Origin of the sequence: Alkalibacterium putridalgicola, from assembly GCF_040959045.1 — a bacterium.
Taxonomy (GTDB): domain Bacteria; phylum Bacillota; class Bacilli; order Lactobacillales; family Carnobacteriaceae_A; genus Alkalibacterium; species Alkalibacterium putridalgicola.
In genome coordinates this window covers 230,687-288,357 of record NZ_CP162615.1, presented here as the reverse complement: position 1 = coordinate 288,357, position 57,671 = coordinate 230,687, and the positions used below count along the sequence as shown (strand labels likewise).

Here is a 57,671-nt window from a genome sequence, read left to right as displayed (position 1 = left end):
AAAGCCACAATCATGGCAGGCAGGCCGACCGCAAAGAGGATGTCTTTAGCTTTGACGGTCATCTGACGCTGCATCACACGGTCTTCACTGAAGCCTTTGGACTCCATGGCCAGAGACAGCCTTTCAGACCAGCGGATCATGCGGATCAGCATCGTGAACAGCGGTTTGGTATCAAATGGCTTGACCGGTATGTTCCGTACTTGAAGAGCCAGTTTGGAGTTCTCGTGTTCTCTCTGGATCAGCGAAGTCAGATTGATCGCTGACAACACGGCATAGCCCATTTTCATCGGCATCTTAGCCTGCTGGATAAAACTGGCGACCAGTTCCCTGGCATCTGTGGTCAGACTGTAACTGATCCCAAGCATGGCAAAGGACAGGATACGTGTCCCGAGAGTCAGACCGTTGACCACATCCCGGCCGCCTCCTGACACTGCTGCACTGTTTGAGGCCGCGAACTGCGCCTGTTCTGAACTGAATAGCCAGCCGGTGAAGAAATAGCTGAGCGAAATCAGCGCAATCGGCAGCAGGGCTTTAAGCAGCGTTGCCGGATCTGTTCGGCTGGACGTCAATAGAAAGAAGGCGCAAAGCAGGGCAACGATGAGATTGATTTCCCACCTGAATGTCAGGCCCAGCAGGATCGAGGCGGCAAGTATCCCAATGGTTTTTACTGTCGGATTGATCGCATCGATCACCTTACCCGCCTCACTTTCTTCTCTTTGATTTCATAGATCTGGCTGGCATAGGCATCCACCAGCTCGCGGTCATGGCTGGTAAACAGACACGTGACGCCTTTCTCGCAGAGTTCATGCAGTGTGTCCATGATCTTCTTCCCGTTTCTGGCATCCTGGCCATAGGTCGGTTCGTCGATCAAAAGTAAATCCTGCTCTCCGACAGTCATGCATAGAACGGCCAGGCGGCGCTGCTGTCCCTGACTCAACAGCCAGGGCGACTGCCCCGCTTTATCCTCGAAGTGGTGCTGATTCAGGATGTCTTCTGCCTGGCTTTTCGCTTCTTCTTCTTGAGCCAGTTCCCAGGACGTGAGACTCAATGCCAATTCATCCACTACGTTGGTTTTGACGAACTGCAGGGACGGATCCTGGAACACCAGCCCGATCCTGGCATAAAGCTTTTTCGGCTTCTGTGTCTTCACACTCTGCCCGTTAAGGAGGATCTCTCCGGTATAAGGTGACACATTTAAAATGGCTTTAAAAAGCGATGTCTTCCCTATACCGCTCGGTCCAACCAGGGCTGTCAGTGAGCCTTTGTTCAAGTTGAGCTGTGCTTCTTCGATCAGGGTATTGCGCTGTTTCTCTTTTCTGAAAAAAGATTTCCTTACTGTTTTTTCGTGGTATATCGATACCTTGTCCAGCTCCAGAAGGATTTCTTCAGACGCTTTGTTTCTTTCTGGCATGGACATTTCTTCCACAAGGAGTCCCGCCTCAGTCAGAAGTCTGTTTTTCTGTTCTTCTGAACCGATCAGCGACAGGTCGTGAAGCTGCTGCTTGTCGTCGAGCATGAGCCAGCGGTCGACCCAGTCCCACCTTTTTATATGGTGATCGATGATGATGATCGCTTTCCCTTTATCCGTCAGTTCTTTCATATAGCGGATATAGTCCTGCATCGTGTCTTCATCCACATTTGCGAACGGTTCATCCATGATGTATAAAGGAACATCCACCAGGTCCGCACAGACAAAGGCCGCACGCTGCAGCTCACCGCCTGACAGATCATCAAAGGACCGGTCCAGCAGATAGGTCAGATTGAAGTGTCCGGCTTTTGCTTCGATGATAGCATCCATTTCTTTTGCATCGACACGGCTGTTTTCCAGACAGAAGACCATCTCTTCGCGCAGGGTCTTCATACTGAAAGACAAGCGGGCATGCTGGAAAATCGTCCGGACAGACGTTGACCGTTCAACGACCGACTGGTGATGGACGTCTTCATCATTGATCTTGATATGCGAAACGATCTGCTTCCCGCCATTTTCCGGAAAGTAGCCGTTAATAACATTAGCCAGGGTACTTTTCCCGCTGCCGCTACCTCCGCAGAGCAGGATGATTTCACCAGGAAACAGGTCAAAACTGACCGAATCCAGACGCTTTTTTCCGCCGATCTGAAAGGACAAGTCTTGAACAGATAAGGTCGGCTTACTCATTGACCTCACCAGTATCAAGGTTCTGATTCAAAATGCCCGCTTCATCCAGTTTGTCGCAGATGAGCTTGGACAGATAGCCTGTGAAGAATAACGAACTCAACAGACGCACCACGAATATCGCCGCAACGATCCGCCAGTCCATGGCCAGGTAGTTGCTTCTGAAACCAGTCCAGAGAAAGGACAGCAATGTGGCAGAAAACGCAGAAAGCATGGTGATTCGATAAGAATACTTTTCATATTTGGTAAAGGTGAACGGCAGCTCCACACCCACACCCTGGATAAAGGCAGAGACCAAGACCATGACACCGAACATGTTGCCTAAAAGGACTTCGATCAATGCCGCGATCACTTCGGTCACGATCCCGACGACAGGTTTCCGGATGAGATAGGTCGTGATGATCGCCGCCATGAACCAGATGCCGTAAAACGGTTCATAACCCAGTATCCCTAAGCCCATAGGCGTCAGTACTGTCGTCAAAGCGGTGCCGGCATAGACAGCCAGAAGATAGATGATCCCGAACAATACAGAAATCAGGGCCATCAGCAAATAGTCACGCAAGGTCAGTTTGTTTTTATTCATTTGACTTCTCCTTCCGGTACGTTGCAGAGAAGAGTGAACTGGCTGACATAGTGACTGACTTCCTTGCCGACAGTGTTCGAGACGTATTCCAGGTAGTCAAAGACGTCCTGAACGCTTCCGCCCAAGTTGGTCCCGTAGTGGCCGGAGCCTGTCACGACACCGCGGTCGATCCCTTCGTTGACGACCTTTTCGATCGTGCCCATGTAGTTGTCTGAGCCCATCGGATAAAGGGCAAATTTCCCAATGACTGGAAAATCGATGTCCTGCGTTTGTTCTTTATTTACTCGCGGATTTTCGAGTGCGAGCGTATAATCGCTGTCGCTGTCACCAGGGCACCCTTTGGAAACCGTTGCTTCCAGCGTCATGTGCACGCCTTCTCTGTGAGCATATACATACGCGGCTTTCAGTGCATCGAACACCGCTTCTTCTTTTCCGCGATAAACCGTTGAGATATGGTCCGTTTCCGCCCATACTTTCGATAAATCGACTTGCTTTATTGCATCTAGAATAATCGCGACAAAATCATCACTCATCGGTGACAGATTGAATCGCGCGCCTGTAATTCCCATAGTGGAACCAGGCTTTCCAGCAGAACATTTTCCGTAGTTGACATAGTTTTTTGACATGAAAAAAACTCCTCCTAACGAAAAAAATCCATAGGAAAGAGCCATCAATATATAGATCTCCCTACGCAGCCATTACGCTGATCAGGTTACTGGTCTGATATACATCACTCTCAGCCTTCTTGAAAAGACTCCCAGGATCATTCGTATTTAATTTTTTTGGTACATGAAGACTATAACAAGTGAAACGTATAAACGCAACACAAACTTTTAAATGTCAGAGTATGTTTTGTCCCTTAGGCAGAACTTAGCTGCTTTCAGTCCTTCTTATACACCCTGTTCAAGATGAGTGATCAGGCGTATACGTCTGATCATTCATCCCTCTCATATCTGTTCCACTCCCTATTTTTCTCATGCACGATCTCAAATGTTTCCGAGGCTAATTCAATTTTGTCCGCAACGTCTTTAAATTGTTCAAGAATTTTCGTAAACATACGGTCTCTGATTACCCGACGCTCTCTTGTGTTGACCACATATCTTAAACTTAAAGTTATCCAGTTATCATCAAAAGAAATGTAGATTTGCGGTTTTAATGAGGCACTTTCTATCCGGTACCGCCTTTTCATTTCAGTCCACTCCGCTTCAGCACGAGCATTGTAAGTTCCTATCGTATCCACGGCGATCCCCATGACGATTTCTTTGGCTAATATAATATCCGAGCCGAAATGCAGCGGGATATGGATTTCGTCCCATATAAACTCGAATTCAGAAGAGTAATTATAGACGGGAGACGTAAAGATATAACTGTTGGCAACACGTACCGTACGGCCAGAATACTGATCCCCATCGACCCACTCGCCTAATTCCATCAGTGTTGTACGGAGCAGACCGATGTCAACGACATCCCCTCTTGTTCCTCCCAGAAGTATGCGGTCACCGGTTTTAAAAAAGTCTCCGAACATGATCGCGAACCAGCCTGCAAAACTGACGATGACTTCCCTTAGTGCATAGGTGACCCCCGCACCCGCAAGCCCGATAGCTGTTGTAAAACCGGTCAAATCGCTTCCGAATATATAGATAAAGGAGAGTCCCAATAGGAAGTTGGTCACCCACCTGCCGATTTTTCTAGTGACATACCATTTATCTGAGCCCTTGAACCGCTTATACAGTCTATTCAGCGTAAACCGTCTAATAATAAGGACCAGAGCAACGATTAAAATAAATATGATGATATTCGATATCAAAGGATATGCTTCTGCGTATTGCGTGATCCATTCTCTCATGACCCGGACTCCTTTAATAAGCCGTTATTGTGTGACGTCGTACTTTAATGATAACAGTTTAACCGTTTGAAGTGGATTATAACGCATTTACTTTCCGAAAAATTCACCTGATAGACTGCCTCCAACTCCCATCAAGTCAATGCTCAGTCTCACCGCTTTTTCGAGCAGCACCGGGCCCTTTTCCATCGCTTCCTCCAAAGTCATCGGTGCATCTACGATGGGGATCAAAGCATGGATGTTCTCTTCTTCAATCTTGGTCCGTTCACTGTCTATCTTCCCAGCAAATAAAAGGACCGGCACTGCAAACTGCTTAGCCAGGCGGCTGATTCCGACGGGGACTTTCCCGCCAAGTGACTGGTTATCAAACTTCCCTTCGCCGGTAATGACCAGATCCACCTCTTTGATCAGAATTTCAAGGTCTCCTTTTTCAGCTAACAGAGACAGCCCGCTCTGGAATTCACAGGGGAAGAAGGACAAGACAGCAAACCCTATTCCGCCGGCCGCTCCTGCCCCTTCCGTCTCCCGTTCATCTTTACCCGTCACCTTTGAGACGATATCGGCATACCGCACCATCGCTTTGTCATACTCTGGAAGCTCATCTGAACTAAAGCCTTTCTGTTCACCGAAAACATAAACGGCTCCCTTTTCTCCAAGCAGCGGGTTGGTCACATCCGAAGCGATCAGCCAGTTCACATCCTGGACCCGCTTATCCAACCCGTCCATATCGATAGCCCGGACGTTGTTTAATTCCACAGGCAGCCTAAATAGCTCTTCACCCTCAGCATCCTTGAATACGACGCCCAGCGCCTGCAGGAGGCCCAGACCACCATCGACTGTTGCACTGCCACCTAATCCTAAAATGATCGTCTCTGCGCCATAATCAAGCGCTTGCACGATCTGTTCGCCGACGCCGTAACTTGTATGGTTTCTCGGATGGAGGCTCTCCTTGTCTGCCTGGATCAGTCCAGCCCCTTCAGCAACCTCTATAACAGCTGTCTTGTCCTTTTGTATCCAGCCCCAGCGGCCAGAATAAGCCGTACCGTTCACACCGGTTATGGTTTCAGTAATGACTTCTCCGTCCATAACACTGACAAAGGCATCCACCGTCCCTTCTCCGCCGTCAGCAATGGGAAAGCTCGTCACCTGATGATCCGGCAGCGCGTCTTTCACACACTGATTGGCTGTTTCACTGGTCATCGACCCCTTGAAGGAATCGATTGCTGCAAGTATTTTCATGAATCCACCCGCTCCTCTCGCTCTTTTTTTCAGTATAGCACATGATTCTGGTTCAAAGTCGTACAATACCTGTACATCTATACGTGAGAATTCGTTATCTTTGTATTTAGCTGTTTAATTCCTTCATACTAACGTGTATACTGTATAAGGGTTTTAGCGTGTCTATGCCCCTTAAAAATATTAACAACGGGAGAGATTATTTTGGAAAGAGCTTTAGGTACTGTTGTGCGTGGACTGCGTAGTCCCATCATTAAAGAAGGCGACAATATGGAAAACATCGTTGTGGAGACTGTGTTGAATGCGGCAAAGGCAGAAGGATATAGCTTTATGGACCGTGACATCATCACGATGACTGAATCCATCGTGGCTCGTGCGCAGGGAAATTATGCGACCCTTGATGATATCGCTACGGATATCGGCCACAAGTATGATGGCGAAACTGTCGGTGTCGTCTTCCCGATTCTCAGTCGTAACCGTTTCTCCAACATCTTGAAGGGCATTGCCCGCGGTGTCGGCAAAGTCGTTCTTATGCTGAGCTATCCTTCCGATGAAGTCGGGAATCATTTAGTGTCTTTAGATGAACTGGATGCCGCTGGTATCAATCCGCTGGCAGATGTCCTGACAGAAGACGAATTCCGCAGCCATTTCGGTTTCAAAAAGCATCCCTTTACCGGTGTCGACTATATCGACTATTATAAATCACTGATCGAAGCGGAAGGAGCCAACTGTGAAGTCATCTTTTCCAACGATGCCAAAACGATCGTGGACTATACAAAGAATGTACTGGCCTGCGATATTCACAGCCGTTTCCGTACCAAACGCTTAGTCAAAGCCGCCGGTGGAGAAAAGGTCTTTGGACTGGACGATGTTTTGTCAGAATCCATGAACGGCAGCGGGTTCAACTCAGAATACGGTCTGCTCGGTTCAAACAAAGCAACAGAAGATACCGTGAAACTCTTTCCCGATAACGGCCAGCCTTTAGTCGAGGCTATCCAGAAACGCTTGAAAGACGAGACAGGTAAAATGGTCGAAGTCATGATCTACGGCGACGGCGCATTTAAAGATCCCGTCGGCCAGATCTGGGAACTTGCTGATCCTGTGGTCTCTCCCGCTTACACAAAAGGCCTGGAAGGTACCCCGAACGAAGTGAAACTGAAGTATCTGGCTGACAATAACTTTTCCGATTTGAGCGGGGATGAGCTTCATAGTGCGATCACGGATCACATCACCAACAAACAGGCTGATCTGATCGGCGAAATGGAAGCACAAGGAACCACCCCTAGACGCTTGACTGACCTCATCGGTTCATTATCGGACCTGACTTCAGGCAGCGGCGACAAAGGAACCCCGATCATTCATATCCAAGGGTACTTTGATAACTTTACAAGCTGATTCAGTTATATAAGCGCAAAAAAGGTCACAGGGAAATTCCTGTGACCTTTTTACATCCTCATTATTCTTTTATTGCCTTACTAAATACGAAGCATTGTTTTCCGCTATTTAAAGGCGTTGGATACTTTAAGCCATTCTCCAGATCCAGCTGCACTACTATGGTTTACTGATGCATGCCCATTCCAGTGAAATTAGTGCTTTGAGAAGAGCCGCCAGTCCCATGCATATTTTTATATAGCTCTCTAAGCTGCTGAGTATTAAGTTCCGGGTGCATTTCATTCATATGTGACTTCATTTGTCCAAAATTTATAATGCCATCTTCCATACGCAGTTCCATATCTTCAAATTCATCTGTATCCATTAAATCTCGCATTTGGTCAACATCCATTACTTGTTCCTGAATAACCGCCTCTTGATTTGTCGTATCTTCTTCTGAAAACAGAGATATTCCTAATCCACCGGTAACTGCTAAAACGCCTGATAAAAGTCCACTAACTAAATTCATTTAAGATCGCTCTCCTTTTTTTATCTTATCTTTCTATTACAAGCATACTGTTCAATTATGTATATTTTATGGATTTTCACTATGGAAATATTTTTTCAACAATAAAAAAGACGCCAAAAGTCAGATTCTAATCTGTCTGTTGACGTCGTTATTAATTTTATTTCATGACCTATTAGATAATGCTAGTTGTACCTTTACTCTTGCGGAGCTTCCAGTTCGTCTTCGGTCACCCACATATGATTGGTTACTCTCTCACCAGGGAGTGTCAATAATTATGTGTAAATGAAGTGCTCCTTCTATAAAATAGATTTATTAATTTGTTAATCTTTCAAACATTTTTTCTAGCTCCGCTTCAGCTTGTTGGAAGCCGCGGTGAATCCGTGTCAAAAACTTCTGATTGTACGTATCAAAACGGGAAACCAAATAGCGATCCATAGATTCTTCATTCTGAAATTGCTCTTTACGTCGACTATACTTTTTAATTTGTTTATTAAAGGATTCAATCAAATTAGTGGAATACAAGCTCCTACGGATTGATAAAGGAAAATCGTAAAATGTAAGTAAGTTATCATTTTCTAGAATAGACTTGGCAAGTTTAGAGTAGCTACTGCGCCATTTTTCTGAGAAAGCAAGGCGAGCTTCAAGGGCCGTCTCTCGTGAATCTGCTTGATAAATCGTCTTAAAGTCTTCACATATTTCCTTGCGATCAGCGACGCGTACTTTACTAGAAATGTTGCGAGAAACATGGACACAACAGTGTTGGTAAGCTGCTTGAGGAAAAACGTGATGAATCGTATCTTTAATACCCTTGAGACCGTCGGTCACGAAAAGAAGAACATCATTGACACCACGGTCGGATAAATCTTCCAATATCTCTTTCCATGTGACGGTCGATTCATTAGGGGCAATAATGTATCCTAGGACTTCTTTGGCACCATCTGGTCGAATTCCCGCCGCAATGTGTATGGCTTCTTTCTCAACGGTTTTCCGCTTCAAAGGGATATAGGTAGCGTCCAGATAAATGACTGCATAATGACTGTTTAGTTTACGCTTTTTGAACGCTGATACTTCTTCAGTAAAGACTTTAGTCATATTGGACATCGTTTGTGGTGTATAGTGATGACCGTACATTTTCTCAATTAAATCAGCAATTTCAGACATGGTAATACCTTTTTGAAAAAGATGAATGACGGTTTCTTCTAACGTGCCATTGGTTCGCTTATATGCAGGAAGAGTCTGTTGTTTAAATTCACCGTTGCGGTCGCGCGGAATCTGTAGATGAAGTTCGCCGTATTCTGTCTTGACCGTACGGTCATAGGACCCATTGCGTGAGTTCCCTGAATGAAAACCAATCCGATCATACTTTTCGTAATCCAAAAAGGCAGTCAGCTCTGTTCTCAGGAGCGTATTTACGGCTAATTCCAAGTGCGAACGGAATAATTCGTTCAAATCACCTTTTGTAGCTAGAGTCTGTAAGATATCTGTAGTAAGATTGTTCATAGGGAAGTCCTCTTTTCTGTGAATTTAGTGTGGTAACTCTATTCTACAGAAGGGACTTCCTTTTTTCTATTTACACAAAATATTTTACACTCTCCTTAAGTTATGAAACGGTATAAAATAGAGTGAATAAGATAAATTCCATCTTATTCACTCTATTTTAGTCAATCCAAGTTATTATGGCTGTATTGTACTTTACTTATCCTCAAATTTTAATTATCAGAATCCCAATGCTCATCTCCGATAGCTTGATCAGCAAATTCTCGGATAGCATCGTCTACTTCATCACGATCATAGATATCTAACTCATTATAAATCATATCAAATTCTTCCTCGTTTAATTCATCTAAATGGGCTATCAAATAATCTTTATCTTTTTTCATGATATAACCTCCTCGTATAATAAGTTTGTAGTTAAGAATTGTTCTTAACTTAGTTGATGGATTAACTGTTTGAAAGAATGGAGCTTTCTCCCCCATGGGGGAGAAAAATTTCAAAAAGTCGCTTTTGATGTTCCATTCACTTTAGTTCTTTGATAATTAAATATCTTGGTTATCGCTTGGTCATTCCGTGCTGTTTCTGTGTAAAATAGAACTAGATGGAAGATGGTTCTAAATGGGATGAAGCTTTCCCCTCCTTGTAGTTCGACTACTCATTAAGCATGCTTCCCGTCACAATGTTGAGACTATTTACTCGTAAGCTGTATGGCTTGGTTCTTGTGTCCGTTGGTCTTAGGAAACCTTCGGTTTTGGCAGCTACACAAGAAACGAGTTAAATACTTATGCGCGAGGTTAAGGCACGCATTGTGTTACAGGGATAGCCCGGAGTGACCAAGCTTACCTTCCAAATTTATAACGAAAGGGGGAACCCTTCCATGAAATTATTTGTCGGTTTAGACGTAAGTAAAGCGAAGCTTGATGCTTGTTTTCTCTTACGTAAAGATGATACCAATACGATTCTTTGGCAAGAGACAGTAGCGAATAGTGAGTCAGACGCCACAATGATTAAAGATAAAATCCTTCGCTTTCACGAGGAGTTAGATTTTGACAAAATACTTGTAGGTATGGAAGCGACTGGTCAATACAGTATGCATCCGTCCTTATTCTTCTCAAATGATCCAGAGTTGAAACTGATTAACGTTGAAACCATTGTAGAAAACCCGCGGGTTATTCATCGTTTATCTAAAGTCTGGACAGAAGAAAAGAATGATAAATTAGACGCCCAAATCATTGCTGAGTTTTTAACAACTGGAAAGCATACGAAAACTCAACCACGAGAAGAAAAATTCGTTGCTCTCCTACGTTTTACTCGTACACGCTATCAGTTGATTCGTCAGATGACCGAAGCCCAGCAGCACTACGTGGAAAATCTTTATTACAAGTGCAACACTCTTTCGAGTGACTTAAAAGCTGAAAACATAAGCACATCTGTGTTTAGTTCAACGATGATTCATTTAATGAATGGCGACATTTCAATGGCTGAGATTCGGACAATGAATAGCGTTGAGCTAGCTGCTTTACTTCAAAAGTTTGGGCGAGGACGCTTTAAAGATCCTGTCAAATTAGCTAAAGTCATTAGAAAATCTGTCTCAGACTCTTATCGCTTAGGCAAACTAGCACAAGACAGTATTGATATCAATCTAGGTGTTCAAATGAGTGTTATACGTGGATTTGAACAAGAAATAAAAATCATTGATAAAGCCATTGAGAATATTATGGAAACCATCGATAGCGCCAAAACATTGTTAAGCATTCCAGGCATTGGACCTGTTTATGCCGCAGGCATTATCGCTGAAGTTGGTCAAATCGACCGATTTAACCATGAAGCTCAATTGGCAAAATACGCTGGTCTATATTGGCCAAAACATCAATCTGGTAACTATCAAAAAGAAAAGACACCAATGTCTAAGTCAGGAAACCGTTATTTACGTTATTACTTAGTTCAAGCTGCCAACTCTGTAAGACGATATATTCCTGAGTATGAAGCCTATTACCAGAAAAAATATAAAGAAGTACCGAAAACACAACACAAACGAGCCCTCGTCTTAACTGCACGAAAATTAGTGCGTCTGGTGTTTGCACTCCTAAGCGATCACCAACTCTATATCGCAAGATCGGAGGCGATGGAGTCTTAAGAGAAACTATTTCTTAAGGACGACTATCCGAGGATATAAACCGAACGTATTTTCGAATACGTGACGGTTTAGTTCAGTGCACCCTTTTTTATGAAATTAGGTTGTTTATTTATAATCTATTCTCTTGACTTAACACCATAATGCTTACTTTGCTGCTTTGGACAGTTTGGGCTCATCCTTATAATAGGGTACTGGCGGATAGGTATAGTACCTGCGATACATCAAAACACCCATTGCTGCTACGAACAAAACGAGGGACAAGCCTTGTGAAACTCGCAAGAAATCGCCTATCCATAAGCTGTCTGTCCGCATGCCTTCAATAAAAAACCTTCCTGCTGAATACCAAATGACATAGCTGAGCGCCACTTCTCCTTGGCGAAGGAATTGATTTTTGTTCCGCAAAAGGAGCAACAAGGCGAAACCAACTAAACTCCATAAAGACTCATAAAGAAAAGTGGGATGGTAATAGGTTCCGTTGATGTTCATTTGGTTAATGATGAATTCCGGTAAGTACAAGTTTTCTAAAAATTGTCGGGTGACTGGACCGCCATGTGCCTCTTGATTGATGAAATTTCCCCAGCGACCAATCGATTGAGCTAGGAGGACACTAGGTGCAAGTATGTCTAGTAAAAGAGTTAGCGTCATTTTCTTTCTTCTTGCAAACCAGTATACTGCGAGACCACCCGCAATTAGCCCCCCATAAATGGCAATTCCACCATTCCAGATTGCGATGATTTCACTCGGATTCTGTATATAGTAGTCCCATTTGAATAAAACGTAATAAAGTCGGGCACCGATAAAGCCAATTGGTATGGCCCATAATGCCATATCTACCATGGTATCTTCTTCAAGTCCCAGTTTTTGAGCTTCCTTTGTAGCTAATGAAATGCCGATCAGCATCGCTAGAGCAATAATCACACCGTACCAATGAATAACAACTGGACCCCATTCTATAGCGTGTGGGTTGATTGCTCCAATCAGTAAGTTCATTCCATCTCCTCCATCCGAATAGAATCTTAATGAACATAGTTAAGGCTGGAATTTTCACTCCAGCCTTAACACACATTATCTACTTTTAGTCTTCGTCGTCTTCATCATAGGCGTCGTCATCTTCCAATGCTTCTTTGCCTAAGAAGGCTTGCAACATCCAGATACTTTCATCTAAATGATCTTTGAAAGCAATCAATGTATCTTCTAACGCATCATTGCCTTCTTCTTGAGCCAAACGTATGGCGCGGACTGTAAATTCACGGGTGCTTCTGAAATCCTCTACAACATTTTCAGTCATTTCTTCTGCTTTTAAATATTTATCAGCCGGGTCTTCTGAAAGCATGGAGTATTTTTCGAATTCGGCGGTTGTGGAAGCTGGTTTGTGTCCTGAAGCCAACAGACGTTCCGCGATTGTGTCAAACCACTCTTCGTTTGCATTATACAATTCTTCCAGTTTTTCGTGTAACGAGAAGAAATGAGGACCTTTCACATACCAATGATACTGGTGCAATTTTACGTGCAGTGTATGAATATTTCCTAAAATGTGATCCGCAATGGCTGCTGCATTGATTTTTGTATGGTGTACGTGCTCTTTATGATCTTGCTCTTCTTGCAGTTTTTCTTGTGGTGTTTTATCTTGTACCATGTTTCTATTCCTCCTAATATTTTTCCTAATATTTTTAATTATTTGTTACCAATTTTAATAAACAGACTGTTGGAAGTAGTTTTCATTTTCAAACGTGACTCATGCTGCACTTACTTTTGATTTGATAATTGGATAGCCTAAGTCTTCAATCGCTTTTTCGATCTCTTCAATTGCTATTTTATCTTCCTCAAAGTTGGTTTTTACCTTACTCGAGTTGAACAAGACTTTCACACTGTTTTTGTCGATTCCATCCAGTCCTTTTACGGCACTTTCAATTTTTTGTAAGCAGGAAGGACAAGATAGGGTTTCTAGTTTAATGGTTGCTTTAGACATAGTTTATTTCTCCTTTTTAAAATTAGTTTTATGTTGTTATTCCCTTTGTTTATCTTACATTTAAAGTATACGGTACATTTGAATCGTTGAACTTGATGACCATCAAGTTTAGAGAATCTATTTGCTTTTTTTATAAAAAACTAAATTAAATTTGGTATGCTTCCTCTGCTTCAGCTAAAAGCTTGTATACCGTAGCGTGTGGCATGCAAGCATTTTTAGGAACGGTATAATTATGGGTTACTTCGCGTAGCTGGTTGAACTCCGTATCCAAGACTGGTTTATTTGAGCCAGCTTCTTATGTTTGGTTAAGCTGCTTTCACTTTTGATTTGATGACTGGATAACCCAAATCTTCAATCACTTTTTCAATGTCTTCAATTGCCAACGTCTTTTCGTCAAAATCAATTCTGATTTTGTTTACGTTGAATACCCCTCTCACGCTGTTCTGATCAATACCAATGAGTCCTTTAACAGCACTCTCGATTTTTTTCAAGCAGGATGGGCAGGACAAGGTTTCTAGTGTAATTACTGCTTTAGACATACTCCATCTCCTTTAACGAATTGTTCTATAAGATTTTGTTCTCGGTATTTAAAGTACCAAGGGTATTCCCTTACTAATAATTGTTAGAAATCAACTAATTCAACTTCTTTTGCAGTTCAATAAAAAGGCAACAAGGTTTTGTTAGTTTTAGCTATGCTCGCCATGAGCACCTACTAAAACAGTCAATTTCTCAACTACGGTATTTAAACTCTCTGGATCTAAGTCGGACGCATCAAACGTTTTTCCATGCCCTGAAATCAACCTATTCAATTTTGGCTGCAAAGCTCCCACAGACTCATCCCCTTCAGGAATGGTACACTTGTGGGCTTTCAATAGCTTGTCTGCTTTTACATGGAGGGAATGAAGGGTCTGTTTATCAAAATGGCTGTCATCAAACTTAATTCCATGGTCTTCGAGTAAAAAGTCTAATTTTTCGTGTATTTCAGTATACTCGTCCATCTTACATTCTCCTTTCTCATTCATTCTTATTTCGCTGTTTCGATTTCTTCTACACCCGTTTTCACATTATATCTGTCGCCTCTTAAGCGATACTTCAACAATCTCATGCCGTTGAAGATAACCACCAAGATACTGGCTTCATGAACCAACATTCCAATTGACATGTTCATCCATTCGCTAAATAAGAGACTGGCCAACAAGACCAACACGACACCGACTGCAATAAGGATATTTTGTTTCATATTGCTCGCAGTTGATTTCGTCAGCCCTAATGCATGTGGTAAGCGGCTGAAGTCGGAGTTCATCAACACAACGTCAGATGTTTCGATCGCCACATCTGTTCCGCTGCCCATTGCAATCCCGATATCTGCCAATGCCAAGGACGGGCTGTCATTGACGCCATCACCGACGAAAGCAACGATCTGCCCCTCTTTTTGCAATTTTTCAATGTGTGCGGACTTGTCTTCCGGCAACATGTGTCCATGTGCTTCCGTCAAACCGAGTTCTTTCGCAACCAAGTCAACGGTTCCTTGGTTGTCACCAGAAAGGACGACGAGGTTTTTCACACCCAACTCTTTCAAGTTTTGAAGATCCTGTTTCACACCTGGACGGACTTGGTCGCGGATACCCATCAGAACTTTTAATTCACCATCGATCGCCGTCAGAACCAGGGAGTTGCCGTTTTTCTCGAACCTTTGGACGTCTTTTTGTACTTTTTTGTTTAAAGTGACTTGTTCTTTTTCCATTAAAGCGACGTTTCCGACTGCGACTCTATGACCATTTACTTGTGCGACAATTCCGCCACCTTTAACAACATCGGTCTCATCTACTGGTGTCGTGTCTACAGGACCAATATTTGCCAATACGGCTTTTGCCAAGGGGTGATCAGATTCCTGTTCCACACTGGCTAAATAGCTTAGAGCTTCTTCACTATTGTCTCCATACACTTCTTTTTCCGCCACTTCAGGATTCCCGACTGTCAGTGTACCTGTTTTGTCAAATATAATGGTGTCCACGTTGCTGAAGTCATTGATGACTTCACTCCCTTTCAAGAGAACACCGTTACGTGCACCATTTCCGATACCGGCAACATTTGAAACAGGCACTCCGATAACCAATGCGCCCGGGCATCCTAATACCAGAATCGTAATCGCCAATTCAATGTTTTGGGTAATTGCCCACACAATAAATGCCAGGACCAAAACGGTTGGGGTATACCACTTAGAGAAACGGTCAATAAAGCGCTCCGCTTCTGATTTGGAATCTTGTGCTTCTTCCACAAGCTCAATGATTTTACCGAACGTGGTGTCTTCTCCGACTTTATCTGCCCGAAGCTGAATGGTGCCGTTTTCCAATATCGTACCGGCAAAGACTTCTGTGCCTTCTGCTTTTGTGACGGGAACGGATTCTCCTGTGATGCTAGCTTCATTGATGTACCCCTCACCTGTTAAAACGGTTCCGTCTACTGGTACTTTCCCACCGGTTTTAACAAGCAGAATATCTCCTTCATCCACATCGTCTACGTCTACTTCTTTAAATTCTCCGTTTTCTAATTGAACCAAAGCACTTTCTGGTGCCATGTCGGTTAATTCTTTGATTGCTGAACGTGTCTGGTTCAATGTACGCTGTTCCAAATAATGTCCAAATAAGAATAAGAAGGTGACAACGGCGGATTCTTCAAAGTTTTGAATCAAGAACGCTCCGATAACGGCAATCGTGACTAAGACATCAATACTGACAACTTTCACTTTCAACGCTTGATACGCTTGAATGGCGATTGGAGCGACCCCAAAGATCGAGGCGATAATCAACGACCACTCAGCAAGAAATGCATTTCCTAAAGCGAAGTGACTGAAAAATCCGACTGCAATTAGAATTCCACTGATCAATGTAATTTGATTTTTCTTACTTAATATATATTGTTGCATATTTTTTCCCTCCAAGTATTTTTGTTATTTTTAGTATAAGGTACAGTCAATGATTTAAACTTGATTATCATCAAGTTTGCTTTTTTATTTTTTACTTTGCTCAACTGGGTTCAATTGGGTCACATACTGAACAGGGTGGCCGACAACTGTATATAGTCGGGATTGTACTTTACACGTACTTCCCCAACCTTTGCTAATACTTGTGTAAAATAGATACCTATTTGTTCTTCAAGGGCATATTAGATTTTCCGAGTGCAAGATATGAAGTCAAATAGTTTGATGTTTAGCATCACATTTATAGCAAGATTCATTTCTTGTCGTTGTGTTCTATATGTATCATATAGTTAATTCACGAAAGAGAAATTGATGGGAATCAAGTTTAATCATCTATCAATAATTTCCTAATCTTGGATTAATACCTGAGAGATAAAACTTTTGCGATCGCTTCATTGTTTATTCCTTGCCTGAGGAGACGAAATGAATTAAGAATTCCTTATTTTTTAGTTACTTATTGGAAGCAGTAACTTTCGTTCATTAAAAAAAGCTGAGCAATTCGCTCAACTTTTCTACGTAATCCTTTTTTGTTTTTTCCAGTGGAGTGTATCATAAACGGATGGTAAAGATCCTAGATAAAGAGAGTGCTTTTGAGATAAAAAAGGACCACTTTTTTATGAAAAAAGCGGTCAGAAATTATACTGGCATAAACGATTGTTATTGATACTAACTGATTTATAAAAATATGCCTCTAAAGTTTCCAAAACTTCAGAGGCATATGAAAACGAGAATTAGTTAATATTTGAAACAGGTTATTAATTTTTGATAGGCTTAGAATTAGACCTTAACAATCGAAGCCCATTCAGAATAACAACCAATGTACTTCCTTCATGAATAATGACACTGATTGCAATATCCGTTAAGCCTAAGAAACTAACGACAATTAAAAAGGCAACAACGGCCATTGAAAAAATAATATTCTGCCAAATGACACGGTTCATTTTCGAAGAAATATTATGGGATTGTACCAATTTAGATAAATTGTTTTGCATTAAAACTAAATCAGATACCTCTACTGCCACATCAGTCCCATCTCCCATAGCGATTCCCACATCTGCATTAACAAGAGCGGGAGCATCATTGACACCGTCTCCAACCATGGCGGTCACACCGTATTTTTCTTTTTGTTCGTCTATAATTCTGGATTTGTCTTCCGGCATGACATTCGCAATCACTTCATCTATTCCTAATTGTTTAGCAACCGCTTTTCCCGTCATTTCTGAGTCACCAGTAATTAAAGTAGTGTGTACGCCTTGTTCTCTGAAATAATCAATGGTTGCTTTTGCATGTTCACTTGGAACGTCCATGAGGGCAATAAGGCCTATAACTTCTTCATCGACTGCTACGTATACGACCGTCTTACCTTCTGACGCCCATTCGTTATTTAAACGGATATATTCATCTGAAACATCCTCAAACGATGTCGGTTTTCCTATACGATAATTTTTTCCTTTATAATTTCCTGTCAATCCTTTACCAATCTGGTTTTCTACATCAATAGTTAGTTTGTTTTTTTGCTCAAACTTTCTTAGAATAGCATCTGCTAAGGGGTGATTGGATTCTTTTTCAAGAGCTACTACGATATCAATCATGTTTTCTTCGTTCACGGAATCAGCAAAATAATAATTGGTTACTTCAGGTTTTCCTTTGGTCAAGGTGCCCGTCTTATCAAATGCAATGGCTTTAATATCGGCTAATTGAGACAGGTAAGAACTACCTTTTGAAAGGACTCCTTTTTTGGCTAAATTAGAAGTCGTCGATAGCGTTGCCGAGACAGTAGCTGCTGCTAAAGCACACGGTGAAGCTGCAACTAAAAGGACCAATCCTCTATAGACACTTTGTGACCATGTCCAATCAAGTAGAAAAGGAGCCAATAACATGAATAGAGGAATGGCAATTAAAACAACTGTGACATATTTCGGTTCAAATTTTTGGATAATACTCGCAGCTTTTGTTTGGTTATCTTGGTTCTGATTCACTAATTGTAAAATTTTTGAAAATACTGTATCTTTGTTTTCTTTGGTGACTTTCATCGTGAAGGTACCTGTTCCATTGATTGTACTCCCGAAGACGCCATCTCCTTTGGATTTCTCTTTCGGGATACTTTCTCCATTAATAGACGACTCATCAATGGATGTAGATCCAGACAAAATGACGCCATCAATAGGTACTTGATCGCCATTCAACACTTGAAGTTGATCTCCCACTTTTAATTCACTGACATCCACATTTTTTGTACTACCATCAGGCAGGATTAACCGGGCAGTCGTTGGATTCATTTCGAGTAATTTCGTTATTTCTCGTTTGCTTCTTCCTTCTGCATAATCTTCCAAAAAATGTGCGCCAGAAAAAATAAGAATCAATAATGTTCCTTCCCAAAAATTCCCCATCAAAGAAGCTCCAATTGCCGCTAATCCCATTAAAATATGAGAATTAGGTATGAACTTTTTTTGTGCTTTTGAATTCTCAATTGTTTCTCCAAGGCCTTCAAGAAGAATAACGTGATACCCGGCACTGATTGTAGCGATTGAGAACAAAACATTTTGTACCAACTGATAATCTTCATTCAAAAATAGAGCAATCACTGCTAATGCTAAACCAACAAAGTACAAAACGACTGGCATTTTCCCATGATCATGGTCGTGATCGTGGTTGTGATTATGATTATGCTTTTCTTGAGACTGTTGTTCTTGGATAGTTTCCACTTCTATTGCCTCCCTATATAATTTATAATTCCTTTGTTTTCCATCATTTACTTCTTGAATCACATAAATTTCTGCTATTTCTGACTCCTTTCGTTTATTCCAAAAGTAAATCGTAATGAATCCACTTTACATATGCCTAATTAATCATATGTTTGTATACTCATTTTATATCGCTATATACATTTTGTCAAGATAAAGAGAACGCCACTTCTCTTTTATAAACAAAAGATTAGCATTGTTTCGCTCATATGGTAATATAGATATAAACGAAAGGTCATATGAAAGGAATAAAAACACTATGGATATAAAAACAACTTCTCCAATCGATAAAGGATCTATTCTGTCAATAAGCAAACTATTTAAGGTGATTAGTGATCCTACACGATTGTCGGTTCTCTTTCTTTTACAGAAAAAAGAGTGTAGTGTTGGAAATATCGCTATTTCTCTGGACATGGAACAGTCCGCTATTTCTCATCAATTAAAAACGTTGAAAGACGCACGCTTAGTGAAATCAAGAAGAGAAGGAAAAAGTATGCTTTACAGTTTAGATGACCTTCATGTTTTTAGTATTCTCGAACAAGTCTTAACTCATGTTAATGAATTAGAAAAATAAAACCAATTAGTATGTAGCATACAAACTTAGGAGGTTTTTAAATGTCAAAATCAGATAAAGACCATAATCACTCGAATCAGAATCAACCGAAAAAGAATATTAAAATTGCTTTCTTCATAAATCTTATTTTCTCTATAAGCGAATTTTTCTTTGGCTTTCTTTTCAATAGTGTGTCCATTATGTCCGACGCAGTTCATGATTTAGGGGACTCTATTTCAATTGGATTCGCTTGGTTTTTTCAAGGTTATTCAGAGAAAAAACAAGATGAACGGTTCACTTTTGGCTATAACCGCTTTTCTTTACTGGGCGCGCTGATAACTGGCGTTGTGCTAATTAGTGGCTCGTTTTTTATGATCTATCGTAGTGTGCCACGTTTGATTGACCCACAACCCGTAAATTATAGTGGCATGTTCTGGCTTTCTCTCGTAGCTATTGCATTGAATGGATATGCTGCTTGGATTTTAAGCAAAGGTACATCCAAAAATGAGGGTATGTTGAACCTCCATATGCTGGAAGACGTATTAGGGTGGATTGGAGTCTTGATTGTGAGTATTCTAATGAACTTTACCGAGGCATATCGTCTGGATCCTATCTTATCGATTTTGATTGCACTTTATATCCTCTACAAAACCGTTCCTGAATTTTTCACCACAATGAAAATTTTATTGAATGGTTCGCCTGAAAATGTAAACGTAAAGAGCTTGGCGGACTCCATTAAAAATGTTCCTGCTGTAAAAGACCTCTCACATTTTCACATTTGGTCACTGGACGGGGAAGAAAACGCCCTTATCGTCACGGTTCTTATAGACCCTTCAGACATAGACAAGGCTAGGGAAATAAAAGAAGAAATTGCAGAAGTCGCACACAAATCAAGCGTAGAGAATCATATCACAATAGAAATAACTACAAGCAAAGAAGAGCTTGAAAAGGGATACTCCCACAACACGTAAAATAGTCCTACGCTAAAAAACACTTCATTATTTGAAAAGAAAAAAAAGGCAACGAGTGAACAGATCGTTGCCTTTTTTTGCTAATTTGAATATAAAAAGTACGCCACTAAAGTTACTAAACATTTTAGTGGCATACAAGCTATAAAACTAATTAAATGTGTTACTTATTCAATATTCTCATTGAATTTAAAACTGCTATCACTGTTACTCCTACATCAGCAAAGACAGCTTCCCACATCGTTGCAACACCAAGAGCTCCCAGAATTAAGAACAACCCCTTCACTCCAAGTGCAAAGAAAATGTTTTGCCACACAATGCGACGAGTATTTTTCGCTACTTGCATGGCACTGCCAATCTTAGACGGTTTGTCATCCATAATAACCACATCAGCAGCTTCAATGGCTGCGTCTGACCCTAATCCGCCCATCGCAATCCCGATATCGGACCGCGCTAGAACGGGCGTGTCGTTTATTCCGTCTCCTACAAAAGCTACTTTCTCGTTTTTTTCTTTACGTGAAAGAATTTCTTCAAATCTTGTGACTTTATCTTGAGGTAGCAATTCACTATACACTTCTGTAATACCTAATTTTTTGGCTACTGTTTCCCCGACTGTTTTGGAATCTCCAGTCAGCATAATAATGTTTTTGATTCCTAATTTTTTCATTGCAGCAATACTTTCCACAGCGTCTTCTTTAATTGTGTCTGCAATCAGTAAGCGCCCCACATACGTGCCCTCAACAGCTAGATAGACGACTGTTCCGATTTCTTGCACTTCCTCAAATGCAACAGAGAACTTTTCCATCAGCTGAGCATTTCCGGCCAGCACTTCTTTACCGTCAATCGTTGCTTGGATTCCATGACCGGGAATTTCGTTGTATCCCCGAATTCTTTCTTCTTTAATTTCTTTGCCATAATATTCTTTTATGGAATCAGCAATAGGATGAGTAGAATGAGCCTCGGCATGAGCGGCCCATTCAACCAGTTGATCAGAATCTACTTCATTTTTTGGCTCAATGGCTGTTATCTCAAAGGTCCCTTTTGTCAATGTACCTGTTTTGTCCATTACTACATACTTGAGGTCATTCAGACCTTCCAAAAAGTTGCTGCCTTTCACCAAAATTCCTTTTCTAGAAGCAGAACCAATCCCACCAAAGAAACCAACTGGAATTGAAACGACTAAAGCACAAGGGCAGGAAATGACCAAAAAGATACTGGCTCTGTATATCCATTCATTAAAAGTAGCTCCTGGTAACACTAGTGGAGGAACAATTGCCAGTAATGCAGCTGCTATAACCACAATTGGAGTATAGTAACGAGCGAACTTTGTAATGAACTGTTCTGTCGGAGCCTTTCGACCGCTAGCATTTTGAACCAGATCTAAAATTTTCTTCACAGTCGACTCCGCAAAAGGTTTTTCTACCGCTATTTTTAAGACACCATTTTTGTTAATAAAGCCGCTCAAAACAGTATCTTCCGGCTTCACGCTTCTTGGAACAGATTCGCCAGTTAAAGCAGATGTGTCCATCGCAGAAGTTCCTTCTACTACTTTTCCGTCTAATGGTACTTTTTCACCGGGACGAATAAGAATAATATCTCCAATTTTAATCGTTTCAGGAGCAACTTTTTCTACGTTGTTTTCTGTGACTAAATTGGCATAATCAGGTCGAATATCCATTAAATCTGCAATCGAACGTCGAGATTTTGACACAGCCATATCTTGAAAAACTTCTCCGACTTGATAAAATAGCATGACTGCGACAGCTTCTGGATATTCTTGAATATAGAAAGCACTTAACGTCGCAATGGTCATTAGAAAGTTTTCGTCGAATACTTGACCTCGGAAAATATTTCTAATGGCACGTCCTACAACATCATAACCGGTGATTAAATAAGCCAAAATGAACAATCCAAGAGAGACTTGTCCATCTATAGGAAGAAACATCCCCGTCGTCAATAGTGCTAACCCTAGTATTAAACGAATAATGGTAATTTTAGTTTTGTTTCCGAAAATATTGGCAAGAGAAGCTCTGTTCGTCTGTTTGTGGCCAGTCTCTTCAACAGAAATCGATTCGATAGAAGCAGAATTTTTATGAGAATCAGCTCCATTTCCAACCAATGTACCATCCGCTTTTTTTCGCAGAACGACGTCAGGTTCTAAAGTTCCTACTGTTTGTTTTACACTAGCCAACACGTCGTTTCTATTTCCGCCTGCCACCTCGAAGCTCAGTGTCTCTGTCATGAAATTCACACTGCTTTTTGTAACTCCGGGAACTGTAGCAACCCCTCTTTCCACTTTAGCGGCACAGTTTGCACAATCGATTCCTTCTAATATCCATTCGTAGTTTTTTCGATCGTCTTTTAAATGACTTACCTTGGTTAATGGCGGATTTATTTCAATCAGCTTGCCGTCCACTTTATTTTTTAAAGTGACATCTGGCTCCAATTTTTTAACTTTTTGTTTCACATTGGATAAAACAAGATGTTCTTTGTCCTCTGTCACTTCGAAACTCAAGGTTTCTGTCATATAGTTCACACTACTATTGGCGACACCCGCAACCTTGGCGACGCCTCTTTCTACTTTGGCTGCGCAGTTTGCACAGTCGATTCCTTCTAATATCCATTCATGAGACTTTTTATTTTCACTCATCGTTTGCTTCCTTTCCTAAATGGGACTTCTATAAGCCTAATAACGTTTGAATGGTGCCGTTCTCTACCAAGATAAAGATCCCTAATCCAATAAACACGATTGGGACAATGATTCGTTCATACTTTTCTAACGTTTCGGAGACAAAGGAAATTTTTGCCAATTTATAACTGATAAAGCAAAGAATCGCAATCGAGATAACGAATACTACTAAGGCAATTAAAATTTCTGAAACGGATAGAGAAGCAAAGTAAGGAATATAAATGCCTAAATTGTCCCCACCTGAAGCAATAGTTATTAAGGCAACAGTCCAGAATAAGCGACTGGTTCCTCCAGATTCTAACTTTTCAACGACTTCCTCTTCTTCCTCCTCCTCTTCGCCTCCCACAGCGACTCGGATACCTAAATAAATCGGGATTAGCCCAAGAAGTCCAATGATCCAATCTTGAGGGATAAAATTCAGTACGTAAGCAGCAAACAAACTTACTGCGACCAAAACGCTTGTCCCAAGATATTGACCCCAAATAATATGGCGCATCCCTTTTCGTGTGTGGCTTTGAGAAAAGATAATTAGCAAAATAAACAAATAATCAATGCTCGTAGAAATATAAACAGCGATCGCTGAAATAATACTTTGTAACAAAATAACTTCCTCCAAACTAAAATTTCGTAGTTATCTTTTCTGACAGATTCAGAAAAGTTTGAACAGCAAAAATTACGTCCTCATTCGCTAAAGAATAATAAACTACTTTGCCATCCTGACGTGATTTCGTCATTCCATACTTTTTTAAATAACGTAAATGGTGTGACGTTGTAGCAATACTAGCGTCTAATATTTCCGCTAAATCACAGACACACATCTCTTTATAAGTTTCTAAAGCATAGGAAATTTTAATTCTAGAGGAATCGCTGAAACATTTCCCTAACACGAGCAAATCCGAAAAATCTTTTTTCTCCAATTTGTTTTTTACAACATCTACTTTTTCTTGGTGTATGATGGTTGTTTGGCAAACTTCAGTCATTTAACTCACCTCTCATTCAAACGTTCATTTGATTGTATCGTTAATATTATACATATGTTGTGCCTTAATAGTCAAATGCTTATTTGATTGTTTCGCCATTCGATTTCTTTACGGTATTAAAATCTTTAAATATATTTAAGGGATTTTAAGAGAAAACTACTAGGGTAGAGTATTTTAAAATCATAAATATCTCTTGACCATGTACTATGGTACATGGTGTATAATAAATAGAGGTGAAAAGAATGAAGTATCTGATTAGTGAATTTGCTGAAAAGAGTGGCGTTAATAAAGAAACAATACGATATTATGAAGGTAAAAAATTATTGGAAGAACCAATACGTACAGATTCAGGATATCGCTTGTATTCTGATGCGGATATTAAACGAGTGAAATTTATTAAGCAAATGCAAAATCTTGGTTTTTCTTTAAACGAAATTTATAAATTGCTAGGCGTTGTTGATCAAGACAGTGTTCGTTGTCAAAATATGTTTGATTTTGTTTCTCAAAAGCAAATAGAAGTGCAAAAACAAATTGCTGATTTAAAACAAATTGAAAGCATGTTAGGCGATTTAAAGGAACGTTGTCCTAACGAGAAAGAAATGTATGCTTGTCCGATCATTGAAACACTAATTTATGATGAATGAAGGAGCTTTTGTATGAAGAAGTATAAAGTAAGCATTCAAGGTATGACTTGTGCCAGCTGTGAAAACCATGTAACAATGGCGCTTGAAAACATAGGTGCAAAAGATATAAAAACAAACTACCGGCAAGGGGAAACAGAATTCAATTTAAGTGAATCTGTCGAAATTAATAGCATCGAAAAAGCGATTGAACAATCCAATTATCAGATAGAAAAGATCGAAAAAATAGCTTCTCAGTCTAATTTAATACTTAAAAATGAAAAGGAATACGATTATGACTTTCTGATTATAGGCTCTGGAAGTGCTGCTTTTTCAGCAGCTATTCAAGCAACAAAATATGGTGCAAAAGTGGGTATGGTCGAACGACACACAATTGGCGGAACTTGTGTAAATGTTGGCTGTGTTCCGTCTAAAACGCTTCTTAGGGCAGGAACGATCAATCATTTAGCTAAAAAGAATCCATTCCATGGGTTAAATACAATGGCTGGAGAAGTCGATTTAAAATCATTGGTGAAACAAAAAGATGAATTGGTAAGTGGAATGCGCCAAGAAAAATATATCGATTTAATCGACGAATACGGTTTTGATTTAATCGAAGGCGAAGCAAAATTTGTGGGGAGTGATGTCGTTGAGGTCAATGGAGAAGAATTAAAAGCAAAACGCTTCCTGATCGCCACGGGCGCAACTTCTTTTATTCCTGAAATTCCCGGCATTGAAAAGATAGATTATTTAACGAGTACAACTTTATTAGAGCTAGATGAAGTACCAGAAAGATTAACCGTTATTGGTTCGGGTTATATTGGACTAGAACTCGGTCAATTGTTCCACAACTTAGGTTCTAAAGTCACACTCATACAAAGAAGCGAACGACTATTAAAAGATTATGATTTAGAAGTTTCAGAAACAGTCGAAAAAGCACTTCATGAACAAGGCATCCAGGTTATTACTGGGATTAATTATGAATGGGTTGAGCAAGATGGAGACATAAAAAAGTTGACAGTCACAAAAAATGGTAAGCAAAAAACTTTTGAATCGGATCAATTATTAATTGCGACAGGTAGAAAACCGAATACTGAAGCCTTAAATTTAGATGTTGCTGGTGTAAAAATAGGGATAAATAATGAAATCATGATGAATGATTTTGGTCAGACAAGCAATCAACACATTTACTCAGCAGGAGATGTTACATTAGGTCCTCAATTTGTCTATGTAGCCGCGCATGAAGGTAAGATTGTAGCGGACAATGCAGTCGGGGGCTTAAATAGGAAAATTGATTTGTCTGTTGTTCCTGGTGTTATTTTTACAAATCCTGGAGTAGGTACTGTTGGCTTAACAGAAGAACAAGCAAATGATAAGGGAATAGATGTTAAAACGTCAATCTTAGATTTAGATAATGTACCAAGGGCCCTAGTTAATCATGATGCAACTGGGTTAATCAAGCTTGTTATCAACGCTCAAAATCAACAAATAATAGGCGTTCATATTGTTGCTGAAAATGCAGGCGAAGTCATTTATGCAGGAACTTTAGCTGTTAAATTTGGCTTAACAGTCGAGGATTTAACAGACACAATGGCGCCCTATTTAACGATGGCAGAAGGACTGAAACTTGCAGCACTTGGCTATAATAACGATGTTTCAAAATTATCTTGTTGTGCAGGATAATATACAGAAAAGGGAGGCAGTTCCATTTGAGGATCTGCCGTCCTTTTTAGATAATCTGCGATTAAAAGATACATTTTTCAATAAATAATGGATTAACCAATTTTTAAATGAATTTTCATACGAGAATATTGACTATTTCAATAATCACGCATTTAAAATTTACTAAGAAAAAGTAAATATTTGTTACTTGGGAGTTTCCGAGCAATTAAAAACTACTATTTCTTATAAGTAAACTTTCAATAACAAACATAGAAAAAAGACTATTTTCCCCAGAAATAGTCTTTTTTATTTTATTAGTGCAAAGCACCTCTTAAATTTAATGCAAAATAAAATTACAATTTACACCCACTCTTCCTGGAAAATCACGTTAGAATGATGATCAGTGTCCTGGCTTACAACCTCGTCAATTTTTTAAAGACCATTGGATTTGAACAAGTGAATCGGGGGATGACGATTCATTCTATACGATTGACATTGCTCAAAGTTGCCGGCAAACTCGTTAAAACAGGCAGACAAGTCTATCTCAACTTGTCGAGTTATCATGTGTATCAAACCGAATTTTATAAGGTTTTCGAACGCCTACGGCGATCCAGACAATGTATTTAGAGGAGTTATCGCATAAAGTTTTAACTGATTATTTCAAGGGATCAGTATGCCCTTAAATAGACAAAGGATTTTTAATAGGTCCTTCTTCCCTAAGAATCCTGTTCGAAAACACAATATTTTAGAAGAAGGTATCTGCCTAATATAAAAATAGGCAATTTATTCAAGAAAACAGCTTTAAATTAGAGCTATGAATTATTCAGGAACTATAATCGCCTCAAAAATTAGAGGTATGAATTATTCAGGTGCACAACTAAAACATTAAAATTTCTTTATACACATCCGCCTTTCATCGTTTTTTCAAAATATACATAAAATTGTCACATCTCCATTTAACAAGTTTATGTATAACAATTCAAATGAAACGCTTTCAAAACTTGTAACTCTTTAAAACGTAAAAAAAACAGTGCAAAACCACTGAATGGTCCTGCCCTGTTTTTCATACACTTATTTCTTTTCCCAATTCGACTTAACTTCCACGCCTGCATCTTTGATTAAATTATACAAAGGGCATCGTCTTTCGACTTCTGCCACAAATGTTTCAAAGGCCTCATCGCTCTCATCCGTCTCAACGACCACATTCACTTCTATCGTTTGGTAATAAGTTTGCACGCCTTCGACGCCTTGATAACCGCGCGGATCGAGCTGCCCTTCCGTGCCAAACTCAAAATCCTCGTAAGTGAACCCTTGTTCTTTTGCGACCATGGTTGCAATTACCGACGTGCATGCTCCAAACGCGCCTAAAAAATATTCCAACGGATTCGGCCCTTTATTATTGCCGCCGATTGCTTCGCGTTCGTCGACAAAGAACGGCTCAAAATCGCGGATGTTCACTGAAGTAGTCGTGCCTGCTTCTGCTTTTCCTTCGGCTGAAAGTGTGACCAATTTATTTTTTGACATTCCAATCTCTCCTTAATTTGCTGCTTTGGACAGTTTGGGCTCATCCTTATAATAGGGTACTGGCGGATAGGTATAGTACCTGCGATACATCAAAACACCCATTGCTGCTACGAACAAAACGAGGGACAAGCCTTGTGAAACTCGCAAGAAATCGCCTATCCATAAGCTGTCTGTCCGCATGCCTTCAATAAAAAACCTTCCTGCTGAATACCAAATGACATAGCTGAGCGCCACTTCTCCTTGGCGAAGGAATTGATTTTTGTTCCGCAAAAGGAGCAACAAGGCGAAACCAACTAAACTCCATAAAGACTCATAAAGAAAAGTGGGATGGTAATAGGTTCCGTTGATGTTCATTTGGTTAATGATGAATTCCGGTAAGTACAAGTTTTCTAAAAATTGTCGGGTGACTGGACCGCCATGTGCCTCTTGATTGATGAAATTTCCCCAGCGACCAATCGATTGAGCTAGGAGGACACTAGGTGCCAGTATGTCTAGTAAAAGAGTTAGCGTCATTCTCTTTCTTCTTGCAAACCAGTATACTGCGAGACCACCCGCAATTAGCCCCCCATAAATGGCAATTCCACCATTCCAGATTGCGATGATTTCACTCGGATTCTGTATATAGTAGTCCCATTTGAATAAAACGTAATAAAGTCGGGCACCGATAAAGCCAATTGGTATGGCCCATAATGCCATATCTACCATGGTATCTTCTTCAAGTCCCAGTTTTTGAGCTTCCTTTGTAGCTAATGAAATGCCGATCAGCATCGCTAGAGCAATAATAATTCCGTACCAATTAATTTTTATCGGGCCAATTGAAATAGCAACTGGATCGATTACACTAAGTAAAACATTCATTCTTCAATCCCCTTCATAGCTTACATTAGTTAATTGTTTTAAATCACATAATTTAAGTTCAATTTGTGTAGTTATTTGTTTACAGACAATAAACCCTCATTTATATTGTCAAACACATTGTCAAAATCCCCTTCACCATTGATAACGTAAAGCAGATTTCGCTCCTTGTAGAAGTGAATAAGTGATTCCATTAATTCCTTATTAATGTGTAGCCTATTTTCAATCACTTCTGGTTTGTCATCCAGTCGAATTTTTTCCCTTTTTGCTTCGATTTGGGAATTTCCTTGTTTTTCTTTTGAACGAAGATTCCCTCGTTGCGCTAACCGATGTCTTAACGTATCCTGACTTACATCTAAAAAGAAAACAGCGTCTAAATTCTGTTTCTGACTTTGTAGGTAAGCTTCGAGCATTTTTGCTTGCTGTAGGGTACGTGGGTAACCATCCAGAACAAAGCCATTTTCAACATCTTTTTCTTGTAAACGACTCTTAACCAATGAGTTTATCCACTCATCTGGAACTAGCTCTCCTTTATTCATATATTCCTGCACTCTGAGTCCGAATGTATCTTTCTCCTTGGCTGCTTCTCGTAACATTTCACCAGTTGAAATAGCCGTCAGGTGGTACTTCTCTGCGATTCTTTTAGCTTGAGTGCCTTTCCCAGCACCGGGTAACCCTAAAAGGACCAGCCTCATAATTTTTCCTCCTTATAAACTAAAAAAGGAAGAGATGATTTTTTAAATTATTCCATCTCTTCCTTTCCTGTGAAACTATTGTATTCTTACACGTTAAGGTGATTCAATTATTCGACATGTTAATCGACACTTGATTTAGGATCTAACCTTAGGAACATAGCGTTGATTGCGACAACAACTGTTGACACCGACATAAGAACTGCTCCAATCGCTGGACTTAATGTGATACCAATTGGTGCTAGTATTCCTGCAGCTATTGGGATCGCGATAAAGTTATACCCTGCTCCCCAAACAAGATTTTCTTTCATCTTACGTGTGGTCTTCTGAGCCAACTCGATAAAGGATTCAATGTCGCCAGGGTCTGACTGTGTCAAGATGACATCGGCTGAATCCAATGCTACTTGAGTTCCGGCACCAACAGCTATACCAACGTCTGCTAATGCAAGAGAAGGTGCATCGTTGACCCCGTCACCGACCATGATAACTTTCTTTCCTTCTGCTTTAAGTTTTTCAACTAATTCATATTTGTCTTGAGGAGATTGACTAGCTAGATAATCAATACCTAAAATTTCTGCAGCTCCTTGAGCCGCTTTTTCATTGTCACCCGTTGCCATAATCGGCTGAATCTTGTTCTTTTTAAGGGCTTGTATTAAGTCTTTACTTGTTGGTTTTAATTCATCCCCTAAAGCTACAGCACCGATTGCTTCGTCGTTTTCTACTAAGACACTGAGGGTTGCTCCTTTTGGAATATCCATATCCAGATTACGTCCATATGCTTTTTGACTGATTAATTGATAACGATGTCCGTTAGCTTGACCTTCTACACCAGCGCCAGAAATAACATCAATCGAATCAAAACTTACTGGACGTATCCCTTGCTGTTCTGCGTAACTAATAATTGACTGAGCGATAGGGTGACTAGATCCGCCTTCGATACCTGCCAATAAGGCAACAATTTCATCTTTCGTATATTTATCATTAAAGAGTTCAACATCTGATACTTTAAACTCACCAGTTGTTAAAGTTCCCGTTTTATCTAAAACCATAACATCTGCGTTTGTAGTCAACTCCAAAGCGTCCCGGTCTTTCACTAATAATCCCCGACTGGCCCCTAAGCTGGTACTACGAGCAGTCACCAATGGAATAGCCAGACCCAGGGCATGCGGACAAGCAATAACTAATGTGGTGACTGTAAAAATAACTGCCATTGGTACATCAGCTATAACCATCCATATGACAAAGGCAATAAGCGCTACAATAACCGCAATATAAAAGAGCCATCCTGCAACTTTTTGTGCAAGATTTTCTGCTCGAGATGGTTGGCTTTGAGCTTGACTGATTAATGTCTGAACCTGAGAAATGAAGGACTTATCGCCCGTCTGCTTTATTTCCACATAGAGGACACCACTACCATTTGTTGATCCACCGATGACCTCATCTCCGGGATTTTTTTCAATTGATTTCGATTCCCCAGTCAAAAGTGCTTCGTTAACACGTGATTCGCCGCGCTGAATGGTTCCATCTGCTGGAACATTTTCTCCAGCCTGAACACGAATCAAATCGCCTACTTGCAAGTCAGCAACTGGACGTGTTTCAATTGAATCGTCTTCCAATACAACGTGAGCATCTTTCGGTACCAATTCAGCTAATGCTTTTTGTGCATCTCCGGCTTCTCCAACTGCTTTCATCTCAATCCAGTGACCTAACAACATGATTAATACTAATGAAGAAAATTCAAAGAAAAAGTCCATCACATGTTCACCAGTCACATATCCAGCAATGACTGCATAAACACTGTAAAAGTAGGAAACCGAGATACCAAGAGTGACAAGAGCCATCATTCCAGGAGCTTTTTCTTTAAACTCATCCACTGCTCCCATATAGAAAGGTTTACCGCCATAAATGTACAAAATCGTAGAAAGAAGAACCACGAGTATATCAGAATACTGAAATGTAAACTGAAATGGTAGTTGGAACCCAAACATAGGGGATAATAACATAATAATGATTCCTAATGGGAGTGACTTCAAGAAAATCTCCTTAAAGCTACCGTGATGGTGGTGGGCATGCCCTCCCATTGCGCCATGATCCATTTCACTGTGATCCATCGCACTATGATCCATCTTGCTGTGATCCATCTGACTATGGTCCATCGCACTATGGTCCATCTTGCTGTGATCCATCGTACTATGGTCCATCTTGCTGTGTTTCATTTTATTGTCCGCGGTATGTTTATGCGACGAATGATTGCTGTGTTTATTACCCATATACGCTCCTCCTAAATTTTTAAAAAAGACCTCACTTTTTCTTCTTGATATAAAAATGTGAGGTCCGTCTTATGAATATACGTGTGACATTTGCACTAATTATAGTTCGTTTCTATTTCACTAAAGAATATTTCGTATCGGCTAGCGCAGCATTGAGCGTTTCGGTATCAATCTCTGTTTGACTTTCAAGTACTGCTTTTTTAGTCGCTAAATCAACCTCTACAGATTCAACCCCTTCAATAGCTGAAAATTTTTCTTGCACTGTATTGGCACAACCTGCACATTTTATGCCATCTAATAAGACTTCTTTTTTCATCATTCATTCTCCTTTTTCTTTTAATTTTTTTATCTTCTTCAAATCGAAGAAGGGCAAAAATAAATCCAATAAACAATTAACCGGCCGGAAAGTCAAAGTGGATTTCTCTACAACAGTGACAGTGAGCCGCTTCAATGATTCCCTTTAACAACAGAGGCACGTCCATCAGCGAAGAAAGGAAACTTTTTCGCGTGACATTCTTACTTATATGGACGAAAATCATTTTTTTGTGTATTCCGCTAAATATTTCTTCAACGGTCGATTTGGCCATAAACTCCTCTTCTATTGCTTCGGCGCACTTAACACAACCAATCCCTTCAATAATCAACCCCGGTCTCATCTTTGTCCTCCTTTAACATTTGTTTCACTTAACAGGCGAAGGGTTGAATCGTCTTAACCGTAAAGCATTGAGCAAGACCGACACCGAACTGAAACTCATTGCGACTGCCGCAAAAATTGGGCTCATCAGCGGGCCGCCGAAAATATACAAGAGACCCATTGCAACTGGAATACCTACAACGTTGTAAGCAAAAGCCCAGAACAAGTTTTGTTTAATGTTTCGTAGTGTTCTATGACTTAAATCAATCGCAGTCAATACAGCTGTTAAATCATTACGCATGAGGACAATATTAGCTGATTCAATCGCCACGTCCGTACCTGATCCAACTGCAATTCCGATATCCGCTTGAGCCAATGCTGGTGCATCATTAATGCCGTCCCCAACCATTGCGACCTTTTTGCCTGATTCTTGTAGTTTTTTGACTTCCTCTGCTTTATCTTCAGGTAATACTTCACTTAATACGCGGTCAATACCCACTTGCTTAGCTATCGCTTTGGCTGTACGTTTGTTATCTCCAGTAATCATAATGACTTCGATGTTACGTTTTTTAAGTTCTTTAACAGCCTTCATACTATTTTCTTTTAATGTATCCGCTACTGCGACAATTCCAGCCAATTCTCCGTCTATAGAGAGATACATCGGTGTTTTTCCTTCGTCTGCTAAGCGATCGGATTCTTTTTCCATGCTTGATAAATCAATATTCTGCTCTACCATCAGCTTGCGGTTTCCAATGTACATATTTTTGCCATCAATTTCTACTTTAATACCGTGTCCAGGAATGGCTTCAAAATGATCCGGCTTAGTTAATGACATATTCTCTTCTTTTGATTTTTGTACAATGGCTTCGCCTAATGGGTGTTCAGATCCAGTTTCACCAGAAGCTGCATAATATAAAAGCTCTTCTTCAGTAATCAAAGGAGTCACTAAAATATCCGTCACGATAGGTTTACCTTCTGTCAGGGTTCCTGTTTTATCAAATACAATCGTCTCTAGATTATGAGTGGTTTCTAGCGCCTCACCATTTTTTATCAAGACACCATGTTCTGCCCCTTTTCCGGTTGCAACCATAATACTTGTTGGAGTCGCCAAACCTAAGGCACATGGACAAGCAATGACAAGGGTTGTTATGATAACGGATAAAGCGAATATACCTGTTTGACCTGCAATTAACCAAGCAACTCCTGCTAAAATGGCTAATCCGATAACAATCGGTACGAAATATCCTGTAATGATATCGGCCATTCGAGCAATGGGTGCTTTAGACCCTTGTGCATCTTCTACCATTTTTATAATTTGGGATAGGGTTGTATCGCTTCCCACTCGAGTGGCGCGGTATTCAATGGAACCATTATTATTTATACTCGCCCCAATAACCTCGTCTCCATCTTGCTTTTCAACAGGAATACTTTCTCCTGTCAGCATCGATTCATCAACTGTAGTACGTCCTTCAACAACAACACCATCTACAGGCATTCTTTCTCCCGGACGAACTCTAATGATATCTCCTAGAGCGACAGCTTCCACAGCAATTTCCTGTTCTTCACCATTACGTATCACTCGAGCTGTTTTAGGAGCCAAGCTAACTAATTTCTCAATAGCTGAGGACATTTGCCCCTTTGAGCGGTCTTCTAAAAATAGTCCTAAAGTATGGAGCGCCAAGATAACACCGGTCACTTCATAATAAAGTAACTCTGAAAAATTACCATAACCTAAGCCAGTTCCGATTGTCGCAGCAAGGCTGTAAACAAATGCAGCCGCCGTACCAAGCGCAATCAGGGAATCCATATTTGGGTGACCTTTAAATAAACTTTTAAATCCCTTCTGGAAATATTCCCAGCTTACTACCATTATCGGCAAAGTCAGAATAAGTTGTAAAAGAGAAAAATTAAATGCATTTATCATTGGGTCAACGATATTTGGTAGAGGCATACCGACCATTTCACCCATGGATAGAATTAATAGAGGGATTGTAAATATAATGGATATCCCAAAACGATTTAAAAGTTGCTTTATTCTTTTTTCTTTTTTCTCACGCTTCTCTGCTCGTGAATGAGCTTGAGTATCCGTAGTCTCTAATACGGCTGCATAACCACTATTGGATACAGCACCAGTCACATCAGATACTGAAATTGCTGACGGGTTATAGGAAACTTGCATTTTTTCTGTCGCTAAATTGACGGAAGCTTTATCTACGCCCGACAACTTTCCGACGGCTTTTTCAATTGTTTGTGCACAGGATGCGCAGGTCATACCTTCAATTGCAAAGGTTTGCGTCGTTCCTTCCTGGGTGACTATTTCATACCCTGAATTATCCACCGCTTTTTGTAGATTTTCTACCGAAAAAGTTGGTTCATCGTACTCAATACTTAACTTCTCTGTTGCTAGGTTTACGGAAGCCTTTGTGACCCCATGTACCTTTTTTGCTGCTTTTTCTACTGTCTGTGCACAAGACGCACAGGTCATACCTTCTATGGCAAATGATTTATTCTCCAATTTTTTCGCTCCTTATTCTCCATGATGATGTAAATGGCATTCGCATTGCCCTTCTACACACTGACAATCAACTTCTTCTACTGCGAAAGCTTTTTTCATCTCTAATATTTCTTCTAGCCGTTGGATATCATCGAAACTTAAAGTATGATCCTCAATGATACTCTCTATTATATTCCCGACATTCTTTCGACAAATACGATCGAAAATATCGTTTGTAAAACTTCTTACCGCTTCTTTCTCTTCGATATTTGCCGAATAAATATATTTTCTACCTTCTTGTTCTGTATTCAGTGCGCCTTTTTCCACGAGTCGACCTAAGAGCGTTTTGGTTGTCGCTTGTTTCCAGTCCATTTTCTCTCCCAATGTAGAAATGACTTCTTTACTAGTCACTTGGGTATTCGCCCAGACCACACGCATGACTTCCCATTCAGCATCGGTTATATGAAGGTCTACAGCTATAGTACTCATATTCTCTCCCTCTTTCGTTTACGCGCGTAAGCATTAATGTTAAATAGAGTTTACACTAGTAAACGATTATTGTCAAGAGTTTATGTAAATGAATAATTTGTGATGTATTATTTTTTATAACTTTTTAACTTTCGTTTCGATGCGACACGCCTGACGAAAATATGGCTTGTGTTTTAGTTCATTAATTAGGGATTGGTTCGTCGGACACTTCTCTTTTAAAAAAACACCGAAAATAAGCTTTTTCAGAATGTCGGCGGATAGACATCCCACTGTACGGGTTTTCTATCCCCCGATTTCATTTTGATTACAAATTTGAGCCTAACAGGCTCAAGGGGTCGCAGCATCGCAAATTATTCATCTACAAACTATTTCAACTTTAAACACAAAAAAAGCAAGGTGAGAGCTCTGCCTTTTTGCGTCTTTATCGGACTATAATTGTATGAGTAGCTCATTGGGGAGTACCCTCTTAAAATCTAGGAGAATGATATGCTACTCTCTGTCTATACTATAACTCAAATGTAAGTTCTGGTATATGAATATTGGAAGTTTTTTTGCAAAGATTTAGTTTTTTACAACAGAAGCTTCATAAATAGAATCCACTGCTTCTTTTAGTTTTGCATCAAAGTCTGCATCACTTTGATTAACAGATAAGTCCTGCGTAAGCGCCCGTGAAAAACTTGCTATAACATTGTCATTTTGACTAAGCATTTCGTTCGCTTCGTCTCTTTCATAACCACCTGATAAAGCAACAACACGTAAAACTTGTGAATGATCGGCTAATTCTTGATATATATTAGCTTTCGTTGGGATAGTTAATTTCAACATCACATAATCATCAGTAGCTAATGCATCTAAATGGTTTTTAATGGATTGGTTTAAATATTCCTCAATTTGTTCTTTATCTTCAGAATGAATATTCACTTCAGGTTCAACGATAGGAACTAAGCCAGCATCAATTATTTCTTGAGCAACTTGAAACTGCTGGGTGACTACATCATCGATGCCTTTTTCATTATATGAAAGAATGTTTGAACGCATTTTTGTACCAAACATATTTTGTTCTTTTGCTTGTTGAAGTAAATTATTAAGTCCTGGAATTGGCTTCATTAATTGTACACCATGTTCTTCATCTGCAAGTCCTTGATCTATTTTAATAAACGGAACAATTCCTTTATCGCTTAAATAATCTCCAGCATACTGACCTTCTATCCTATTATTCATCGTATGTTCAAATAAAATCGCGCCAATAATTTTATCCGGAGTAAAAGATGGAGATGTGATGATTCGTGTACGCATTTTGTGAACAAGATCAAACATTTCATCGTCATTTGAATACTGGTCTTCACTGACCCCATAATCATTCAGAGCTTTTGGTGTACTACCACCGCTTTGATCAAGTGCCGCGATAAAGCCGTCTTTATTCTTTATAGTATCAAAATGTTCTTGATTCATTGATAAATTCTCCTCCATAGATTTTCTGAAATTCCCATAGTTATCCTTCACTAATTAGTTTATTAAAAATTTTCATCCTATACCACTTTTTTAAAAAAATACCAAAAAATAAGCTTTTTCAGAACATCGACGGATAGAAATTCTATTGTAGAGGGTTTCTATCCGCCGATTTCATTTTTATTACAAATTTGAGCCTTACAGGCTCAAGGGGTAAACATTCTAAATAACAGGTCTTCTTTGCCTATTATCGCTGTTATTACATTTTCTGATTATGAAAGTGGCAGGACTAACGCAATTGCCCCAATAACAATCGCTGTCCAGTTGAGTCCTTTCTGTGGGGAAAATAGCCCGATGATTCCTAGAACGACTGCAGCTACTCCCAGCCATACCGGTTGCCAAAAGAAAGCGATTATCCCTACAAGAATTCCAATCCATCCTAACCATCGCCCAGTTGTATCACTCATGATTTATCTTCTCCTTATGCATATTTTTTAATTATTTATTTAATCGAGAAACATATTCTGTTAAACGCACCAAATTAGAAACAAAACCATATTCACTGTCGTACCATGCGACTGTTTTTACTAATTGACTATCTTCATGCTCTATGACTTCTGTTTGGGTAGCATCAAAAATTGATCCAGCAACACTGCCCAGAATATCTGAAGAAACAATCGGGTCGTCTGTGTACTCAAATGATTCATTTGCTGCCTCAAACATGACTTGATTGACTTGATCGATTGTTACTTTTTGGTTTAAATTCGTATAGAATTCCACTAATGCGCCACCTAAAAGAGGTACCCTCACAGACGTTCCATCAATAACACCATCTAATTCAGGAATGACTTTACCAACCGCTTGTGCCGCTCCAGTAGTCGTCGGTATAGCATTCATTGCTGCCGCACGTCCTCTTCTAAGATCCTCATTTGGACTGTCGTGCAATTTCTGAGAAGGGGTGTATGCTTTAACTGTTGTCATCAAACCAGTTGCAATCCCAAAGTTTTGATGAAGTGCGTTCGCGAGAGGCGCCAAACCATTTGTAGTACAAGACGCAGCTGATAGAATTACATCCTCTTTTGAGAGGTCTGTTTCGTTTACGCCAAAAACAATGGTTTTAGTTGTTTCATCTTTTGCTGGTGCAGTAATGATGACTTTATTCGCCCCGGCGTCAAGGTGTGCCTGTGCCTTTTCGGCTGATGTATACATACCAGTTGACTCAATGACGATATCTACACCTAGTTCAGACCAAGGAAGTTCCTTTGCGTCTTGTTCTTTGTACATCTCAATGGCCTGATCATCGATAATTAAGCTATCCTTTATTGCTTCAACTTTATAAGGTGCACGGCCATAGGTTGTATCATATTTGTAAAGGTAAGTCAGTGTGTCTATATCAGCCAAATCATTAATAGCTACGACTTTTAAGTCCGATTTGGAATCAATTAACCTTCTTAAAACCGTTCGCCCAACACGACCAAATCCATTAATTGCTATTTTAGTAGTCATTATATTCCTCCATTTAATTTTTTAATTTTGTACTATTTTTCTTGATGAATATGTGCTGGTTATCCTTAATTAGCAGCCAAAGTTTAACATTAACCCCTCCTCTACGTCTACTCGTGTAAACCTTAAGCTGACTTGAGTTTACATTAGTAAATGATAGTTGTCAAGAGTATTTTTAAAATAGTTTTTTTCGTGATCTTACTCTTACAAGTCTTCGAGATTCTTAAAATATCTGATAGAAGTTATATAAATGAACAAGTGAATTATAATAATTCCATTATAATAATTCCTTCTGATATTGTTATTGATATATATTTTAATTTAACAAGGAACATAAAATCCCTATACATAAGAAGGTATCACTAAGTCTTCTCATATACAGGGATTTTTTCTATATTTAATTGATCGCACATTTTTTGGATTATTATTCTTGACCTAGTTCCTCTTCAGTCAGCCACTTATGGTTACGAACTACTTCTCCGCCGTCGGTTGGTTGATAATCTACCATATATACAGTTGATGTAACAGCATCATCAATTGTTGCAGTTGCTCCTTCCATACCTTCCATATGTCTAGCTTCTAATGTCACTTCTTCTCCGGGTTCAACAGCACTTTCAGTTGACTCAGCAATTTATCTCCTCCAATAATAAGTTTCGTCTACAGATGTAGATATTGACTGTGTTCTTAGTTTATGGCTGTATATCTACATTGTCAAACATTTCGATTTTTTATTAATTACAAGTAAAGACTTATGTCTGTTTACCATTTTTTCAATAGTTGAGAAGCGGTTCTACAATAAAGAAGTAGACCGTCCTAGAAATTAAAAACAGAGTAATTATTCGTTAGATCGTCTTTAAATCGTTTATTAATCTCACTAAGTTTTATTTTAATTGTTTTAGAGGGCTTCTTTTACAAGTTCAGTCAAGCCCATAATCTTGTGTAAAATACTATGGATTTATTCCTCTGGAAACAATGGTGAACTGGTCTAAGAAAGAAGTGAAACTGCATGGCATTGCGCTCAAAAAAATGTGGCACACTTACGGAGAAGGAACCATTGAAAGTTTAAAACGTGACATGGAGAGCCTGAATAAAATTGGACAATGCCAATCGATCATTCATCAGCTCGACGATGTACTGCCCGAATTATGGGAAACTTTAAGAGAGACGGACAAAGAACAGTTCTTGACCAAGTATGGACGGAAATGGGAAAAATTCAGGAGTCCGGTACCAAAGAAGACCGCTCATAAATTAATTAATTTTTACGACAAAGGAAAGCTCCATTTAACCGGACGTAAAAAAGATATTATAAAAGAAAATGAGTCAATCAGTACCGAGCTGGAAAACGATGTTAACGTCAATTCAAGTGGGCTATGTTATCAATGCTGCCGGACAAAAGAAAAACGTGTCTTTACATGAAGAGGAAATGCCACTTGTAAGACAGTTATTAGACGATTTTCCCCCGCTCATCACTTCCTTTTTTGTTTTTCTCCTTTTTTATGGGCTTCTTTAAAGCAATGATGATCTTTTTTCTAATCAAATGAACTTGTGTCTACTAATAGCAATTTGAGTGCAAATGCATGAAAAATTACTTCAAATTCATTTTTGTGTGTGGATAAAGCAATTCCTGCTTCACATTGAAAAATTAATTTGTTGTCACTAATATGTATGCTTTCATTTTTTGTATCATTTCTATAATATTCTTCCCATATATTCTCGTACATAAGGGGAGTGTCAATAATTATGTGTAAATGAAGTACTCCTTCTATAAAATCGATTTATTAATTTGTTAATCTTTCAAACATTTTTTCTAGCTCTGCTTCAGCTTGTTGGAAGCCGCGGTGAATCCGTGTCAAAAACTTCTGATTGTACGTATCAAAACGGGAAACCAAAAAGCGATCCATAGATTCTTCATTCTGAAATTGCTCTTTACGTCGACTATACTTTTTAATTTGTTTATTAAAGGATTCAATCAAATTAGTGGAATACAAGCTCCTACGGATTGATAAAGGGAAATCGTAAAATGTAAGTAAGTTATCATTTTCTAGAATAGACTTGGCCAGTTTAGAGTAGCTACTGCGCCATTTTTCTGAGAAAGCAAGGCGAGCTTCAAGGGCCGTCTCTCGTGAATCTGCTTGATAAATCGTCTTAAAGTCTTCGCATATTTCCTTGCGATCAGCGACGCGTACTTTACTAGAAATGTTGCGAGAAACATGGACACAACAGTGTTGGTAAGCTGCTTGAGGAAAAACGTGATGAATCGTATCTTTAATACCCTTGAGACCGTCGGTCACGAAAAGAAGAACATCATTGACACCACGGTCGGATAAATCTTCCAATATCTCTTTCCATGTGACGGTCGATTCATTAGGGGCAATAGCGTATCCTAGGACTTCTTTGGCACCATCTGGTCGAATTCCCACCGCAATGTGTATGGCTTCTTTCTCAACGGTTTTCCGCTTCAAAGGAATATAGGTAGCGTCCAGATAAATGACTGCATAATGACTGTTTAGTTTACGCTTTTTGAACGCTGATACTTCTTCAGTAAAGACTTTAGTCATATTGGACATCGTTTGTGGTGTATAGTGATGACCGTACATTTTCTCAATCAAATCAGCAATCTCAGACATGGTAATACCTTTTTGAAAAAGATGAATGACGGTTTCTCCTAACGTGCCATTGGTTCGCTTATATGCAGGAAGAGTCTGTTGTTTAAATTCACCGTTGCGGTCGCGCGGAATCTGTAGATGAAGTTCGCCGTATTCTGTCTTGACCGTACGGTCATAGGACCCATTGCGTGAGTTCCCTGAATGGAAACCAATCCGATCATACTTTTCGTAATCCAAAAAGGCAGTCAGCTCTGTTCTCAGGAGCGTATTTACGGCTAATTCCAAGTGCGAACGGAATAATTCGTTCAAATCATCTTTTGTAGCTAGAGTCTGTAAGATATCTGTAGTAAGATTGTTCATAGGGAAGTCCTCTTTTCTGTGAATTTAGTGTGGTAACTCTATTCTACAGAAGGGACTTCCTTTTTTCTATTTACACAAAATATTTTACACTCTCGTACACCCACCAGTGTTGCATAAAACTAGGGATCACTGCTAATTGTTGTTGGTGTTAACTTGATCACAAATGGTCTGCGGTTCTTCAACAAACGATATTAAAAATATCATTATTTTTTATTCCTTATTTCTATAATTTTTACAACGTCGCTCCATACATTCTTATAGGTAGTATCCTCTTTATTGAAGCCTGCTTCTTGTAAATTTTTCAAGGTTTGTCTATTGATATTTGCGCCCCAAATATGCAGGGGGATAAAATTGATACGATCCATAATTTTTCCAACAACTGGCTTGTTGCTTCGCATATGTTCCAACATAATAACCTTGCCGCCATTCTTGCAGACTCTTCGTATTTCTTTTAATCCTTTAACAGGATCAGGAACAGAGCAAAACACGCAGGAGGTGACCACTGTATCGAATGTATTATCTTCGAAAGTCATGTTTTCTGCATCCATTTCCATTAACGTGACATGATCCTTATCTTTACTCTTATTTTTAGCCTTTTCTAACATCTTTTCGCTGAAGTCTATTCCGGTGACTTCTTTATCTGTCGAATAAAACTCTAAATTTTTACCTGTGCCCACACCGACTTCCAATATTTTTTTCCCTTCTATTTTTTCGAATAATTCTTTTCTCCAATCATCCATCAGCATAGATTCCATCGGTTTTTCCATGAGGTCATATATTTTTGATACGCGATTGTATCTATTTTTTATTTTGTTGTTATCACCAGCCAATCTTTCACCTCCTTAAAGCGGTTGCATGGACATATTTTACAGCTAACTTTAATATCATTTAAAATATTTAGAAGTAACTATTTTATCTAGTTTACAGGTCCAAATTCTTTTTACGCCGACTATATTCTTGATCATCGATTTCTCCCCTGGCATATCTTTCATTTAAAATTTCCAGCGAAGAACTCTCTATCGGTCGTTTTTTCTGTCTATTATTTTTGGCTATCATGATCATGGACAAACCAATCAAAAACACAAGCACCACTGGTATCGGCCATAAAAATCCACTGCCTATTATTCCAGAACAAACTCCATCGTACATTTTGCAATCTCCATTACTCTCTTATCTATTTATTCAACTAAAAATTGACCCATCATACCCGCGTCTTCATGTTCCAATATGTGACAATGATACATGAACAAACCTTTCTGCTTGAACTTAACTAAAAGCCTTACTTCTTCTCCACTTTCTACCATCACCGTATCTTTCCATCCTTGTTCATTTAAAGGCGGTTCTCCTCCATTTCTTTCAATCACTTGAAACTGTACGCCATGGACGTGAAGAGGATGTGGCGTCTCGCCGCTCATCATTCCCATTCCAGCAGACTCATTAGTAACGACCCACTCTTCCAGTTCATTTAAATTCAGGTATTCATCTATTCTATCCATATCCATTTGCTTACCGTTTATAGCCACCATGGGTCCCATACCACTCATGACAAAGTCACGGGTCGTCACGACGTCATCTCTGTCATATTGAACGATGTCGACCAGTTCTTCAGGTATACTGCTGGAGCTGTCAGATTCTTCTGTAATAGTTATCGTCATCACTTCATAGCTGCCATCTCTCAAAACGACTTTATCACCTGTGTTGTAATCTGAAAAATCTACGAGTATCTCGGCTCTTTCAGCTGGCGCCAGGGATACCTCATGCATTTCTATACTGTTTTCTAAAAAGCCTCCGTCAGAAGCAATCTGATAAAACGCAAGATTATCGCTGAAATTAAAGTCGTAAGCACGTGCATTCGAACCATTTAAAAGTCTGAGTCGAACAACTTCACTTTTCACATCCAGTTCAGGTGCGATTGCTCCATTGACCAGTACAGTGTCTCCCTTAAATCCATCCATCACATCTCTCATACCTAACTCATAGGGAATCTGTCCATCCTGTGTAAACCGTTTATCCTGTACGACAAGAGGAATATCATTGACGCCATGTTCTTTAGGTATGTTCAATTCTTTAGATTTTTCATCTTCTATATAGAAAAGGCCAGCTAATCCTTTGTACACTTGTTCACCTGTTTTATGCAGCAGATGTGGATGATACCAAAGCGTTGCAGCCGGTTGATCAATTGTAAAGTAAGGCTGCCAGCTTGACTTCGGGTCTACGACTTGATGGGGGCCACCATCCATCTCTCCAGGGACTTCTAATCCATGCCAGTGAACCGTTGTCGGCTCATCCAGTGTATTCGCTACATTGATTTTTACGTCGTCACCTTTATCCACTCTTATAATAGGGCCTAAATAATCACCATTGTAACCTAACGTTTCAGTTTCCTGTCCTTCAATGAATTCCTTTTTTCCATATTGTACATTCAAATCAAATTCTGCTTTTCCTTCTTCAGGGTTTTTATCCTCTAGTAGGGGCGGAATAGGCAACTTATTTTTTTCATCTTTTGTATTATTCATTATTCCCGAATCAACTGCTTATCTGTTGGGATTATCCACCCTTTCAAGCCCCCTTCCTGAATTTATGAAAAAGTAACCAATATAAACTATAAGCAAGAGCATAGAAATGATTATAATTGTATACCATTTTCTGTTTTTATTCATTTGATCATCCTTATCGTTCTCAGACTATATTTATTCATCTAGTACTCAACTAAAAAGCCATCCTAAATACAATTTAAGACAGCTGTAATTACTTTTTTTAAACAGTCGATTCTATTGATTGTCTAAGTGTCCCCTCAACTTCTTTGGCAATTTCATTCAAATTGAAATCATCGAATAAATCGATTAAGGCTTCCGGACGTGTCATACCAATATATGTCTGATTATTTTTTTCTCTAACAACCATTTTACACGGTAGAACACAGCCGATATGGATATTTTTTCCCATAACTTCTTTTGCTTTTTTAGGATTACATACTTCCATTACAACAAAATCCTCTTCAAAGTCTAATCCTTTTTCCTTAAGTTTGTCTTTAAAGTTAAGTTGCCACAATACACCAAACCCATTTTCTTTTAATTGTTCAGTTAACGAATCAATAGCCTCGCCAAGTTTCTTGTTTGTCTTTTTTTTCATATACGATATGCATTGGTTTCTTCTCCTCGTTATATTTTTGATTACTCTCTCAACTTGTTTAGTTTATCTCTATACTCTTCCTCTGATATTTCTCCTCTAGCGTATCTCTCTTTTAATATATTAATGGCACGATTTGAGTTTGATGCATGGTCATTATTCGAACGATTCATCAGCATTTTTGCGATAAAGATGACTGCCCCAATAATAACTAACAATTTCAATCCACCATATATCATAAACCACCAACTATTCTCATAACCAAAATTCATCATGTTATCAAAACCGTTATACCAATAGCCGTGCATTGAATCACTCCTTATTCATTTAATGTTTCTTTTTTTATTCTATATGTTTCCTCATCTATTTCACCTTTGGCATATCGTTCATTTAAAATATCCAACGCACTATTCTGCTCTCTAAAAATACTTGTTCCATTCTGTTTATCTTCCAAGTATTTATAAATGAAATAACCAACTATAACAAATAATATGAGTCCCAAGCAGTCTCCTCCTTTTTCTATTTCCGCTTCCTTAACTTTACTGACAATTTATGGAGATTTTATGGATTCACGAATATATTATATATTTTTTGTAAATTTCAAGTTTAAGTTAGCCACTTGTTAAAAATATATTTCATGTGATTTTTTACGACTATCAACTCATATAGTGAGGGCTTGATAATGAGCTGAGGCATGATAGTTTTTTTGACAAGCTGGCCTAGGCCAGCTTCACAGCTTTCAAGTCATGCCGAAGGAGGCTCGTTGTCAAGCCCTCACGGGTTAAGCAGCCTGACGCTCTAATCGTAGTGCATTGACGAAGCTTTCATGTGGCGTTCTGTAATCCAATATTTTTCTAGGATAATCATTCATCCATTGTTGTATACGCAAGCATCGTGCTTCTGAGACTCGACCAATCGGCTTCCCTTTGGGAATAAAACGACGAATGAATTTATGCTGGTTCTCACTTGTTCCCCGTTCAAACGATGCATAGGGATGACTAAAATAGATGTCTAAAGTATCCTTTAAGGCCTCTTAAAGTCCCGCAAACTCTGAACCATTATCAGAAGTTATCGTTTTAAATAGTGTAGAGAATGTATGACCTGATCGTTTTTGAAGGTCACGAATCGCCTGATTAACCGATTCCTGATCTTTTCCATTTACTTTTAAGATGATTTCAAATCGGGTCTGTCGTTCAGCCAAAGTGAGCAGTACAGCATCGGTCTCTTCTTTATTACCTACTACTGTATCAATTTCCCAGTGGCCAAACGATTCACGGGTATCAATTTCTTTTGGTCGACGATCAATCGATGGGCCGAGAACGCGTTTGTTTGGCCGTTTCTTTTGAGCAGAAACCTTTGGTTTCCGAGATAACTTTTCCAGCAAATCAATGCTTTTCGTTCGCATAATCCCTCTATCTATCCAACCATAAAGCGTGGTTGTACAAGGGATAATTGAAGCATCGAACAATTCATGTCTTTTAGCAAAACCGACCACCGTATCAGGGGACCATTTATCATCCAGCATTTTCTCATCAGCCCATTCAATGAACGCATCTGTATCGGCCCATTTTGGCCGCCGGCCACAGTTCAATCGCTGTTTATCATAGTTGGCTTGAGCAGCATCGGCATCATAGACTTTGTGGTAGTAATCATAAATCTTACCATTTTGCTTTTGACGTTTGAGCTGGTTGATTTCCCCACGATGAATCTCGTTATTGATGGTCTGAGGGACTCGCCCGATGATATCAGCAATGCGACGATTGGAGTAGTCTTCCTGCTTCAACACAGCTATTTGAACCCTCTCTGCGTATGATAAGTGTTTTCCTTTACGTGCTAATGTGTTATCGTTAGAGTGCGTCATGTGAATTCATCCTGTCTATTGAGAGTTAGTGGTAACTTCAATATAACATGAAATTCACATGGCGTTTTTTGTATGTTAGCTCAGGTGACTAACTTCATTATAAAATCCAGCTTTTTTTTAGGACATTGGTCCTTAATAACTCTACTGTAACTAGAGTTTAGATATACACGTTGTTTGCACTCTATTCCTATTTTAAAAAACTTGACCATGTGGGAAAGTGATACCTTAACATACAGCCATATCGAACTGTAAAAGTGGCTGAGATATCGTGGTTTTTTTCGAACTTCTATGCAAACCCGAATGCGCGTCTTGCCTTTGCGATAAACTGTATACATCATTAAAAGTGGAAATGAAATTTGACTTTTGTATTTTTAATAAAATAAATAGAACGGAGAGTTACAATGAAAAAAGAATCCAATCAACTGAGCTCACCCTCTGCTTTGGCCGGACTTTTCGGGCTTCTGCAGCCTTGATAGCCGTCGTTGCTGTCATTTATATCTTTGGCAAGAAAATCGACACCACAGACAACATCACAGAAAACGAATAACAGTTAATATAGCTTAGTCCTATAGTATAGTGTGAATGCCGATTCCCGGCTTTCTACACGTAGCTATGTGGACTAAGCATTTTATTTGCCTAAAATTAACCTGAGGTATACCATATTGATAAGAGGGTCACAAAGAAACAGGCGTGATCGTTTTCAGCGGGCATTAACCGGACCCAAAATTTGAATGGGAGACCAGCTGACGATCATGGAGCAGACCGAGTTATCATATTTATCTAAAGGAGGACGTCTATGAAGTGGAACGTGCATAGAGGCGACATTACAGAGTTGGAAGTCGACGCGATCGTCAACGCCGCCAATAAATCATTATTGGGTGGTGGAGGTGTTGACGGAGCCATCCACCGCGCGGCCGGACCGGAGTTGAAAGAGGCATGCAGAAAGCTGGGTGGTGCAGAGACCGGTGAAGCCAAACTGACCGAAGGCTTCGATCTGCCAGCTGATTACGTCATCCATGCGGTGGGCCCGGTTTATCGGGATGGTAAACACGGCGAAGCAGAAGAATTGGAAAATTGCTACCGGAACAGCATCGAAATCGCTAAGGAAAAAGGCATAAGTTCCATCGCTTTTCCGGCTATCAGTACCGGGATCTACGGCTATCCGCTAAAAGAGGCCAGTGAGATCGCGGTGCAGACCGTCATCGAAGAAACAAGTGACGAGCCGTCGATTGAAAGAGTCATTTTCGTCGCTTTTGATGAGCAGACAGAAGCCGTACTAAAAGAGACACTTCAAGAAAATACCCAGGGAGGAAATCAGTAAAATGAAAAAATATCTAAGATTCGGCGCAATGATCCTGACATCCACAGTCATCATGTACTTTATCATGTACTTGAACGTCTTTGAGATCGAACATTTCAAGTATAGCGAGACACGTCTTTATATGACGCTGATCATGGGCTCGGTCATGGCGATCATCATGCTGCTTTTCATGTGGCACATGTACGACAATAAAAAGGTGAATGCAATGATCCTGGCCGGTGTTGCGATCGTTTTTGGCGCCAGTTTATATCTCGTAAGAAGTCAGGCACTCGTGGACCAGGTTTCATGGATGAAAGCGATGATCCCGCACCACTCCATCGCCATCCTTACAAGTGAACGGGCAGAAATCACCGATCCGGAAGTTAGAAAACTAGCCGACGAGATCATCAAAGCACAGGAAGAAGAAATCAAGATAATGAATCAGTATATCGAAGAGCTGGAAGACGGAGACGAGGAAGAACTGCAACCTTTAGATGAATTAACAGGAAATTGAGATATTTGTATTGTAAGCGATGAATAGCTAGGTACCTGTGAGTCCTCGCGGCCTCCTGTTAAACTTGAGATATCTTAAGTACACAGGAGGTTTTATTTTGGAAAAGAATGAACAGTCTATCATACCGGTAACCCTGCATGACGATCAAACTGATCGCCAACACATTTCGAAGGTCCTTTCACAGAAGTTGGTGGCACATTTAAAAAATAGTCAGACAGAACTACTTATTTACGAGGGGATCAAACCCTCGACATTGAGAGTTCTCCTCGCGGAGATGCCATTCAATGAAACTCGTTGACTTTACTCAAGTAGAGAATATTTTTATTGTTTGTGGAAAGACGGATATGCGCCGTCAAATTGACGGATTAGCTGCGACGATTACAGAAGAATATGATATGGATGTGTATCAAGAGGCCCTTTTTCTCTTCTGTGGTGGAAAGAAGGATCGGTTCAAAGCACTTTATTGGGAAGGCGACGGCTTCCTTCTCTTATACAAGCGTTTAGAGAATGGGAAATTGAATTGGCCGCGTAACCAGAACGAGATTCAAAAGTTAAGTGCGCAACAGCTGCGTTGGTTGCTTGAAGGATTATCTGTTAATCAAAAAGTTTCTATAAAACCTGCGGTTAAAGGGAGTATAGCTTAAGAAATGAGAGAGAAATTGATAAAAAATCAATGACTCTCTCGTTTTCTTTTCCTGATTAGTGTAAAATTTAAGTATTATTTATGTGAGGAGTAGCAGACATGTCTATCAAGAGTGAAAAACAGTTTGAAGTGATTATAGAAAAGTTGGACCAGCTGTTAGAAGAAAACAAACAACTGAAGACCCTACTCGCTCAGAAAGATGATGAGCTTTCCTTACAGAAAGAACAAATCGAATTTTTAACTCAGAAATTGTACGGCTCAAAGAAGGAAACATTGAAGGATGATCCTAACCAGGGCAACCTCTTCAACGATCGCCTTTTTAGCGAACCAGAGCAGACTGGTGACCAAAGCGACGAAGATGAAGTCATTATTACAACAGAACGTCGCCGCAAGAAACGTAAAGGATTAAAAGACCAGCAGTTGTCATCTCTTCCTACTGTTGACCACATTCATGAACTTGAATCTTGTACGTGTCCAACATGCAAGGAAGCAATGAAAGAAATCAGCACGCAACTTATTCGTCAGGAAGTTAAATTTATCCCAGCGAGAGTTGAAAACCACAGACATTTCCAGAAAACATATGCCTGCGCGAACTGTGAGAAAAGCGGAACGCGCACACCGTTTGCGAAATCTGAAATCCCCAGACTTCCTTTAAATAATACAGTCGCTTCTGCGTCATCGATAGCGGAAACCATGTATCAAAAATTCGAGCAAAAAGTCCCGGGCTATCGCCAAGAGGCTTATTGGAATCTGCTTGGCTATCCGATCCCTCGGCATACCATTGCGAACTGGCACATTAAAACGTCCCAGTATTATTTCGAAGCGCTGGTGGCTGTAATGCGACAAGAACTGTTGAACCAGAAGGTTCTACACGCTGACGAAACGACATTCAAAGTACTGAATGACAAAGACCGACAAAAGTCCTATATGTGGTTATTCAGTACCGGCAAATACAGCGAACGTGCCATACATATCTACAAGCTTGGTCCATCACGCAGTGGCTCTGTCCCTAGAGATTTCTTAGAGGAGTACACTGGCTATCTACATAGTGATGGGTTCTCCGGGTACAACAATCTTCCAGGGATGACGATGATTGCCTGTCTGGCGCATATCAGACGGAAGTTCTATGACGCCCGTCCAAAGAACTATTCCAGTAAGAGTGTCGCTCATAAGGGAGTCACGCTGTGTAACGAGTTATTTGCTTTGGATAAGTCCCTCAAGGATTTATCTGTTAGCGAACGGTGTGATCAGCGCTTAGAACTAGTGAAGCCGAAGCTTGAGGCCTTTTTTGACTGGTGTGAATCCCTGACTGCGCATGGCAAACTTGGCACAGCGATCAACTATGCGCTGAATCAGAAAGAGCGGATGATGAACGTTCTGAAGGACGGCCTTCTCGTGCTATCCAACAATCTAGCCGAACGTGGCATCAAGTCACTCGCTATGAGCAGAAAGAACTGGCTGTTTTCAAAATCTTTTGAGGGTGCTCATGCCGTTGCGACTATTTTGAGTCTCGTCGAGACGGCCAAATCCAACGGATTACATCCACGAAAATATCTGGACTACCTCTTAACTTATCTTCCAAATCGACAAAATACACCCTTGGAGGCTTATTTGCCATGGAATCCAAAGGTGCAGATGGAATGTCGCTAGACATTCAGTATATTATACTCTTCGGACATTTCTCATTATAGAGGTGTCCGATTTTTATTTGTAGGTACTCAGCTATTCATCGCTTACTTTGTAATAAAGACTTCTCATCTTTAAAAAAAATGAAAACCGATCCGGAGGGCAACGTTTACATCACGTCGCCCTCCGGATCGTTTTAAATATTACAGAAAGTATGAACTGTCAGGTTCAATTATCCTTGTCGTTGAGGGTAGCGTCCTGGATATCGTTTGAAAAATCGATGATAAAGAAGGTAGTATAAATCTATGGATTATTCAAAGATAGCTACGATGAAAAAATTAGTTGAAGATCCCTACAGTGGTTTTATCAGCACACTCGAACATTACGTGCCTTGAGTAAACAGATACCTTCACAATAGCTCCTTCTCAACTACTAGTTGATTATCGAACTGTTTGCAATAAAATGCGGTATTGCATACTTAAGAGGTAAGATAGAAATTTATTATCCTGGCAACTTTAAATAGTTACTTTACAAGTTAGATAGATACATAAATTAATACGCCGGAAATCAGTACTCATTGAGTTCTTTTTATTCCAACAACTATTGTACGATGATCGTTAGATCTCGATCCTTAGGTGTTTTTAGTTCGACTTCTATGACCAGCAAAAGATTAGTTACTCTTCCAACATCAGTATTTGATGTACAGTCGACGGCGTCAACCGTAATAGTATAAACTTCTTCTATTACTACAACCGTTTCCGGCATGCCTTGTCCTGTTCCACATCCAGAATAACTTCATTACCGTCTTTTTCTAATATATCTATCTTAACTTTTGAACCCGTTAGATTCGTATTACCTGTACATCCCATCAGTATAAACAGTATACTTTGTCCTAGAACTGTTTGTTTTTTAAACTACTTCCTTTTTCTATATCAGTTCAATCTTTTTATATTTTCTGACTTTCGGGAAGGACGACCGTAAAGGTAGTTCCTCTTCCTTCATCACTCTCAACTCTAATATCCCCTTGATGTGCATCTATAATGCTTTTTACAACTGCCAGACCGATTCCTTGACCCTGCAGTTTACTGTTCCGTGAAGGTTCTACTTGATAAAAGCGCTCAAAAATGTAGTCTAACTTATCTTCTGGTATCCCCTTCCCGTTATCCTGAATCATTATTATAATTTCATTCTTGATGCGTTTGGATATTAAACTGATTTCCCCATCTTCGGGTGTGAATTTAACTGCATTGGCTAATAGATTTGTTATCACCTGTTCCAGCTTATTTCTATCCGCTTCAATCATTTCCGACTGTGCTTTTAGATTTAGAGTCACCTGCTTTTCATTAACCTGCGGTTCAAATGAGATGGAGATATTAGATAGCAGTTCTTTGATATCAAACGTTTCGAGATTCAATTGCTTATTTGTGTTTTCTGTATCGTCCAGCTGATCAATCAGCTGGACTAAATGAGCGAGACGTATGACCTGACGATTCAGGCTATTTAGCCGTTCAGGCGTGACCTCCCAGACACCGTCCAGCATGGCCTCAACATTCCCCTGCAGCGTAGTCAAAGGCGTCCTCACCTCATGAGCCAGATCCGAAACCATCTGATTCCGAATTCTTTTCTGCTCGGCTAACCGAGCGGCTAGAACATTGACGCTCTGCTGCAGCTGGAAGAGCTCGCTGATTTTTTCATCTTTGGTTTCAGCTTCTCCAATATCCCGTCCTTGAGCGATTTGCTGTGTCCGTTCGCTGGTCGCTGCAATTGGCCTGCTCAAACGTCTGGATATGAGGTAGGCCATAACCCCGGCAATAACAACAGTTAGCAGACCCATCAATGCAATCAAAAGGATCAGATCTTCAATGAACTCTTCTTCTTCAGAAGTATAGTCCTGAAAACCCGGGTAAGTGATAAATGCTGTCCCGATATTATTCTCACCTGAAAACAAGTCTACTTCTTCTTCAAACCAGTCTTCCCCAGGCAGCACTTCAATCATTTGCATGCCCCGCATATGCTGTCCCATCGGTGAGGACTGACTGATTATTTCATTACCGTCTGCATCCACGATCCGCACAAACATATGCGAATTCATGGCATTCTGAATAGCGCCAGAAAGTATTTCCCGGTCCCACTGACTTTCACCGTCATATGCTGTTTCGATGGTTTCGATGACTGTTTCTCTTTCATTTATAAAACGGTCACTCAAGTAATCCTCAAATCTGTTTTCAGTAAGTTGAAAGGTCAAAAAACTGAATAAAGAAATCATGAGTATACTTCCACTTAGAATATAAATGAATAAATGACTAAATAAGGTTCTCTTCATAATTCACTCCAAAACGGTAACCGCTGCCGTGTACAGTTTCAATATACATCGGTATTTTAGGGTCTCTCTCGATTTTTGCTCTCAAATTTTTTATATGGGAGTCGATCACTCTGTCCATTGCCGTGGCTTCCAGTCCTTTTACCTTTTCAAGCAATTGATCACGAGAAAAGACGTGACGCGGTTCTCTTGCCATGATCTCCAGAAGTTCAAATTCTGTGTGAGTTAATAACACATTGTCTCCATGCGCAACTACTTCCATTGTATTAGGGAAGATGACCAGATCACCTTTATTAAAAGTCAGTTTATCCTCATTATTGACTGTTTTCATCCTTCTCATTACTGTTACGATTCTGGCAAGCAGTTCTTTAGGACTAAAAGGCTTCGTGACGTAATCATCTGCCCCAAGTTTCAGTCCCTTGATAACGTCTGATTCATTCGATTTAGCGGTCAGCAAGATAATAGGTACATCCGACGATTCTCTAATTTTCTCGCAAATCTCCCAGCCAGTATAATCCGGCAGCATAATATCTAAGATGATAAAGTCAATGCTGTGATTATAAAATGTTTCAAATGCTTTTTCACCAGTAGATGCTATATAAACATCATGGCCGTCAGCATTTAAATAAGCCTGGACGATTTCCAGAATCGACTGCTCGTCATCAACAACTAATATGTTCATTCACCTGGTCTCCTTTATCCACTATTCATCAGAAAGAAATGTATCCGCAATACATTATACTGCACTGCTCTACTTCGATAAAAGTGCATCGATTTTTCGAAAGATTTCATCTGACGATGTTCCACTTATTCTAACTAATGTGTCTCTTCTTTTGTAGTAATCTAAAATCGGTCGGGTCTCGTTTAAGAAAACTTCAAAACGCTGTTCGATTACCTTTTCGGTGTCGTCTGTTCTTCCACGATTTATAAGCCGCTCTTTTAAGATATCCTTTGGAACATCCAGATAGAATACTCTCTGTTTTGTCTGGGTCATATCCTCCAAAGCTAATGACTGGTTTAAATTGCGAGGATAACCATCTAAGACAACCGAGCATTTATGCTGATGTTTGCTTATTTTTTGTTTAATAAGTGCGGTGATTATTCTATCCGGCACTAATTTCCCTGAAGATACATAACTTAAGACTTGTTTTCCAATTGCCGTCTCCTGTTTCATTTCGTTACGCAATATTTCCCCCGAGGATACAATGGGAAATTCATACTTGTTTTGAATGCGTTCTGCCACTGTCCCTTTACCCGATCCCGGGGCGCCAACTAAAATAATAATCATATCGAACTCCTTTTGTAAACTTATTATACATTGAATATTCCTGCAATAGAACCACCAGTAGTTTAATTTTTTACCGTAATACCGAAATCTCTTTGGATTTTATGATAATAGATTTAAAAAGAGCCGATATTTTTCATCAACTCTTTTTTCGTCTGCTTCTCTATAATTCAGCTACATATTCTATCAAACGAACAAGATTGGAAACAAAGCCATATTCACTGTCATACCATGAAACTGTTTTAATAAGTTGAGTATCTTTATTTTTTATAATATCCGTTAACGTGGCGTCAAATATTCATCCTGCAGAAGTACCAATAACGTCCGAAGATACAATCGGTTTTCAGAATATTCGAATGAAGAATTGGCGGCTTCGTTCATTGCTTTATTCACTTCTTCAATCATCACTTTCTTTTTAAGAGTAGTATAAAACTCCACTATTGCAGCATCAGGAAATGGCACTCGAGTTGCTGATCCATCGATACTGTTTTCTATAGAAGGAATGACCTTCCCGACCGCCTTGGGCGCCCGGTAGAAGTAGGAATAGCATTTATGGCTCCTACTCTACCCCGGCGCATATCCTTAGAGCCGGGGCTATCGTGTAATGACTGCGAAGGCGTGTATGCCTTAACCATCGTCATATAAACAGTTTCGATTCCAAGTTTATCATTCAGAACTTTTGTAACAGTCGCCAAATCATTTGATGAACACGAACCGAAAGAAAGGAGTTTGTCGTCTTGTGTAATGACATCCTCAATGACTCCTAAGACAATGATTTTCGTTTCCTTATCAGCCGGAGTCGTAAGTATAACTTTTTTCGCACCAGCTTTGATGTGTTCCTGCGAATTTTCAGCCGTTGCATTCACTCCCGTCGCTTCTATTACTATGTCGACCCCTAAAACTTCCTACAGTAAATTCCCTTCTTCTGATTCCTGATAGTAGTTGATTTCATGCCCATTTTATAACCAAAGTATTCTCCCGAACCTGGACATCATGCTTTAAACGTCCGTATGTTGTGTCAAATTCCATCAGTTAATCTAAGTTTTCAATATCACTTAAATCATTAACAGCCACAACTTCCAAATCTGAATCTGTATCTAACAATCTTCTCAGTACTGTTCTCCCAACGCGTCCAAATCCATTGACTGCGATTTTTGTAGACATTTTAATTCCTCCATTATTTTATTGTTATTATAATCTTATCTTGAACATTATGTTATTTACAATTATCTCCTACTCAATTTATTTTAGTAGAAATCTCCTTCTCCAAGCCTACCTGTTTTCCTACCTCTTTCTTTTTCGACAATAGACTTATGTCTCTTGTTTTTCTCTTTGTCAAAACGTAGCCAGTTATCAGTAAGATTTCAACCAATCCAAAAGCTAACAAAAAACTATGCATAAAGAACTCAGCCGGTAAAACCAGAATTATGGGATCTGTAGTAGGATTGAATAACCACGCATCATTGTTGAAAAATGACTGATGAAATAATAGAAATAAGCTATCAAAGCTAATCAGAATACCCACTATAACTGTTAAAGATAGAAAAATCCCATTTTTAAAATATATAAGCAAACTTTTGTATAAATTTCTGCTTTTTATATACCTCATAAAAAAATACGTCCCTGATCCCGCAGCAGCAAGAATAAGGTAATTAAACATGAATAATCTTTTCACTTCATAGAAATGAAACAGTCCCCTTTCGGAACTTGGAAAATCAGGCATTGCCAAATCTGTTATCCAAGGTATATTCAAGTAATCCAATAGTATTCGATAATTTAATATAATTTGTTCCTTAGATATGTTTACATAATCTGTGATGTTCAAATAATCAATATCAAACATATATAAAGGAGTAAAATTAATTGTAAAAGCTATTGATACGGACATAATGAACAGCGAAATCACGGTATATCCTAATGATTTTATAACTCTTTGCCTCAACATGATTTTCCTCACCTTTCCTTATGTCCAACTCTAGATTTCAGCTCATGTAATTCTTCTTTTAACTTTCTATTTTTTTCTTCTAGTATTTCTTTTTCTAATAAGTTATTATCAGCATCACTAACTTTTTTGTGAGAATGGCCCCCGTGCATACCAGGCATCAAATACATCATAAGCAAGTGACCAATAATCATAACAATGATAAATAGTATTATTTCCATGCATTCTTCTCCTTTGTTATCGACTGTATATAAAGTGGATTCCGTAATAGAATACTACTGATACAATAAAGCCTAACGCTATAATTCCATAGACCATTGCATTTTTCAATGTACCCGCTTCGCTGGTATATTCAATTTGATCATTATGCTTGTTTCGCATGAACATTAATGACAGCAAGCCTAAAACAATGATCAGTATACTCAGAACATGAGCAATACTCAATGACCCGATGACCAGCGGATTTGATCTGAAGAACTCTACAATAAACCTGTTGAAAGCAAAACCGATGACATATATGAAGAATAATTCGCCATCAAATTTGGCTGTTTGTCTTCTTCTCCATATGATCAGAAACAATATAAAGTTTAACGCTACTTCATAGAGCTGGGCCGGGTGCAGCAGTTCGCCACCTACCATGACTCCCCATGGCCAGTTTCTGCTCATCGGCACACCGAAAACGTCACAGCCGACACGGCCTATCGCCTGACCTAATATAACCCCTGGAACGATTGCATCTGCTGTTTTCCAGACAGCCATTTTCTTCTTTTTCATAAACCAGAATGCAAACGATCCGGCAACCAGAATGGCTCCTTGAATAGATAAGCCACCTTGAGTGATCCTGAACACAGCCATCGGATTTTCCATGTAATAAACTGGATCAAAAAATACTATGTATCCCAATCTCGCACCTAATATCCCAAATACAACGGTATACAGGCCTAAATCCATCAGCTTGTCTTTATCCAGCCGTTTACGTTCACCTTCTTTTTGAATAAGCAATAATCCAATAATCATACCCAGGGCACTGGTCACGCCCAATAAAGAAATACTAAAATATCCGATACTGAACAATTCTATCATATAAACCTTCTCCTATTCTATTTAAAAGAAACAAATACAACAGGATGAGTCATCGATCCTTGTTGTATTCGCACTTAACTTTTTCTATACTAATTGGAATTAAGGAAATTAAATCTCTTCATAAATTCTCTGTCTTCATTGTTATTTAACTCCCGCTCATCCCAGTCCATGATTCCTCTATTGAAGTTAAATGAATTATGCATCTCTTCCATCCAATCGAACATACCATTAAAGGAAAAGTCACTAAAACCTCTCATGTAATTTCTCATATCACCAAAAAATGACTCGGGATTCTCCGACCGATTCTCCTCGCTACTATCTAGATTTTCATCGCTAAATCCCCACATTCTATTGTGCCAGTTATTCCAGCTATCGGTTTCTGTATCGTAACTTTTATTAGTGTTGTTTTCACTGCCATTCTCATCTGGAATGCTGTTCTCTCTGTTTCGGAAAGAATTTCCATGCATGCCTTCCATATAATCCCATATTGTCTCATCACGATCGTCCCAATATGGATCTGGCGACTGTTCCTGATTCCCGTGGGCTGCAACATTGCTCAGTTCACTGTTATATAGACTAACA

Annotated in this window: 59 protein-coding genes, 3 pseudogenes and 1 riboswitch (2 of these 63 running past the window's edge); of the genes and pseudogenes, 13 read left to right on the top strand and 49 right to left on the bottom strand. The window is 39.6% G+C overall.

Annotated elements, in window-relative coordinates:
• The 6 genes from AB4027_RS01545 to AB4027_RS01520 form a co-directional block, all read right to left on the bottom strand.
• Window positions 1–692 carry the 5' portion of an energy-coupling factor transporter transmembrane protein EcfT gene (locus AB4027_RS01545; protein WP_368645679.1) on the bottom strand. Its footprint begins 19 nt before the window's first position, so the window shows 692 of its 711 coding nt (coding positions 1–692); the start codon lies at window positions 690–692; its stop codon lies off the left edge, out of view.
• Window positions 689–2,155 (bottom strand): ABC transporter ATP-binding protein, encoded by a 1,467-nt coding sequence (locus AB4027_RS01540; RefSeq protein ID WP_368645678.1) that lies wholly within the window; start codon window positions 2,153–2,155, stop codon window positions 689–691. The genes AB4027_RS01545 and AB4027_RS01540 overlap by 4 nt, the downstream gene beginning before the upstream one ends.
• A complete protein-coding gene (locus AB4027_RS01535; protein WP_368645677.1) occupies window positions 2,148–2,735 on the bottom strand; it encodes an ECF transporter S component in 588 nt (195 codons plus the stop codon). The genes AB4027_RS01540 and AB4027_RS01535 overlap by 8 nt, the downstream gene beginning before the upstream one ends.
• Window positions 2,732–3,361 carry a YkoF family thiamine/hydroxymethylpyrimidine-binding protein gene (locus tag AB4027_RS01530; RefSeq protein ID WP_368645676.1) on the bottom strand — a complete coding sequence of 210 codons (630 nt, stop codon included), beginning with the start codon at window positions 3,359–3,361 and terminating at the stop codon, window positions 2,732–2,734. The genes AB4027_RS01535 and AB4027_RS01530 overlap by 4 nt, the downstream gene beginning before the upstream one ends.
• A 41-nt stretch (window positions 3,362–3,402) precedes the next feature.
• Window positions 3,403–3,506: riboswitch (TPP riboswitch) on the bottom strand.
• Between the two features lie 163 nt (window positions 3,507–3,669).
• Window positions 3,670–4,581, bottom strand: coding sequence for a mechanosensitive ion channel family protein (locus AB4027_RS01525; RefSeq protein ID WP_368645675.1), 912 nt, complete (start codon window positions 4,579–4,581; stop codon window positions 3,670–3,672).
• A gap of 87 nt (window positions 4,582–4,668) precedes the next feature.
• Complete coding sequence (locus tag AB4027_RS01520; protein WP_368645674.1) at window positions 4,669–5,817, bottom strand: glycerate kinase; 1,149 nt, start codon at window positions 5,815–5,817, stop codon at window positions 4,669–4,671.
• Between the two features lie 201 nt (window positions 5,818–6,018).
• On the opposite strand from AB4027_RS01520, the gene AB4027_RS01515 reads away from it, so the two are divergent.
• Window positions 6,019–7,209 (top strand): coenzyme F420-0:L-glutamate ligase, encoded by a 1,191-nt coding sequence (locus tag AB4027_RS01515; RefSeq protein ID WP_368645673.1) that lies wholly within the window; start codon window positions 6,019–6,021, stop codon window positions 7,207–7,209.
• Between the two features lie 163 nt (window positions 7,210–7,372).
• Here the strand turns inward: AB4027_RS01515 and AB4027_RS01510 are convergent, their stop codons facing one another.
• The 3 genes from AB4027_RS01510 to AB4027_RS01500 all read right to left on the bottom strand — a co-directional run bounded on the left by AB4027_RS01510 (window position 7,373) and on the right by AB4027_RS01500 (window position 9,594).
• Entirely contained in the window at window positions 7,373–7,714 is a 342-nt protein-coding gene (locus tag AB4027_RS01510; protein WP_091489651.1) for a hypothetical protein, read from the bottom strand.
• Window positions 7,715–8,026: 312 nt separating this feature from the next.
• On the bottom strand, window positions 8,027–9,214 hold the full coding sequence (locus AB4027_RS01505; protein WP_368645672.1) for an IS256 family transposase: 1,188 nt from the start codon (window positions 9,212–9,214) through the stop codon (window positions 8,027–8,029).
• Window positions 9,215–9,423: 209 nt separating this feature from the next.
• Window positions 9,424–9,594 (bottom strand): hypothetical protein, encoded by a 171-nt coding sequence (locus tag AB4027_RS01500; protein ID WP_368645671.1) that lies wholly within the window; start codon window positions 9,592–9,594, stop codon window positions 9,424–9,426.
• 491 nt (window positions 9,595–10,085) lie between these two features.
• Between AB4027_RS01500 and AB4027_RS01495 the strand changes: the two genes are divergently transcribed.
• Window positions 10,086–11,345 carry an IS110 family transposase gene (locus AB4027_RS01495; protein ID WP_368645670.1) on the top strand — a complete coding sequence of 420 codons (1,260 nt, stop codon included), beginning with the start codon at window positions 10,086–10,088 and terminating at the stop codon, window positions 11,343–11,345.
• A 144-nt stretch (window positions 11,346–11,489) separates the two neighbouring features.
• Here the strand turns inward: AB4027_RS01495 and lgt (AB4027_RS01490) are convergent, their stop codons facing one another.
• The 7 genes from lgt (AB4027_RS01490) to AB4027_RS01460 form a co-directional block, all read right to left on the bottom strand.
• A complete protein-coding gene (lgt, locus tag AB4027_RS01490) occupies window positions 11,490–12,335 on the bottom strand; it encodes a prolipoprotein diacylglyceryl transferase (RefSeq protein ID WP_368645669.1) in 846 nt (281 codons plus the stop codon).
• An 85-nt stretch (window positions 12,336–12,420) separates the two neighbouring features.
• The gene (locus AB4027_RS01485; protein WP_068710566.1) at window positions 12,421–12,981 is read right to left on the bottom strand and encodes a Dps family protein; all 561 of its coding nucleotides are present in this window, start codon (window positions 12,979–12,981) and stop codon (window positions 12,421–12,423) included.
• A gap of 99 nt (window positions 12,982–13,080) precedes the next feature.
• A complete protein-coding gene (locus AB4027_RS01480) occupies window positions 13,081–13,314 on the bottom strand; it encodes a heavy-metal-associated domain-containing protein (RefSeq protein ID WP_068710567.1) in 234 nt (77 codons plus the stop codon).
• Between the two features lie 305 nt (window positions 13,315–13,619).
• Window positions 13,620–13,853 carry a heavy-metal-associated domain-containing protein gene (locus AB4027_RS01475; protein WP_091489966.1) on the bottom strand — a complete coding sequence of 78 codons (234 nt, stop codon included), beginning with the start codon at window positions 13,851–13,853 and terminating at the stop codon, window positions 13,620–13,622.
• A 147-nt stretch (window positions 13,854–14,000) separates the two neighbouring features.
• Entirely contained in the window at window positions 14,001–14,312 is a 312-nt protein-coding gene (locus AB4027_RS01470) for a hypothetical protein (protein ID WP_368645668.1), read from the bottom strand.
• A 26-nt stretch (window positions 14,313–14,338) separates the two neighbouring features.
• Window positions 14,339–16,240: a heavy metal translocating P-type ATPase gene (locus AB4027_RS01465; protein ID WP_368645667.1), complete on the bottom strand. Its 1,902-nt coding sequence runs from the start codon at window positions 16,238–16,240 to the stop codon at window positions 14,339–14,341.
• 809 nt (window positions 16,241–17,049) lie between these two features.
• Window positions 17,050–18,999, bottom strand: a complete 1,950-nt coding sequence (locus tag AB4027_RS01460; RefSeq protein ID WP_368645666.1) for a heavy metal translocating P-type ATPase — start codon at window positions 18,997–18,999, stop codon at window positions 17,050–17,052.
• A gap of 298 nt (window positions 19,000–19,297) precedes the next feature.
• Between AB4027_RS01460 and AB4027_RS01455 the strand changes: the two genes are divergently transcribed.
• A complete protein-coding gene (locus AB4027_RS01455) occupies window positions 19,298–19,612 on the top strand; it encodes a helix-turn-helix transcriptional regulator (RefSeq protein ID WP_002320191.1) in 315 nt (104 codons plus the stop codon).
• Window positions 19,613–19,653: 41 nt separating this feature from the next.
• Window positions 19,654–20,562 (top strand): cation diffusion facilitator family transporter, encoded by a 909-nt coding sequence (locus tag AB4027_RS01450; protein ID WP_368645665.1) that lies wholly within the window; start codon window positions 19,654–19,656, stop codon window positions 20,560–20,562.
• A 160-nt stretch (window positions 20,563–20,722) separates the two neighbouring features.
• On the opposite strand, the gene AB4027_RS01445 is transcribed toward AB4027_RS01450, so the two are convergent.
• The 3 genes from AB4027_RS01445 to AB4027_RS01435 are packed head-to-tail and all read right to left on the bottom strand — an operon-like array spanning window position 20,723 to window position 24,228.
• Window positions 20,723–23,209 carry a heavy metal translocating P-type ATPase gene (locus AB4027_RS01445; RefSeq protein ID WP_091489952.1) on the bottom strand — a complete coding sequence of 829 codons (2,487 nt, stop codon included), beginning with the start codon at window positions 23,207–23,209 and terminating at the stop codon, window positions 20,723–20,725.
• A gap of 28 nt (window positions 23,210–23,237) precedes the next feature.
• Entirely contained in the window at window positions 23,238–23,849 is a 612-nt protein-coding gene (locus tag AB4027_RS01440; RefSeq protein ID WP_368645664.1) for a CadD family cadmium resistance transporter, read from the bottom strand.
• A 16-nt stretch (window positions 23,850–23,865) separates the two neighbouring features.
• On the bottom strand, window positions 23,866–24,228 hold the full coding sequence (locus AB4027_RS01435; RefSeq protein WP_368645663.1) for an ArsR/SmtB family transcription factor: 363 nt from the start codon (window positions 24,226–24,228) through the stop codon (window positions 23,866–23,868).
• A 242-nt stretch (window positions 24,229–24,470) separates the two neighbouring features.
• Between AB4027_RS01435 and merR the strand changes: the two genes are divergently transcribed.
• The 3 genes and pseudogenes from merR to AB4027_RS01420 form a co-directional block, all read left to right on the top strand.
• Window positions 24,471–24,872: an Hg(II)-responsive transcriptional regulator gene (merR, locus tag AB4027_RS01430; protein WP_027109178.1), complete on the top strand. Its 402-nt coding sequence runs from the start codon at window positions 24,471–24,473 to the stop codon at window positions 24,870–24,872.
• Between the two features lie 12 nt (window positions 24,873–24,884).
• Window positions 24,885–26,531 (top strand): mercury(II) reductase, encoded by a 1,647-nt coding sequence (merA, locus tag AB4027_RS01425; protein WP_027109179.1) that lies wholly within the window; start codon window positions 24,885–24,887, stop codon window positions 26,529–26,531.
• A gap of 351 nt (window positions 26,532–26,882) precedes the next feature.
• Window positions 26,883–27,137, top strand: a pseudogene (locus AB4027_RS01420) (transposase); the annotation flags it as partial.
• Window positions 27,138–27,581: 444 nt separating this feature from the next.
• On the opposite strand, the gene AB4027_RS01415 reads toward AB4027_RS01420, so the two are convergent.
• From AB4027_RS01415 to AB4027_RS01360, 12 genes are all read right to left on the bottom strand, one after another.
• Window positions 27,582–28,034 (bottom strand): OsmC family protein, encoded by a 453-nt coding sequence (locus AB4027_RS01415; protein ID WP_368645662.1) that lies wholly within the window; start codon window positions 28,032–28,034, stop codon window positions 27,582–27,584.
• Between the two features lie 12 nt (window positions 28,035–28,046).
• A complete protein-coding gene (gene lgt, locus AB4027_RS01410) occupies window positions 28,047–28,892 on the bottom strand; it encodes a prolipoprotein diacylglyceryl transferase (protein ID WP_091528610.1) in 846 nt (281 codons plus the stop codon).
• Window positions 28,893–28,963: 71 nt separating this feature from the next.
• Window positions 28,964–29,584 (bottom strand): adenylate kinase, encoded by a 621-nt coding sequence (locus tag AB4027_RS01405; RefSeq protein WP_368645661.1) that lies wholly within the window; start codon window positions 29,582–29,584, stop codon window positions 28,964–28,966.
• A gap of 119 nt (window positions 29,585–29,703) precedes the next feature.
• On the bottom strand, window positions 29,704–31,851 hold the full coding sequence (locus AB4027_RS01400) for a heavy metal translocating P-type ATPase (protein WP_368645660.1): 2,148 nt from the start codon (window positions 31,849–31,851) through the stop codon (window positions 29,704–29,706).
• Between the two features lie 112 nt (window positions 31,852–31,963).
• Window positions 31,964–32,167, bottom strand: coding sequence for a heavy-metal-associated domain-containing protein (locus AB4027_RS01395; protein ID WP_368645659.1), 204 nt, complete (start codon window positions 32,165–32,167; stop codon window positions 31,964–31,966).
• Window positions 32,168–32,243: 76 nt separating this feature from the next.
• Entirely contained in the window at window positions 32,244–32,507 is a 264-nt protein-coding gene (locus tag AB4027_RS01390) for a hypothetical protein (RefSeq protein ID WP_091482189.1), read from the bottom strand.
• Window positions 32,508–32,531: 24 nt separating this feature from the next.
• Window positions 32,532–35,000 (bottom strand): heavy metal translocating P-type ATPase, encoded by a 2,469-nt coding sequence (locus AB4027_RS01385; protein ID WP_368645658.1) that lies wholly within the window; start codon window positions 34,998–35,000, stop codon window positions 32,532–32,534.
• 12 nt (window positions 35,001–35,012) lie between these two features.
• Window positions 35,013–35,468 carry a copper-responsive transcriptional repressor TcrY gene (gene tcrY, locus AB4027_RS01380; RefSeq protein WP_368645657.1) on the bottom strand — a complete coding sequence of 152 codons (456 nt, stop codon included), beginning with the start codon at window positions 35,466–35,468 and terminating at the stop codon, window positions 35,013–35,015.
• 561 nt (window positions 35,469–36,029) lie between these two features.
• Complete coding sequence (locus tag AB4027_RS01375) at window positions 36,030–36,920, bottom strand: fructose bisphosphate aldolase (protein WP_091898589.1); 891 nt, start codon at window positions 36,918–36,920, stop codon at window positions 36,030–36,032.
• 269 nt (window positions 36,921–37,189) lie between these two features.
• The gene (locus tag AB4027_RS01370) at window positions 37,190–37,384 is read right to left on the bottom strand and encodes a C4-dicarboxylate ABC transporter (protein WP_091898591.1); all 195 of its coding nucleotides are present in this window, start codon (window positions 37,382–37,384) and stop codon (window positions 37,190–37,192) included.
• 31 nt (window positions 37,385–37,415) lie between these two features.
• Window positions 37,416–38,423, bottom strand: a complete 1,008-nt coding sequence (gap, locus tag AB4027_RS01365) for a type I glyceraldehyde-3-phosphate dehydrogenase (protein WP_368645656.1) — start codon at window positions 38,421–38,423, stop codon at window positions 37,416–37,418.
• Between the two features lie 421 nt (window positions 38,424–38,844).
• The gene (locus tag AB4027_RS01360) at window positions 38,845–38,988 is read right to left on the bottom strand and encodes a DUF1541 domain-containing protein (protein WP_368645655.1); all 144 of its coding nucleotides are present in this window, start codon (window positions 38,986–38,988) and stop codon (window positions 38,845–38,847) included.
• A 407-nt stretch (window positions 38,989–39,395) separates the two neighbouring features.
• Here AB4027_RS01360 and AB4027_RS01355 point away from each other — a divergent pair, with 407 nt between their 5' ends.
• The gene (locus AB4027_RS01355; RefSeq protein ID WP_368645654.1) at window positions 39,396–39,836 is read left to right on the top strand and encodes a hypothetical protein; all 441 of its coding nucleotides are present in this window, start codon (window positions 39,396–39,398) and stop codon (window positions 39,834–39,836) included.
• Between the two features lie 113 nt (window positions 39,837–39,949).
• Here AB4027_RS01355 and AB4027_RS01350 read toward each other — a convergent pair whose 3' ends face one another.
• From AB4027_RS01350 to AB4027_RS01310, 9 genes are all read right to left on the bottom strand, one after another.
• Window positions 39,950–40,141: a hypothetical protein gene (locus tag AB4027_RS01350; RefSeq protein WP_091489694.1), complete on the bottom strand. Its 192-nt coding sequence runs from the start codon at window positions 40,139–40,141 to the stop codon at window positions 39,950–39,952.
• A gap of 57 nt (window positions 40,142–40,198) precedes the next feature.
• Window positions 40,199–41,386 carry an IS256 family transposase gene (locus AB4027_RS01345; protein WP_368645653.1) on the bottom strand — a complete coding sequence of 396 codons (1,188 nt, stop codon included), beginning with the start codon at window positions 41,384–41,386 and terminating at the stop codon, window positions 40,199–40,201.
• A 203-nt stretch (window positions 41,387–41,589) separates the two neighbouring features.
• Window positions 41,590–42,216 carry a class I SAM-dependent methyltransferase gene (locus AB4027_RS01340; RefSeq protein ID WP_068710712.1) on the bottom strand — a complete coding sequence of 209 codons (627 nt, stop codon included), beginning with the start codon at window positions 42,214–42,216 and terminating at the stop codon, window positions 41,590–41,592.
• Window positions 42,217–42,307: 91 nt separating this feature from the next.
• Window positions 42,308–42,535 carry an SHOCT domain-containing protein gene (locus AB4027_RS01335; RefSeq protein WP_068710713.1) on the bottom strand — a complete coding sequence of 76 codons (228 nt, stop codon included), beginning with the start codon at window positions 42,533–42,535 and terminating at the stop codon, window positions 42,308–42,310.
• Window positions 42,536–42,564: 29 nt separating this feature from the next.
• On the bottom strand, window positions 42,565–43,902 hold the full coding sequence (locus tag AB4027_RS01330) for a multicopper oxidase family protein (RefSeq protein ID WP_368645652.1): 1,338 nt from the start codon (window positions 43,900–43,902) through the stop codon (window positions 42,565–42,567).
• A 241-nt stretch (window positions 43,903–44,143) separates the two neighbouring features.
• Window positions 44,144–44,518 (bottom strand): DUF302 domain-containing protein, encoded by a 375-nt coding sequence (locus tag AB4027_RS01325; RefSeq protein WP_368645651.1) that lies wholly within the window; start codon window positions 44,516–44,518, stop codon window positions 44,144–44,146.
• Between the two features lie 41 nt (window positions 44,519–44,559).
• Entirely contained in the window at window positions 44,560–44,823 is a 264-nt protein-coding gene (locus AB4027_RS01320; protein ID WP_368645650.1) for an SHOCT domain-containing protein, read from the bottom strand.
• A gap of 11 nt (window positions 44,824–44,834) precedes the next feature.
• Window positions 44,835–45,017 (bottom strand): SHOCT domain-containing protein, encoded by a 183-nt coding sequence (locus tag AB4027_RS01315; RefSeq protein WP_010620812.1) that lies wholly within the window; start codon window positions 45,015–45,017, stop codon window positions 44,835–44,837.
• 531 nt (window positions 45,018–45,548) lie between these two features.
• Window positions 45,549–46,376: an IS30 family transposase gene (locus AB4027_RS01310; protein WP_368645649.1), complete on the bottom strand. Its 828-nt coding sequence runs from the start codon at window positions 46,374–46,376 to the stop codon at window positions 45,549–45,551.
• Window positions 46,377–47,172: 796 nt separating this feature from the next.
• Between AB4027_RS01310 and AB4027_RS01305 the strand changes: the two genes are divergently transcribed.
• From AB4027_RS01305 to AB4027_RS01285, 5 genes are all read left to right on the top strand, one after another.
• On the top strand, window positions 47,173–47,697 hold the full coding sequence (locus tag AB4027_RS01305; RefSeq protein ID WP_368645648.1) for an O-acetyl-ADP-ribose deacetylase: 525 nt from the start codon (window positions 47,173–47,175) through the stop codon (window positions 47,695–47,697).
• 1 nt (window position 47,698) lies between these two features.
• On the top strand, window positions 47,699–48,190 hold the full coding sequence (locus AB4027_RS01300; protein ID WP_368645647.1) for a DUF305 domain-containing protein: 492 nt from the start codon (window positions 47,699–47,701) through the stop codon (window positions 48,188–48,190).
• A 97-nt stretch (window positions 48,191–48,287) separates the two neighbouring features.
• Window positions 48,288–48,488, top strand: coding sequence for a hypothetical protein (locus AB4027_RS01295; protein WP_368645646.1), 201 nt, complete (start codon window positions 48,288–48,290; stop codon window positions 48,486–48,488).
• A complete protein-coding gene (tnpB, locus tag AB4027_RS01290; RefSeq protein ID WP_091528626.1) occupies window positions 48,475–48,834 on the top strand; it encodes an IS66 family insertion sequence element accessory protein TnpB in 360 nt (119 codons plus the stop codon). Before AB4027_RS01295 ends, tnpB begins: the two co-directional genes overlap by 14 nt.
• 98 nt (window positions 48,835–48,932) lie before the next feature.
• Window positions 48,933–50,483 carry an IS66 family transposase gene (locus AB4027_RS01285; RefSeq protein ID WP_368645645.1) on the top strand — a complete coding sequence of 517 codons (1,551 nt, stop codon included), beginning with the start codon at window positions 48,933–48,935 and terminating at the stop codon, window positions 50,481–50,483.
• Window positions 50,484–51,405: 922 nt separating this feature from the next.
• Here the strand turns inward: AB4027_RS01285 and AB4027_RS01280 are convergent.
• From AB4027_RS01280 to AB4027_RS01240, 9 genes and pseudogenes are all read right to left on the bottom strand, one after another.
• Window positions 51,406–52,782 carry an ATP-binding protein gene (locus tag AB4027_RS01280; RefSeq protein WP_368645644.1) on the bottom strand — a complete coding sequence of 459 codons (1,377 nt, stop codon included), beginning with the start codon at window positions 52,780–52,782 and terminating at the stop codon, window positions 51,406–51,408.
• Window positions 52,763–53,461, bottom strand: coding sequence for a response regulator transcription factor (locus AB4027_RS01275; protein WP_072695689.1), 699 nt, complete (start codon window positions 53,459–53,461; stop codon window positions 52,763–52,765). The genes AB4027_RS01280 and AB4027_RS01275 overlap by 20 nt, the downstream gene beginning before the upstream one ends.
• Before the next feature lie 69 nt (window positions 53,462–53,530).
• Entirely contained in the window at window positions 53,531–54,067 is a 537-nt protein-coding gene (locus tag AB4027_RS01270) for an adenylate kinase family protein (RefSeq protein WP_368645643.1), read from the bottom strand.
• A gap of 276 nt (window positions 54,068–54,343) precedes the next feature.
• Window positions 54,344–54,699: pseudogene (locus AB4027_RS01265) on the bottom strand (hypothetical protein).
• A 397-nt stretch (window positions 54,700–55,096) separates the two neighbouring features.
• Entirely contained in the window at window positions 55,097–55,228 is a 132-nt protein-coding gene (locus AB4027_RS01260; protein ID WP_245750960.1) for a glyceraldehyde 3-phosphate dehydrogenase NAD-binding domain-containing protein, read from the bottom strand.
• A gap of 166 nt (window positions 55,229–55,394) precedes the next feature.
• Window positions 55,395–56,006: pseudogene (locus tag AB4027_RS01255) on the bottom strand (TIGR01906 family membrane protein); the annotation flags it as partial.
• A gap of 11 nt (window positions 56,007–56,017) precedes the next feature.
• Entirely contained in the window at window positions 56,018–56,227 is a 210-nt protein-coding gene (locus AB4027_RS01250) for an adhesion protein (protein WP_368645642.1), read from the bottom strand.
• A 16-nt stretch (window positions 56,228–56,243) separates the two neighbouring features.
• Window positions 56,244–57,089, bottom strand: coding sequence for a prolipoprotein diacylglyceryl transferase (gene lgt / locus AB4027_RS01245; RefSeq protein ID WP_368645641.1), 846 nt, complete (start codon window positions 57,087–57,089; stop codon window positions 56,244–56,246).
• 89 nt (window positions 57,090–57,178) lie between these two features.
• On the bottom strand, window positions 57,179–57,671 hold the 3' portion of the coding sequence (locus tag AB4027_RS01240) for a hypothetical protein (RefSeq protein WP_368645640.1). Its footprint extends 56 nt past the window's final position; only the last 493 of its 549 coding nucleotides appear in the window; its start codon lies off the right edge, out of view; its stop codon occupies window positions 57,179–57,181.

Bases quoted from the DNA above. Each gene is read 5' to 3' on its own strand.
- AB4027_RS01335 (WP_068710713.1), bottom strand. From the start codon at position 42,535: ATGTACGATGGAGTTTGTTCTGGAATAATAGGCAGTGGATTTTTATGG.
- AB4027_RS01260 (WP_245750960.1), bottom strand. From the start codon at position 55,228: ATGTCTACAAAAATCGCAGTCAATGGATTTGGACGCGTTGGGAGAACA.
- AB4027_RS01370 (WP_091898591.1), bottom strand. From the start codon at position 37,384: ATGAGTGATACAACTGGGCGATGGTTAGGATGGATTGGAATTCTTGTA.
- AB4027_RS01275 (WP_072695689.1), bottom strand. From the start codon at position 53,461: ATGAACATATTAGTTGTTGATGACGAGCAGTCGATTCTGGAAATCGTC.
- AB4027_RS01530 (WP_368645676.1), bottom strand. From the start codon at position 3,361: ATGTCAAAAAACTATGTCAACTACGGAAAATGTTCTGCTGGAAAGCCT.
- AB4027_RS01395 (WP_368645659.1), bottom strand. From the start codon at position 32,167: ATGAAAAAAGAAGTCTTATTAGATGGCATAAAATGTGCAGGTTGTGCC.
- AB4027_RS01525 (WP_368645675.1), bottom strand. From the start codon at position 4,581: ATGAGAGAATGGATCACGCAATACGCAGAAGCATATCCTTTGATATCG.
- tnpB (WP_091528626.1), top strand. From the start codon at position 48,475: ATGAAACTCGTTGACTTTACTCAAGTAGAGAATATTTTTATTGTTTGT.
- AB4027_RS01435 (WP_368645663.1), bottom strand. From the start codon at position 24,228: ATGACTGAAGTTTGCCAAACAACCATCATACACCAAGAAAAAGTAGAT.
- AB4027_RS01345 (WP_368645653.1), bottom strand. From the start codon at position 41,386: ATGAACAATCTTACTACAGATATCTTACAGACTCTAGCTACAAAAGAT.
- AB4027_RS01350 (WP_091489694.1), bottom strand. From the start codon at position 40,141: ATGTACGAGAATATATGGGAAGAATATTATAGAAATGATACAAAAAAT.
- AB4027_RS01250 (WP_368645642.1), bottom strand. From the start codon at position 56,227: ATGGAAATAATACTATTTATCATTGTTATGATTATTGGTCACTTGCTT.
- merA (WP_027109179.1), top strand. From the start codon at position 24,885: ATGAAGAAGTATAAAGTAAGCATTCAAGGTATGACTTGTGCCAGCTGT.
- AB4027_RS01520 (WP_368645674.1), bottom strand. From the start codon at position 5,817: ATGAAAATACTTGCAGCAATCGATTCCTTCAAGGGGTCGATGACCAGT.
- AB4027_RS01325 (WP_368645651.1), bottom strand. From the start codon at position 44,518: ATGAAAAAAAAGACAAACAAGAAACTTGGCGAGGCTATTGATTCGTTA.
- AB4027_RS01470 (WP_368645668.1), bottom strand. From the start codon at position 14,312: ATGGACGAGTATACTGAAATACACGAAAAATTAGACTTTTTACTCGAA.
- AB4027_RS01455 (WP_002320191.1), top strand. From the start codon at position 19,298: ATGGATATAAAAACAACTTCTCCAATCGATAAAGGATCTATTCTGTCA.
- AB4027_RS01510 (WP_091489651.1), bottom strand. From the start codon at position 7,714: ATGAATTTAGTTAGTGGACTTTTATCAGGCGTTTTAGCAGTTACCGGT.
- AB4027_RS01300 (WP_368645647.1), top strand. From the start codon at position 47,699: ATGAAAAAATATCTAAGATTCGGCGCAATGATCCTGACATCCACAGTC.
- AB4027_RS01280 (WP_368645644.1), bottom strand. From the start codon at position 52,782: ATGAAGAGAACCTTATTTAGTCATTTATTCATTTATATTCTAAGTGGA.
- AB4027_RS01310 (WP_368645649.1), bottom strand. From the start codon at position 46,376: ATGACGCACTCTAACGATAACACATTAGCACGTAAAGGAAAACACTTA.
- AB4027_RS01320 (WP_368645650.1), bottom strand. From the start codon at position 44,823: ATGCACGGCTATTGGTATAACGGTTTTGATAACATGATGAATTTTGGT.
- AB4027_RS01480 (WP_068710567.1), bottom strand. From the start codon at position 13,314: ATGTCTAAAGCAACCATTAAACTAGAAACCCTATCTTGTCCTTCCTGC.
- AB4027_RS01475 (WP_091489966.1), bottom strand. From the start codon at position 13,853: ATGTCTAAAGCAGTAATTACACTAGAAACCTTGTCCTGCCCATCCTGC.
- AB4027_RS01445 (WP_091489952.1), bottom strand. From the start codon at position 23,209: ATGAGTGAAAATAAAAAGTCTCATGAATGGATATTAGAAGGAATCGAC.
- lgt (WP_368645641.1), bottom strand. From the start codon at position 57,089: ATGATAGAATTGTTCAGTATCGGATATTTTAGTATTTCTTTATTGGGC.
- lgt (WP_368645669.1), bottom strand. From the start codon at position 12,335: ATGAACTTACTGATTGGAGCAATCAACCCACACGCTATAGAATGGGGT.
- AB4027_RS01405 (WP_368645661.1), bottom strand. From the start codon at position 29,584: ATGAGGCTGGTCCTTTTAGGGTTACCCGGTGCTGGGAAAGGCACTCAA.
- AB4027_RS01305 (WP_368645648.1), top strand. From the start codon at position 47,173: ATGAAGTGGAACGTGCATAGAGGCGACATTACAGAGTTGGAAGTCGAC.
- AB4027_RS01270 (WP_368645643.1), bottom strand. From the start codon at position 54,067: ATGATTATTATTTTAGTTGGCGCCCCGGGATCGGGTAAAGGGACAGTG.
- AB4027_RS01500 (WP_368645671.1), bottom strand. From the start codon at position 9,594: ATGAAAAAAGATAAAGATTATTTGATAGCCCATTTAGATGAATTAAAC.
- AB4027_RS01375 (WP_091898589.1), bottom strand. From the start codon at position 36,920: ATGAATCAAGAACATTTTGATACTATAAAGAATAAAGACGGCTTTATC.
- AB4027_RS01330 (WP_368645652.1), bottom strand. From the start codon at position 43,902: ATGAATAATACAAAAGATGAAAAAAATAAGTTGCCTATTCCGCCCCTA.
- AB4027_RS01450 (WP_368645665.1), top strand. From the start codon at position 19,654: ATGTCAAAATCAGATAAAGACCATAATCACTCGAATCAGAATCAACCG.
- AB4027_RS01535 (WP_368645677.1), bottom strand. From the start codon at position 2,735: ATGAATAAAAACAAACTGACCTTGCGTGACTATTTGCTGATGGCCCTG.
- AB4027_RS01540 (WP_368645678.1), bottom strand. From the start codon at position 2,155: ATGAGTAAGCCGACCTTATCTGTTCAAGACTTGTCCTTTCAGATCGGC.
- AB4027_RS01285 (WP_368645645.1), top strand. From the start codon at position 48,933: ATGTCTATCAAGAGTGAAAAACAGTTTGAAGTGATTATAGAAAAGTTG.
- AB4027_RS01390 (WP_091482189.1), bottom strand. From the start codon at position 32,507: ATGAGACCGGGGTTGATTATTGAAGGGATTGGTTGTGTTAAGTGCGCC.
- AB4027_RS01505 (WP_368645672.1), bottom strand. From the start codon at position 9,214: ATGAACAATCTTACTACAGATATCTTACAGACTCTAGCTACAAAAGGT.
- gap (WP_368645656.1), bottom strand. From the start codon at position 38,423: ATGACTACTAAAATAGCAATTAATGGATTTGGTCGTGTTGGGCGAACG.
- AB4027_RS01360 (WP_368645655.1), bottom strand. From the start codon at position 38,988: ATGGAAGGTATGGAAGGAGCAACTGCAACAATTGATGATGCTGTTACA.
- AB4027_RS01495 (WP_368645670.1), top strand. From the start codon at position 10,086: ATGAAATTATTTGTCGGTTTAGACGTAAGTAAAGCGAAGCTTGATGCT.
- AB4027_RS01415 (WP_368645662.1), bottom strand. From the start codon at position 28,034: ATGTCAAAAAATAAATTGGTCACACTTTCAGCCGAAGGAAAAGCAGAA.
- AB4027_RS01465 (WP_368645667.1), bottom strand. From the start codon at position 16,240: ATGCAACAATATATATTAAGTAAGAAAAATCAAATTACATTGATCAGT.
- merR (WP_027109178.1), top strand. From the start codon at position 24,471: ATGAAGTATCTGATTAGTGAATTTGCTGAAAAGAGTGGCGTTAATAAA.
- AB4027_RS01400 (WP_368645660.1), bottom strand. From the start codon at position 31,851: ATGGGTAATAAACACAGCAATCATTCGTCGCATAAACATACCGCGGAC.
- tcrY (WP_368645657.1), bottom strand. From the start codon at position 35,468: ATGAGTACTATAGCTGTAGACCTTCATATAACCGATGCTGAATGGGAA.
- AB4027_RS01485 (WP_068710566.1), bottom strand. From the start codon at position 12,981: ATGGTACAAGATAAAACACCACAAGAAAAACTGCAAGAAGAGCAAGAT.
- lgt (WP_091528610.1), bottom strand. From the start codon at position 28,892: ATGAATGTTTTACTTAGTGTAATCGATCCAGTTGCTATTTCAATTGGC.